The following is a 55,058-nucleotide window of genomic DNA, read 5'->3' on the forward strand; positions in this document are numbered from 1 at the left end:
GCCGCCACCAGGGACGATGCCCTCCTCGACAGCCGCCTTGGTGGCGTTGATGGCGTCCTCAAGACGAAGCTTCTTGTCCTTCATCTCGGTCTCGGTGGCTGCACCGACCTTCACCACAGCAACGCCACCGGCCAGCTTGGCCAGACGCTCCTGCAGCTTCTCCTTGTCGTAGGTGGAGTCGGTCTCATCCATCTGCTTCTTGATCTGCTCGCAGCGGGCGCCGACAGCCACCTCGTTGCCCTCGGCCACGATGGTGGTGGTGTCCTTGTTGATGGTGATGCGGCGGGCTGTGCCCAGCATCTCCAGCTTGGCGTTCTCCAGCTTGAGGCCGGCGTCCTCGGTGATCAGCTGACCGTTGGTCAGCACCGCCATGTCCTCGAGCATGGCCTTGCGGCGGTCACCGAAACCGGGAGCCTTGACGGCAGCCACGTTCAGCACACCACGGATGCGGTTCACCACCAGGGTGGCGAGCGCTTCCTTCTCGATGTCCTCGGCGATGATCAGCAGGGGCTTGCCGGTGCGGGCGATCTGCTCCAGAACAGGCACCAGGTCCTGCACCAGGCCGATCTTCTTGTCGGTGAGCAAGATGTAGGGCTCGTCGAGCACCGCTTCCATCCGCTCGGTGTCGGTGGCGAAATAGGGGGAGATGTAGCCCTTGTCGAAGCGCATGCCCTCGGTGACCTCCAGTTCGGTCTCCATGGACTTGCCCTCTTCCAGGGAAATCACGCCTTCCTTGCCGACCTTGTCCATGGCGTCGGCGATCATCTGGCCGACTTCCTCGTCGTTACCGGCGGAGATGGTGCCCACCTGGGCGATGGCACCGCTGTCAGCGATGGGCTTGGCCTGCTCCTTGATCTTGCCGACCAGGAAATCGGAGGCCTTGTCGATGCCCTTCTTGAGGGTGATGGCGTTCGCACCGGCAGCCACGTTGCGCAGACCCGCCTTGACCATGGCGTGGGCCAGAACGGTGGCCGTGGTGGTGCCGTCACCGGCGGCGTCGTTGGTCTTGGACGCGGCCTGACGGATCAGGGCGACACCGGTGTTCTCGATGTGATCTTCGAGCTCGATCTCCTTGGCGATGGTGACACCGTCATTGATGATCTGAGGAGCGCCGAACTTCTTCTCCAGCACGACGTTGCGACCCTTGGGTCCGAGGGTCACGGCAACGGACTCGGCCAGGATGTCGATGCCTTTTTCGAGAGCGCGGCGGGCGTTCTCGTTGTAAATGATGCGCTTGGCCATGGAAGGCGTGTCCTTATGAATGAAGTGGGGTGATTGGAAAGTGCTGGGCGTCAGCGGACAACCGCGTCAGCTGACGACAGCCAGGATGTCCTTCTCGGACAGGAGCACGTACTCGTCGCCGCTGAGCTTGATGTCAGTACCGGCGTACTTGCTGTAGAGCACCTTGTCGCCGACGCCGACCTCGGGGGCCTGACGACTGCCGTCGTCGTTGCGCTTGCCGGGACCCACCTGGACCACTTCGCCCACCTGGGGCTTTTCCTGGGCGGTGTCAGGCAGAAAGATGCCGCCGGCGGTGGTCTCTTCGGAGGCGGACACCTTGATGAAGATGCGGTCACCGAGAGGCTTGACGGTCGAGACGCTGAGGGAAACAGCTGCCATGGGTTCTTACAGGGGCAGGGACAGGGCGCCGCAGCGCCACACATCGACACGAGCTAGCACTCGATGCCAACGAGTGCCAACTTATTCATTCTCCCTGCCCCTCCACCAGCACCCTGACTGTGCGGGTGACCGAACCGGGGAGGGTCCACCACAGCAGTGGTAAGGTTGCGCCGCTCCGAATGGGCCCGAGCGCGCTGCGCCTGCTCCCGAATCCCTTCTTCTTATGGTCGCTTCTGCTCCTGCATCCGCCGGCACCAAGGGCGTGGTTCGCCAGGTGATTGGCCCGGTTCTGGACGTGGAATTCCCAGCCGGGAAACTGCCGAAGATCTACAACGCTCTGCGCATCGAGGCGAAGAACACCGCCGGTCAGGACGTCGCTCTGACCGCCGAAGTTCAGCAGCTGCTGGGCGATCACCGCGTCCGCGCCGTTGCCATGAGCGGCACCGACGGTCTGGTGCGCGGCATGGAAGCCGTCGACACCGGCTCCCCGATTACCGTGCCTGTCGGAGAAGCCACTCTCGGCCGCATCTTCAACGTTCTCGGCGAGCCTGTTGACGAGCAGGGCCCCGTCAACGCCTCCGCCACAGCTCCCATCCACCGCGAAGCTCCCAAGCTCACCGAGCTGGAGACCAAGCCCCGGGTGTTCGAGACCGGCATCAAGGTGATCGACCTGCTGGCTCCCTACCGCCAGGGAGGCAAGGTCGGCCTGTTCGGTGGTGCCGGTGTCGGCAAGACCGTTCTGATTCAGGAACTGATCAACAACATCGCCAAGGAACACGGTGGTGTGTCCGTGTTCGGCGGAGTGGGTGAGCGCACCCGTGAGGGCAACGACCTCTACGAGGAATTCAAGGAGTCCGGAGTGATCAACTCCGACGACCTCTCCAAGTCGAAGGTGGCTCTCTGCTACGGCCAGATGAACGAGCCCCCCGGCGCCCGCATGCGCGTGGGCCTCTCCGCTCTGACCATGGCGGAGCACTTCCGTGACGTGAACAAGCAGGACGTGCTGCTGTTCGTCGACAACATCTTCCGCTTCGTGCAGGCCGGCTCCGAAGTGTCCGCTCTGCTGGGCCGCATGCCGTCCGCTGTGGGCTACCAGCCCACTCTCGGCACCGACGTCGGCACCCTGCAGGAGCGCGTCGCCTCCACCGTGGAAGGTTCGATCACGTCGATCCAGGCCGTCTACGTCCCTGCTGACGACCTCACCGACCCGGCTCCCGCCACCACCTTCGCCCACCTGGACGCCACCACGGTGCTCAACCGCGCCCTGGCATCCAAAGGCATCTATCCCGCTGTGGATCCTCTGGATTCCACCAGCACCATGCTTCAGCCGGCCGTTGTGGGTGATGACCACTACCGCACCGCCCGCGCTGTGCAGTCGACCCTGCAGCGCTACAAGGAGCTTCAGGACATCATCGCGATTCTCGGTCTCGACGAACTCTCCGAGGAGGACCGTCAGACCGTCAACCGAGCCCGCAAGGTGGAGAAGTTCCTCTCCCAGCCCTTCTTTGTGGCTGAGATCTTCACCGGCATGTCCGGCGTCTACGTGAAGCTGGATGAGACCATCTCCGGCTTCAACCAGATCCTTTCCGGTGAGCTGGACCACCTGCCCGAGCAGGCCTTCTACCTGGTTGGCAACATCGATCAGGCCAAGGCCAAGGCCGAGAAGATCGCTGCTGAGGCCAACTGATGAGCGGTTCTCTAACCCTGCGCGTTCTGGCCACGGACCAGAACGTGTTCGACGGCAGCGCTGATGAAGTGATTCTGCCCAGCACCACAGGCCAGCTCGGCATCCTGCCGGGCCATATCTCTTTGTTGACGGCGATTGATGTCGGTGTTCTCCGCGTCCGCACCAACAGCGGCTGGAGTTCCATCGCCCTGATGGGAGGTTTCGCTGAGGTGGATGCCGACGAGGTCACTGTTCTGGTGAACGGTGCCGAACTGGGCAGCAGCATCGACGGCAACTCCGCCGATGCAGAGTTCCAGTCCGCCAGCAGCACGGTGGCCGGCATGGAAGGGAAGCCCGCATCCCCCGAGAAGCTGAAAGCTCAGCAGCAGCTCAATGTCGCCCGCGCCCGCATGCAGGCCAGCAAGGTTGCTGGCTGATCGTTCTTCCGTTCATTGATCTATGTCCCCGGGAGCGTTGCTTCCGGGGTTTTTTATTGGCCAAGAGCACAAAAAAACCGGTCCACTGCAACAGCGGACCGGCGAAACAATGTTGATTGCGAAGAATCAAGCGGTACCGCAAAAGGTGACATCAGGAAACTTGAGCTTGGCCTCATCAAGGCTCTTGCCCTTGCCTTCCTCCTGCCAGTAGTTGATCACTTCCGTGGCCTTGTTGAGCACCTCAACGCGTTCGTTGTCGGTGATCCAGCTCTTGCCTTCGAGTTCGGTCTTCAGGGTCTCCCAGGCATCCTCACGGGGCCAGAAGAAATATGACGTCAGTGGGCTAGGACCACCGCCCACGATCTGATCGACCGCCAGGGCGACGTTGTCCGGCAACCAGAGAATCTTCAGAAGGAAGCGTCCTTCATCCGCCTTGGGGGTGTAGCCGGAGGGCACGCCATCGGCGTCGATGGTGGCGGATGCCAGCGCAGCGTGCCCGCCCCTCAGCACAGGCCGGCTCTCGCCCTCGTTCTCGCCGGTCGGTTCCTTCTCTGTCGTTGCTTCCGCAGCAGTGGCCGTCTCGACAGCAGCCGTTTCAACCGCAGCCGTTTCAACCGCAGCCGTTTCAACCGCAGCCGTCTCGACCTCCTGTTCAGGGGTGGCGGCGCCTTCGGTGACCGTCATGCTGTCAGCGCTCAAAAGATCTGTACAAACAACTAACCTACCAGCCGCTCTTCCCTTGCAGGCCCTGGGTTCGTTCACCATCCTGCTGTTCGACATCGACGGGGTGATCCGCGATGTAGCGGGCAGCTACCGCCGTGCCTTGCAGGAGACGGTGGCCCATTACAGCGGCTGGAGGCCCAGCGCCGCCGACATCGACGGGCTCAAGGCCGAGGGGTCCTGGAACAACGACTGGGACGCCAGCCTCGAGCTGTTGCGTCGCCGCGGTGCCGGCGTGCCGGAGCGCGACGCCCTGATCGGCATCTTCAGCGACTTCTACTTCGGCGGGGATCCACAGGGAGACCCGGGCAACTGGCGTGGCTTCATCGGTGATGAACCCCTGCTGGTGGAGCCACAGCTGTTCGACGACCTCAGCGCCGCCGGTATCCGCTGGGGCTTCGTGAGTGGCGCCGAGCCCCCATCGGCCCGTTTCGTGCTGCAGCAACGGCTGGGGCTGGTGGATCCCCCTCTGATCGCCATGGGTGATGCCCCGGACAAGCCGGATCCGACCGGCCTGATCCGCCTCGCCGACCAACTGGCCGCCGGCGAGCGGCCCGGACGGATCGCCTATCTCGGCGACACGGTCGCCGACGTGCGCACGGTCGTCCAAGCCCGACTTCAACGTCCGGACTGGCCCTGGTGCAGCCTGGCGGTGGCGCCACCGCATGTGACGAAGCGCGCCGCATATCACGAGCAGCTGCGGCAGGCCGGGGCCGACCACATCCTTGAGACCAGCCGGGCCGTGCTGCCGGTGATCACGCAACGGCTCCATGGCTGAGGCAGCCGGGCGCCCCAACCGTGCCGGCAGCCTGCTGAGCCTGCTGTTGCCTCTGCTGATCGGCCTGGGAGCCCTGGCAGCGATCGAACTCGGTGGAACCATGGCGTGGTTGCTCGTGCAGCCGACGGCGACGGTTCTTTCCGGTCTGGTGCTGCTGAGCAGCGTGGTGCTGCTGTTGTCGAACAGCGTGGCGGCCCAGGCGGACCGGGTGGCCGAACTGGTGGGCCAGCCCTATGGAACCCTGGTGCTCACCGGTGCGGTGATGACGATCGAACTGGCCCTGGTGGCCAGCACGATGCTCACCGGTGAGGCCAATCCCACTCTGGCGCGGGACTCGATGTTCTCCGTGGTGATGATCGCGCTCACGGGCGTCACAGGCCTCTGCAATGTGATCGCCGCCCTGCGCAGCCGCCGCATCAGCGTCAGTGATCGCCTCGACTCCAGCCAGCTGGCGGCCCCCAACATGCTCGGAGCCCTCACCTACTCCGATCTGATCACCACCATGTGCGTGCTGGCGCTGGTGATTCCCAACTTCAGCCCCAGCACACCGGAGGCCAACTTCAGTCCGGCCGAGAACGCGGTGCTGGCCGTGGTGGCCCTCGGTGTCTACAGCGTGTTCATCACGGCTCAGATCAGCAGCTACCGCGACCTCTACACCGAAGTGGAGGACGCACTGGACGGGAACGCCGGCAGCGGCAAGGCAAGGACGTCGATCGAGCTGCCGCTCGGTCAGGCAGCGCTTCTGCTGGCAGCGGGCCTGCTGGTGGTGTGTCTGATTGCCGAGTCGATGGGACGGCTGATCGAGACCGGCATCCACGATCTGGGACTGCCCAGCTCTCTGGCCGGCGTGCTGGTCGCCCTGCTGATCCTGGCGCCGGAAGCGTTCAACGCCATCAGGGCTGCCTCGCAGGGGGAGGTGCAGCGCTCGATCAACACCCTCTACGGCTCCGTGGTGGCCACCGTCAGCCTCACGGTGCCGGCGGTGCTGCTGCTGGGAGCCGTCACTGGCACCGATGTGATCCTCGGCCTCGAGCCCCTCAACATGGTGCTGCTGGTGCTCACCCTGATGATTCTCAACCCTCGTGCCCGCCTCACCGGCATCGAGGGAATGATGAAGCTGGTGATCTTTCTGTTCTGGATCCTGCTTCAGGTGGCCTGACCTTCCATGGCCTCCACGCTTTTGAGGGCCGCAGCCGTGAGCACCTCGTGGCCGTCAGCGGTCACCGCCACATCGTCCTCAATGCGGATGCCGATGCCCTTCCAGCGGTCGTCGATGGCCGGCTGACCCTCCGGCACCGCCAACCGGTCACTCACATAAAGCCCCGGTTCCACCGTGAGCACGATGCCGGGCTCAAGGGCAGCCGGCTGTTCGCCGAGGCGGTAAGCACCCACATCGTGCACATCAAGCCCCAGCCAGTGGCCGGTGCGATGCATGTAGAGATGCCGGTAGTCGCCGCGCTCGATGATCCCGTCGGGGTCTCCTGCCAGCAGTCCAAGCTCCACCAGCCCTTCCACCAGACCCCGCAGTGCGGTGGCATGCACCGCTTCCGCCGTCCCCTGGGGCTGCACGGCCGCCACCGCGGCTTCCTGGGCCTCCAGCACCAGGGCGTAAAGCTCTCGCTGCTCGCCGGAGAAGCAGCCGTTCACCGGAAAGGTGCGGGTGATGTCGCCGTTGTAGTAGTCCTCCAGCGAGCAGCCGGCGTCGATCAGCAGCAGATCACCATCCTGCAGCGGGGCGGTGTTGGCCGTGTAATGCAGCACGCAGGCGTTATCGCCGCCGGCCACGATCGAGCCATAGGCCGGTCCACGGGCCCCGCGGGCGCGGAAATGGGCTTCGATCGCCGCCTGCACCTCCGCTTCATTCATACCCGGCCGGGTTATTTGCCGGGCCAGCTCATGGGCTTCAGCGGAGATCCCGCAGGCCTGACGCATCCGCTCCAGCTCATGGGGCTCCTTGCGCAACCGCAGGCGATGCAGGATCGGCGTCGGCGCCACCAATCCCATAGCGGCCTCTCCGCTGCGGGAATAGCTGTCCAGCTGACGGCCCCAGGTGCTGAGCACCAGCGGCTCCACCGCCGGATGGCGGCCGACCCGGAAGGCGATCGCCTCGGCACCGGCCAGAAACTCAGGCAACCGGGCCGGGAGCTGCTCCAGCGGATAGGCCATGTCGGCGCCGTATCGCTCGACAGCTCCCTCCGTTCCCCAGCGGAATCCCGTCCACACCTCAGCGGCAGGATCCTTCGGCTGCACGAACAGCACGAACCGCTCCCCCTCAGGTCGATGCGGCAGCAGCAGGGCCACCGCATCGGGTTCGTCGAAGCCGGTCAGGTAGAAGAAGTCGCTGTCCTGCCGGAACGGCCACTCGCAGTCAGCGTGATGGGTGGCCAGCGGTGCCGCGGGAATCACGGCTGCAGCCTCCCCCAGATGCTCGAGAAAACGCTGGCGCCGGACGGCATGGATGCTGGGGTCGAACGCCATCACACCTGCGGTTGCTCAGGCCAATCAGGATGGCAGTTCAGCGACCGGATCGGACTTCGCCGATACGATGGTCGCCACGTCATGCCTCAATGCGTTCCGACCTGCTGGTGCTGCTGCTTCTGGTGGTGGTGGTGCTGCTCGGCTCAGCCCTCTGTTCCGGCGTGGAGGCAGCCCTGCTGACGGTCAACCCGATCCGGGTGCATGAACTGGCGGCACGCAGCCGTCCGCTGGCCGGAGCACGCCGTCTGGCCCAGCTGCGGCAGAGGCTGGGCCGCACCCTGTCGGTGCTGGTGATCGCCAACAACGGCTTCAACATCTTCGGCAGCCTGATGCTGGGGGGGTACGCCGCCTGGGTGTTCGAGCAGCGGGGCATCAGCGGCATCGCCTTGCCCCTTTTTTCGGTAGGCCTCACCGTGCTGGTGATGCTGCTGGGGGAGATCCTGCCCAAGGCGCTCGGCAGTCGCCTCGCCCTGCCGGTTTCCCTGGCGGCGGCTCCGCTGCTGCATTGGCTGGGACTGCTGCTCAGCCCGCTGGTGCTGCTGCTGGAGCGGTTGCTGCCGGCGATCACGGCCGAGGCGGAGATCACCACTAATGAGGAGGAGATCCGGCTGCTGGCCAGACTCGGCTCCCAGAAAGGCCAGATCGAAGCCGACGAAGCGGCGATGATCGGCAAGGTGTTTCAGCTGAACGACCTCACCGCCCGCGATCTGATGACACCGCGGGTGGCGGCACCGACCCTCGATGGCAGCCTCAGCCTCGAAGCGCAGCGGACGGTGCTGCTGGGCAACAACGCCGACTGGTGGGTGGTGCTCGGCGATCAGGTGGACAAGGTTCTCGGGGTGGCCAGCCGCGAGCGATTGCTCACCGCCCTGCTGGAGAACCGTGGCCTGCTCACCCCGGTGGATCTGTGCGAGCCGGTGGAATACGTGCCGGAGATGATCCGTGCCGACCGCCTGCTCACCGGATTCCGCCGCGACAGCGGCGGTGTTCGGGTGGTGGTGGATGAATTCGGTGGCTTCGTGGGAGTGATCGGTGCGGAATCGGTGCTCGCCGTGCTGGCGGGGTGGTGGCGCAAGCCGGCAGCATGAGGAGGATGAGCCAGGCCCTTCCGACACCGCCCTCCAGCACCGTCCGCTGCCGCCAGCTGCTGCAACGCTGGCGCAACGAGCTGTGTCTCGGCGCCCGTGAGCAGGCCTTGCTGGCGGGTGAACTGCGTCAGCTCGACAGGCAGCTGCAACGCCTGGAGAGCCGCACCCTGCGGGTGGCCGTCTTCGGCCGGGTGGGGGTCGGCAAGTCCAGCCTGATCAACGCCCTGATCGGTGAGCAGCTACTGGCCACCGATGTGGCCCACGGCTGCACCCGCCGCCAGCAGGCCGTCCCCTGGCCCCAGGCGATCGACGGGCTGGCGGCCGTGGAACTGGTCGACACCCCCGGCATCGATGAGATCGAAACCGCCGGGCGGGCCCGCCTGGCGACCCGGGTGGCGATGGGCGCCGATCTGGTGCTGCTGGTGATCGACAGCGATCTCACCCGCATCGACCGCGACGCCCTCGACACCCTGCTGAACTGCGGCAAACCGGTGCAACTGGTGCTCAACCGCAGTGACCGCTGGTCTGAGCAGGAGCTGCCGGCTCTGCTGCGCAGCATCCAGCAGCGTCTGCCCAAGCAGCTGCCGCTCACCGCCGTGGCCGCCGCCCCGCGCCGGCCGGTGCTGGATGGTGAGGGCCGCGCCCGCAGTGAGCAGGCGCCGCCACGCATCGCGACGCTGAGCCAGCGTCTGATCCGGCAACTGAGCGGGGAAGGGGAGCTGCTGCTCGCCCTGCATGCCCTGAGGCTGGCGGATCGCGTCCAGCAGGCCCACCAGCAGCTGCGGCTGCGCCAGCATCGCCGCTCCGCTCAGGGGCTGATCGGGCGCTACGCCGCCGCCAAGGCCACCGGTGTGGCGATGAATCCCCTGATCGCGATCGATCTGGCGGGCGGCCTGGCCTGCGACACCGCCCTGGTGATGCAGCTCTGCCAGCTCTATGGCCTGCCGATGGCGCCCACCTCAGCCCGCAGGCTGCTGCGCTCGGTCACGGCCCAGAACGCGTTGCTGGGCGGAGTCCAGCTCGGTCTGAGTGCCCTGAAGCAACTGCTGCTGCTGCTGGTGCCGTTCAGCGGCGGAGCCAGCCTGGCGCCAGCGGCGCCGGTGGCTCTCGCCCAGGCAGCGGTGGCTGTGCACAGCACCCGCCGCACCGGCGTGCTGGTGGCCGAACAACTGCTGCGCCGCCGCGGTGGTCAGCCCGGGGCGCTGCTGCAGCGCCTTGCCCAGGCCGATCCGGTGGTGGCCCACTGGTTGCAGCGCTGGCCAGCATCCGCAGCCTCCGATCTGCAGCCGTTGCTGCCCTGATCCGCCATGGCCGACCCCATCGCCCTGCTCGGCACCAGCGCCGACCCTCCCACCCGCGGCCACCAGGCCTTGCTGGAAGGACTGCTCGGCCTTTACGGAGAGGTGGCCACCTGGGCCAGCGACAACCCGATGAAGCAGCACGGGGCCCCCTTACACCTGCGGGCCCAGCTGCTTCAGGCCCTGGTGAACGAGATCGGTGATCCCCGCCTGAGGCTGCAGCAAGACCTGAGCAGCCCCTTTGCCCTCGCCACCCTGGAGCGGGCGCACACCCTCTGGCCAGGCAGGGATCTGATCTTCGTGGTGGGCAGCGATCTGGCCGGTCAGATCCCCCGTTGGCGGCAGGCTGAGCAATGGCTCCGCCTCTGCCGCCTGGCGATCGCCCTCCGCCAGGGCTGGCCGCTGCAACCGGCCGCGCTCGATGCCCTCAGAAGCCTGGGAGCCCAGATTGATCTTCTCGATCTGACGGTGCCTGCCAGCGCCAGCTCGGAACTGCGGAAGGCACCGGAGCCCGGACAGGTGCCGACCTCCGTCTGGCCGCTGCTGCTCGAACACACTCTCTACGGCCTCACCCCAAGCCGCTGCTGATGCTCCTCGCCCTCGGCCAACTCAATCCCCTGGTGGGCGATCTGGCCGGCAATGCCCGCCGCATCCTGGAGGCCGCACACCAGGCCCAGACGGGAGGGGCAAGGCTGCTGCTGACGCCGGAACTGTCGCTGTGGGGTTACCCGCCTCGGGATCTGCTGCTGCAACCGGCCCGCCTGAACCGGCAGCGGCAGGTGCTCGACTGGCTCAGCCAGCAGCTCAGCGGCGAGCTGGGCCTGCTGGTGGGCATCGCCCTGGAAGCCGACGACGGACGCGCTCCTGCACTGCACAACGCCATCGCCCTGGTAGAGCCTGGCCGCTGGCGAGCGGTGGCCCGCAAGCAGCTTCTGCCCAGCTACGACGTCTTCGATGAACGGCGCTACTTCCGCCCCGGGGACGGACCCTGTCTGCTGACGCTGTCGAGCGGCGAACGGCTGGGGCTGACCATCTGTGAAGACCTCTGGGTGGAGGACGCCCTGCAACGGGAACGGCTGGTAGGCCCGGATCCGATCGCCGCCCTGGCACCGGAACGGCCGGATCTGCTGATCAACCTGGCGGCGTCCCCCTTTGACCCGGCCAAACCGGCCTTGCGCCGTCAGTTGGCGGCGGAAGCGGCCCGGCGGCTGCACTGCCCCGTGCTGTATCTCAATCAGGTGGGCGGCAATGACGAACTGGTGTTCGACGGGGCCAGCTTCGTGCTCTCCGCCGATGGCCAGGCCCTTGTGAACCTGCCCAGCTGCCAGGAAGCCGTGGTGGTTTGGGACACCAGCACCCCGGCCGCGCCCCTGGCGCCGCTGCCGGAGGAGCCGGAGCAGCTGTTCCGGGCGTTGGTGCTCGGCGTGCGCGACTACGCCGCCAAGTGCGGTTTCCGCCAGGCGTTGCTGGGGCTGAGCGGCGGCATCGATTCCGCCCTGGTGGCGGTGATCGCCGCTGCGGCACTGGGGGCGGAGCAGCTGAGCGCGCTGCTGATGCCCTCGCCGTGGAGTTCCGCCGGCTCGATCGATGACGCCACGGCCCTGGCGGACCGCCTGCAGCTGAGCACCAGCACCCTGCCGATCGCAGAGCTGATGCAGGGGTTTGATGCCACCCTCACCCCGGCCATGGGACAGGAACCGGCGGGGGTGACCGCCGAAAATCTGCAGTCACGCATCCGCGGAACCCTGCTGATGGCGGTGGCCAACCAGCAGGGGCAGCTGTTGCTGACCACCGGCAACAAATCCGAGCTGGCCGTGGGGTACTGCACCCTGTACGGCGACATGAACGGCGGCCTGGCGGTGATCGGCGATCTGTACAAGACCAGCGTCTTCGCTCTCTGCGACTGGCTGGACAGCGAAGCCGCGGGCCCCTGCCGCCGCGACCTGGGCTTACCGCCGCAGGGGGAGCTGGTGGGACGGGCGATCCGGGGCAAACCCCCCAGCGCCGAGCTGCGGCCGGACCAGAAGGACAGTGACTCGCTGCCCGACTACAGCGAGCTCGATGCCCTGCTGCGGGCACTGATCCAGGAGCGCATCAGCGCCGAGGCGCTTGTGGAGGCCGGCCATGAGCCGCAGCTGGTGGAGCGGGTTCAGCGGCTGTTGCAGCGGGCCGAATTCAAGCGGCGACAGGCTGCACCGCTGCTGAAAGTGAGCCCACAGGCATTTGGCAGCGGCTGGCGGCTGCCGATTGCTGCCCGCTGAGCCACATTGAAGGGAACGTCCCATTGAGGGCACCGCGTCCATGGCAACCTCCGTTCTGACCGCCCCGATGGCCAGCATCGGCGTGCCGAAGGAGATCAAAGCCGACGAGCAGCGGGTGGCTCTCACGCCCGATGCCGTGCGAGATCTCGCCAGCCACGGACTGGAGGTGCGCATCGAGAGCGGTGCCGGAGCCGGGGCGGGCATCGGCGATGACGCCTACGCCGCGGCCGGCGCTCAGGTGGTCGACCGGGACCAGGCCTGGAGCGCCCATCTGGTGGTGAAGGTGAAGGAACCCCAGCCGGAGGAATTCGGCTTGCTGCGGCAGGACATGGTGCTGTTCACCTACCTGCATCTGGCCGCCTATCCCGAGGTGGGTGAAGCGCTGCTGAGCGCCGGCACCACCGGCATCGCCTACGAGACGGTGCAGCTGGAGAACGGCAGCCTGCCGCTGCTGGCGCCGATGAGCGAGATCGCCGGCCGACTGGCTGCCCAGGTGGGAGCCCATCTGCTCGAGCGCCCCCACGGGGGCCGCGGGGTGCTGATGGGGGGCTGCACCGGGGTGCAGCCAGCCCGGGTGGTGGTGCTGGGGGCCGGCACGGTGGGCTGGAATGCCGCCCGACTGGCGGCGGCGATGGATGCCGAGGTGTTGCTGCTGGATCGCTCACCGGAACGGCTGCGGCGGCTGGAGGCGGACCGCCGCGGCCGGCTGACGAGCGTGGTGAGCAGCCGCGGCCTGCTGGAGCGCCTGGTGCCGACGGCAGATCTGGTGATCGGGGCCGTGCTCACCCCCGGCGGCCGCGCACCGACCCTGGTGGATGAAGGGATGGTGGAGCAGATGCGGCCGGGGTCGGTGATTGTGGATGTGGCGATCGACCAGGGAGGCTGCGTCGCCACCAGCCGCGAAACCACCCACACCGATCCGACCGTGAACATCCACGGTGTGCAGCACTACGCCGTCGGCAACATGCCCGGGGCCGTGCCGTTCACCTCCACCGAGGCACTGGTGAGCGTCACCCTCCCTTACATCCTGGGCATGGCAGGACGCGGCCTTGAGGAAGCGGTCACCGAGAAACCGGAGCTGCTGTCGGGCCTGAACACGGTGCAGGGGGCCGTCTGCCACCCCGGCGTGGCCAGGGCCCTGGAAGTGCCGCCGCGCCACCCGATGGCCTGCCTGCGCTGAATCGGCACGATATTTACACCAAATACACACTAAATTTACACGATATCGTGCTACTCAAACGGTTCTTCGAGGGCGCGGATGTACAGCCACGCGCCATCGGAGCGACCGTCACGCCGCTGAAACAGAGAGGTCTCCCGCAGCACACCCCCCTGATGACGCGCCTCGAATCGCACGATGCCCTCCAGATCCTGGGGCTCGCCTGCGCGAACTTCCCGGATCGTCAATCCCAGCCAGCGCAGCTCGCGGCAGCTCCGCTGCAAGTCCCGGCGGCGCCTGGCCACGGGCAGCCCGGGCTCGGGGTGAGTCGCCAGCAGATAGTCGATCTCTCCGCGCACAAAGGCGGAATAGCGGGAACGCATCAGCTGCTCTGCCGTCGGCGCCTGACGCTCGCCGCGGTGCATGGGGGCACAGCAGCGCCCGTAGCTCCCACCGCCGCAGGGACAGGGCTGCTGATCGCTGGCATTGGCGTTGGCGAATCCTCCCGGCATCAGCTCAGCCGGGGCAGCGGCCGCTGCAGCGACGCCGGGGCCAGCCCCTCGCGCAGGGCCAGCACCAATCCGGCCGCCTCGCAGTAGCTGGCGGCCGGCAGCACAGCCTCCGCCATCCCCAGCGCCTGAGGGGTCACCGCCAGCACCGAGGGATTGGCCACCGCGATCACCGGAACGTTCCGCGCCACAGCGGCCAGCAGCGCCTCGCCGCCGAGCGCCCCTTCCGGCACCACCACCGCCCCCAGTTGATCGGCCCGTAACCCGTTGCCCTCCACCATGCCCTGCCCGGCCGGCACCAGATCCGGCGCCCGGCTCAGGCCCACCAGCACACAGGCCAGAAACGTGTATCCCAGCTCCTCGGCGGCAGCGCGGGGATCCAGATGCGGATCCAGGGGCAACGGCCCCAGGGCGGGTGCATGGGCGCAGGGGATCTGCAGGTGGCGCACCAGCAGATGGCTGATCACCGCTTCCGCTCCCGCCAGGGCATCCACGCCGCTCCCCTGGCGGTAAGCCGCCAGCTCAGCACTCTGCGGATCCTCGGGGAAACGGGCCACCACGGCGATCGCCGTCGCCCCGGCATTCCGCAGACGCTCGCCCGCCCGCAGCAGCGCATCGGGGCGCTCCAGGCTGCCCCAGCTGGCTCCGCTGGCGCCCTGCTCCAGATGCACTCCCAGCGGCACATCGGTGCTCAGCACCGGACCGATCTCCAGCCCCAGCGTCGCCCGACAGGCCTCCGCCACCTGGATCTGGCGCTGGGCCAGCTCCGGCTCGATGCCGGCATCCAGCAGCAGGCCGATGCGCTGTCGCCGTACCGGCCGCAACAGCCACTCCCCCGCCGCGAAGCGATCCAGGCCATAACCCTCCACGTAATGGATGCGGGGATCGCTCCAGTAGAGCGACGCACCGTTCAACACATTCGGGTGGGTGATCAGGCAACCGCTGGCGGCCGCCAGCAACCGGGCACTGGGCAGCGCGTCACCGGCGTAGCCGCCGATGGCACAGCCGATGCCCGTGGGCACCAGCATCAGCGTGGGCATGGGCGCTGCCGCACTCATGACTGAACAACTGCCTCCAGCAGAACAGCCTCCAGCTGCAGCCGCCGCGTTCCGTCGGGCAGGGTCTGAACAGCGGTGATGGCCCAGCGCAGCGGCTCTCCTTCCAATTGCAGCTGCTGCTTCAGCCAGCCGTGCAGCTGCCGCGGAGCCACCTCAGCCGGCCATGGCCGTTCCAGCGCAACGCGGCGCAGCCCGCTCACTTCTGGTATTGACCGAACTGGGCTTCATAGAGGGCATCTTCCTGACCGGCCTTGAGGATCAGATCAGCCCTGGGGAACGACACGCACAGCAGCGCAAACCCCTGCTGCTGCAGTTCCGCCTTCACCCCCATCGCATCCGACTGCTCGACGCTGCCTTCGCTGATCACCGCCGCGCAGGTGGTGCAGACCCCGGAACAGCAGGAGCTGGGCAGGGTGACCCCAGCCGCTTCAGCAGCGTTGAGCACGGTCTGATCCGCCTGGCAGGGGAAGCTGTGGGTTGCGCCCTCGAACTCAGCGCTGACGTTGTATGTGGCCACAGCCGCTGCGGTGTCGGACATTGCGGGATCGCTGCTGTGGCGGATTCTCTCAGGTGGCCTGCTGCGCGGCCTGCTCCCAGGTCGCCGGATGGGGCGAGAGATATTCCGGCGGATCCCCCTCCGCCGGTGCCGTGAGCACGAAGTCGAAACTGATCGAACTGCGCAGCGCCTCGGGATCCGCGTTCGGGAGCACGCTGTGGTCCATTCGGGAGGGGAACAGCACCAGCAGGCCGGGCTGCGGCGCCAGGTCCCAGTGGTCCGCATTCAAGGGATGTCCGTCCGCGATCGGTCCGCCATGCCCCACGGCCAGACCAGACACGAGCTCATTGGGACGCAGCGGCGCATGCAGCCTCAGCATCCCCTCCTCTCCTGACCCTGTACCACTCAGATACAGGACGGCACTGAGGTGCGCATTGGGGTGGTGGTGGCGTCCCACCAGCTGATCCCAGTCGCTGAGCACAGGCCAGCTGCGCTGCAGATGCAGCGCCACCCGGCTGCGATCGAAACCGACGGCATCCAGGTAGTGCCAGGCCGCCTCCACCACCCGTCCGGCTAGATCGCGGAACTCCGCCCGCTGATGCAGCTGCCAGATGCCGTTGAGATCACCGGTCCAGGCGCAGCCAGGCGATGGATTCCCCTCCGCCTCGCCGCGCAGGCTCAGCAGCGTCTGCAGATGGCCGGCCAGATCCAGGGGATCCAGCGGCAGCTGCACCGTCGCGACGGCGCTGGGGAAAAGCTGATGGAGCTTCAGGGTCATCACTCCATTAAAAAAGCCGGTCCCGCAGGACCGGCTCAAACAACCTCCGGGGGAGGTTCAACCCATGGCGGCAGCACCGCCGACCACTTCCAGGATCTCCTGAGTGATGGCGGCCTGACGGGCCTTGTTGTAATCCAGGGTCAGGGTCTTGGCGAGCGCCTTGGCGTTGTCGCTGGCGTTGTTCATGGCCGTCATCCGGCTGGCCAGCTCGGAGGCGGCAGCCTCCTGCAGCGAACGCAGCAGCTGGTTCTGCAGATACAGGGGCAGTAGTGCATTGAGCAACTGCTCCGGGCTCTGCTCGAACACGATGTCGGAGGCCAGCTTGGGCTCGGTGTTGACAGGACCGGCACCTGGCTCGACGGTCAGGCGGCCGTCCTTGGTGGTGAGACGGAAGATCTCATCCTCGGGATCGGCGATGTCCTGGGGGTCGAGGGGCAGCAGGGTCTGCACCACCGGCTTGCAACTCACCAGGTTGATGAACTTGGTGAAGATCAGTTCCACGCGGTCGGTGGCCTCCGCCAGGAACTCAGCCAGCAGATCGGTGGCGATCCCATTGGCCTCGTCAGCCGTGGGCACCTGTTCAAGGCCGGAGAAGGTGGCCTGAATCGGATAGCTGCGGTTGGTGAAGTAGTTGATCGCCTTGTTGCCGATCAGCACCAGCTTCACCTCGAAGCCCTTGCCCTTGAGCTCAGCGAACCGCTGTTCGGTGCGCTTGATGATGTTGGCGTTGTAGCCGCCGCAGAGACCGCGGTCGCCGGTGACCGACACCAGAGTGATGGTCTCGACGTTGCGCTGCTCCATCAGAGGTGCATCGGCATCCTCGAAGCGCATGCGGGACTGGAGATTCTCCAGCACCCGTGCCAGCCGATCCGCGAAGGGACGGCTGCGCAGCACCTGTTCCTGAGCGCGTCGCACCTTGGCCGCAGCCACGAGGCGCATGGCCTCGGTGATCTTGCGGGTGTTCTTGACCGATTTGATCCGGTCTCGGATTTCCTTGAGATTCGCCATGTCGGCTGGCCCCTCAGGCCACGAGGGTGGACACGACTTCGCTGATGGCGTCTTTCAGAATCGCCTCAGCCTCCGGGCTCATCACCTTCTTCTCCTGAATCTCGGTGATGAACTCGGGCTTGCTGTTCTTGAGGTACTCGCGCAGCTCACGAGAGAAATCCACCACCTTCTCAACGGGGACGTCATCGATCAGGCCCTTGGTGCCGGCGTAAACGATGGCGACCTGCTCAGCCAGGATCAGCGGGCTGAACTGAGGCTGCTTGAGCAGTTCCCTCAGACGCTTGCCGCGGCCCAGCTGCTTCTGGGTGGCGGCGTCCAGGTCGGATGCGAACTGGGAGAACGCGGCCAGTTCGTCGAACTGGGCCAGCTCCAGCTTCAGCTTGCCGGCGATCTTCTTGATCGCCTTGGTCTGGGCGGCACCACCCACCCGGCTCACGGACACACCAACGTTGATGGCAGGGCGCAGGCCGGAGTTGAACAGGTCGGAGCTGAGGAAGATCTGACCATCCGTGATCGAGATCACGTTGGTGGGGATGTAGGCGGACACGTCACCGGCCTGGGTCTCGATGATCGGCAGTGCGGTCATGCTGCCCTTGCCCATCTCGTCGGAGAGCTTGGCGGCGCGCTCGAGCAAACGGCTGTGGCAGTAGAAGACGTCTCCGGGGTAGGCCTCACGACCGGGCGGACGACGCAGCAGCAGCGACATCTGGCGGTAAGCGGCGGCCTGCTTGGAGAGATCGTCGTAGATCACCAGGGTGGCCTTGCCCTTGTACATGAAGTACTCGGCGATAGAGGCACCGGTGTAAGGAGCCAGGTACTGCAGGGCTGCCGGCTCGGAAGCGTTGGCCGCCACGACCACGGTGTAGTCGAGGGCGCCGCGCTCACGCAGCACTTCCACAACGTTGGCCACGGAGGCGGCCTTCTGACCCACGGCCACGTAGACGCAGATCATGTCCTGATCCTTCTGGTTCAGGATCGTGTCGATCGCGATGGCGGTCTTGCCGGTCTGACGGTCGCCAATGATCAGTTCGCGCTGGCCACGGCCGACGGGGATCATCGCGTCGATGGCGGTGATGCCGGTCTGCATCGGCTCGTGTACCGACTTGCGCTGGATGATGCCGGGCGCCATGGATTCGATCAGGCGCGTCTCGGTGGTGGGGATGTCACCCTTGCCGTCGATGGCGCGACCCAGCGGGTTGATCACACGCCCGAGCATGGCGTCGCCGACGGGAACGGAAGCGATCTTGCCGGTGGCTTTCACCGTGCTGCCTTCCCGAATCTCGAGGCCCTCACCCATCAGCACCGCACCGACGTTGTCGTCTTCGAGGTTGAGAGCGATGCCTTCGGTGCCGTCCTCGAATTCGAGGAGTTCACCGGCCATGGCCTGCTGCAGGCCGTAGACGCGGGCGATACCGTCGCCCACCGTCAGAACGGAGCCGACGTTGCTGACAGAGACGGACTTGTCGTAATCCTCAATCTGCTGTTTGAGGATGGCGCTGATCTCGTCGGGACGGATGGAAACCATGGCGTGTGATCCCAGCGGGGAGTGGTTGGGGTAAGAGCGGAGAGAATGGAGGTGGGCTCAGCTCGCCTTGGCGAGCGCCAGACCGAGGCGACGCACCTGTCCGGCCAGGCTGGCGTCGATCACCTGGGATCCGAGGCTCACGACGAAACCGCCGATGAGACTGGGATCAACACTGATGTCGATGTCGACCTTGCCGGTGCCGGCCATGGCCTGCACCTTGCCGGCCAGAGCGGCCTGCTGGGCGTCCGAAAGCTCCTTGGCGGAGCGGACGTGGGCCAGGGTGATGCCCTGCTGTTCCCGGTAGAGCTCCAGGAAGCGCTGCATGACGGCATCAAAGGCCTGCAGGCGCTGGCGATCGGCCAGCACCTTGAGCAGGTTGAGAACAGAGGGGGTCACCTGGTCGCCGACCAGGGTCTTCAGAGCCTTCTTCTTGGCTTCAGGCTCGAGAACCGGCGACATCATGGCCTCGCGGAACTCCTTGGAGCTCTGCCAGATCACAAGCAGCTGCTTGCACTGTTCGGCGACGGTCTCGGACTCGCCGCGGGCCTCGGTCACCTGAAGCAGAGCTTCGGCGTAAGGCGTGGCAAGGGAATTGAGAAGAGGCATCAGCTGTCCTCCAGGTTGGCGATGGAGGCATCGATCAACCGGGCCTGAGCCTGGTCATCGAGCCGTCCGGGCAGATCATTGAGCACCTTGCTGACCGCTTCTAGGGCGGCTTCACGGCGCAGAGCCTCCCGAAGGCGGTTGGCTTCGGAGTCCGCATCAGCGACGGCACCCTGCTTGACAGCCGCCATGGCGGAGATGGTGCGTTGCTCACCCTCGGCGCGAATGGACGCGGCGCGGGTCTTGCCGTCGAGGCGGATCTTGTCGGCCTTCTGCTGAGCTTCAGCCAGATCGGCCTGGGCTTTGGTCAGCTCGGCCGTGGCCGCTTTGAGACGGGTCTCGGCATCCTGCAGGTCCTGAAGGATGGCGGTGCGGCGACTCTCGAGGATGCCGCCCAGGAAACCGCGCAGGAACCAGACCAGCACCGCGATGACGATGGCCAGGTTGACCAGGTTGGTCTCGAGAGGATTGAAGTTCAGAGTCATCAGGCAGCCAGCAGACGGTCAATGATCTTGTTGCTGAGCTGATCCACCTGCCCCTTGAGCTGGGATCGGGCGGATTCGCGTTCGGCTTCGATCACGCGTCGACTCTCCTCTTTGGTGCGGTTGGCTTCGGCTTCAGCCGCAGCCAGCGCTTCGCGGTAGAGACGGTCGACCTCCTGCTCCGCTTCAACGACCAGGGTCTGGGCCGCCTGTCGCGCACCCTTCAGCTGTTCAGCCAGATCGGCTTCAAGCCGTTCCACCTGGGCCAGCTTCTGCTTGGCGTCGGCGCGGCTGGTGGAGATGTAGCCCTCTCGGTCTTCCACGACCTTGCCGACCGGACGGAAGAAGAGGACATTGAGCAGGAAGGTGAGGAGAACCACCTGAACCGCCATCAGCGGCAGGGTGGCATCGAGGTCGAAGAGACCTCCCTCCGGAACACCTGCTTCAGCGAGCAGAAGCCAGGTCATGGAAGGGTGCGCTGGAAAAGGATCGAAACGTGGAGTTCAGATGGAGGGGCCGGAGCCCCTCCTGCTGATCAGCCGGCGAAGGGGTTGGCGAACAGGAGCACCAGAGCCACCACCAGGCCGTAGATGGTCAGCGATTCCATGAACGCCAGGGACAGCAGCAGGGTGCCGCGGATCTTGCCTTCGGCTTCGGGCTGACGGGCGATGCCCTCAACAGCGCCGCCGGATGCGGTGCCCTGACCGATACCAGGACCGATGGCGGCGAGGCCGACTGCCAGGCCAGCAGCCACAACGGAAGCGGCGGAGGTGATGGAATCCATGTTGAGTGGGGTTAGGGGAAGCGCTGAGACGCGCTGAACTGAATGGGCTTGGGGATCGGTTCCCCCCGCGCAGGGACACTCCCGGAAGGAGCGGGCCCGGATGCGTCCGGACCTGCGCGCGGATGTGTTTAGCAGATCGCCGTCAAAAGGCGAAAGGCATGGGAGGCAATTAGTGCGCCTCGTGCAGACCTTCACCGATGTAAAAAGCGGTGAGGGTTGCGAAGATCAGAGCCTGAATGGCGCTGGTGAACAGACCCAGCAGCATCACCGGCAGGGGCACGATCAGAGGCACCAGATACACCAGAACGCCCACTGCCAGTTCGTCGGCCAGGATGTTTCCGAACAGACGGAACGAGAGCGAGAGAGGCTTGGTGAATTCCTCGATGATCTTGAACGGGAGCATGATCGGGGTCGGCTCCACGTACAGCTCGAAGAAGCGCAGTCCCTTGCGGCTCAGTCCGGCATAGAAGTAGGCCAGCGACACCAGCAGGGCCATGGCCACGGTGGTGTTGATGTCGGCCGTCGGTGCGCCGAGCTCACCCTCCGGCAGTTCGACAATCTTCCAAGGGATCAGCGCACCACCCCAGTTGCTCACGAAGATGAACAGGAACAGAGTGCCGATGAACGGCAGCCAGTCGCGGTAGTACTTCTCGCCGATGTTGTCGCGGGCGATATCGCGAATGAAGTTCCAGAGGAACTCCAGCAGGTTCTGCAGACCCAGCGGGTCGCGCTGCATGTTGCGGGTACCGGCCAGAACGAGTGCCAGCAGGATGCCGATCAGGATCCAGGAGCTCAGGAACACCTGGCCATGCAGGTACAGATCGCCGATCTGCCAGTACAGGTGGTGGCCCACTTCCAGTTCGGCGAACGGCAGTGGGAAGGGCAGCAAAGCCATGGGTGCAGAGAGGAGTGCTCAGCTTCAGCGGTCGTCGAAGACGTGCTGAAGAATCAGGGCGGGCTTGTAGAGAAGGAATCCCAGGAAGGCAGGCAGAAGATCGAGCTGGGGGAGCTTGGCAGCGCCGACCACAAGCAGAGTCGGAACCACGAGTTGAAAGCGCCCCAGTCCGCGGGACTGGTCACTGAGCCTGGCCACACTGCGGGCAAGCAGACGCACGTACAGAAGTCCGGCGCAGGCACCCACGAGCACACTGCCGGCCACCGAGAGATTCATGGTGAAGGCCACGATCGGAACCGTGACCAGGGACACCAGAACGGTGGCCAGCAGCAGGCGACGCTGAAGACGGTAGAAATCCTCCAAGCGACGCCTGAAATGGCGCGCGGAATCTATCACGCGTCATCGGAGCTCAGATTCGCGGCAGCAGCAGCTGGCGATCGATCAGATCCCTTATCACAGCTGGATCGCCCAGCTGTCCGAGGGGAGTCTCGGGTTGTTCGCTCACGGCGCGCAGCAGCCTGAGGCCGGCTTCGCTGAGCTGAATCGGCTCCAGGTTGCGGCCCAGGATCGGATCCGGATCCCCCCAGAGACAGGGCTGCCGAAGTGCCGTCGCCGCACGGAGAGCGTCGTGTGTCCACGGCATGCGGTTCAGCGGAGCGGCGGAGAGAAAGAACTCAAAATGGCTGATGTCGGGGTCCAGCTGTTCCACCAGCGCCCACTGCTGCCGCTGCGGCAGGGAACGGGCCCGTTCCAGCAGCTCTCCCTGCAGCAGGCGGGCGGGATCCCAGACCTCCGGGTTGGAGAAGCCGGCGAACTGCAGACCGGCGGTCTCGATGAAGGCGAACAGGCGATCGAGGCTGTAACTGGTCTCCTGCGGATGCAGGTACATGTCAGCGAAATTCGCGTCGGCGGCGCAGTCCACCGCCCAGCGCTCCCGGTGATGGCGCGCCAGGCGGTTTCCCTCCGGAAGCGTCTCCAGCAGCTGCCGTCCCAGCCGCAGGCCCTCGGCTCCGGTGCCGGCTTTCAACAGTTCAAGCGCGGCCTGGGTGCGGTGAATCTCCCAGCGCCCTGCATCCGCATACAGAAAGAGGTGCAGCAGACCATCGGGCGCCAGCAGAGCGGCCAGGGAGCGCAACCCAGCCTCCGGTTGATCCAGATGGTGCAGCACCCCAACGGAATTGATGTAGTCGAAGGGGCCTTCCCCTGACAGATCCAGAAGGCTGCGCTGCTCCTGGCGAAGGGACGCGACCTGGGCCTCGGCACCAGAACGCTGCAGCCGTTCCCGGGCCACCGCGAGGGCGCCGTCGCTGATATCGATACCGAACACCTGGGCACCGGGGTTGAGGTGGCAGAGGTAATCGGTGCTCACACCGGTGCCGCAACCGGCGTCCAGGATCCGCGGGGCCTCGCTGCCTGCCGGAATGCCCCCGTGGACGGCTGCCAGCACACTGCGGTGGCACCAGCGCCAGTTGTATCCCGGAGGTGGGCCGTCCTGCAGCGGATCCCCGGGAAAGGGAAAGCGGTCGTAGAAAGCGCTCACCACAGGGGTGGCGGCATCACTGGGCCCGGAGTCGGCCATGCCTGGTCATTCGCGTGATCCAGAGCTTTTCACAACTTTTGTTCATAGGTCCGCAGGCCTTCATCCCGACAGCCGTAACGTGGCCCGATCCGGCTTGCATCCGTCGATGACAGTGACCGCCAGCAGCGGCAGCCCGCGCGTGTCTCCCCAGCTGTTCGACACCCTGCCGCTCTCCAGCGTCCGTCAGGCCGAGCAGCAGGACCGCTTCCCCGAGCGGGTTGAGCTCGAGAACCTGGTCAATTTCTTCCGCAGCGGTCAGGACCGGATCGAGGCCTCGCGGATCATTGCCGCCAACGCCGAAACGATCGTGGCCCGCGCGGCCAACAGAATCTTTGTGGGCGGAACGCCGCTGTCGTTCCTGGAAGCTCCCCTGAGCACCGGCGAGGTCGGCGGACGTCCCAGTAGAGAGGAGGGAACACCACTGGCGGCCGACCAGGTGGCGTTCGAGCAGTCGGTGCGCACCTTCACCGGTGACGGCGGCACCACCCAGCGCGGCAATTTCCTCACCCGTCTGCTGGACGGCGCCGGCGGTGACGCGGACGTGCGGGTGGTGCTGCCTACAGGCTTCAACGCCATCAGTGTGGCCAAGTACGGCCCAGCCTTCATGCGCAAGTCCGTGCGCGACATGGGCTGGTTCCTGCGCTACGTCGGCTACGCCCTGGTGGCAGGCGATCCCAGCATCCTGGCGGTGAACACCCGGGGGCTGCGGGACATCCTTCTTGAAAACTGCTCCCTGGCCGCCACCAATGTTGCGCTGCAGGAGATGCGAGCGGCCACCGCTCAGCTGCTGCGGGACCGCCCCGAAGCCCGGCAGCTGACGATCGACTGCTTCAACGTGCTGCTCCAGGAGCTGGCGATCCCCACCCCCAGCACCAAGCAGCGGCAGGGCAGCAGCGTGCAGCAGGGTCTGCAGCTTCCGGCCATCTATGCGCTCGCCGCCGAAGGCCGCCAGCTGTTCGAGATGCGTCCCGGCCTGTCCGGTGCCGAAAAGGGCGAGATCATCCGCGCCGCCTACCGCCAGGTGTTCGAGCGCGACATCGTCAAGGGTTATTCCCAGAGCCCCTGCCCCGACAAGGCCAGCCAGGTGACCCAGGGGCAGATCTCCATGCGTGAATTCATCCGCGCTCTCGGCCGCAGCAAGGAATACCGCCAGCAGTTCCACGACGGATTCGTGAACAGTCGCGTGGTGGAACTGGCCTACCGCCACTTCCTCGGCCGCGGCATCAGCTCGCTAGAGGAATTCCGCAAATCCTTCGCCATCCTCAGCGACCAGGGCCTCAACGGTCTGGTGGATGTGCTGGTGAACTCCGCCGAATACGCCCAGACCTTCGGTGAAGAAACCGTTCCCTTCCTGCGGGACCTGGGCACCGAAGCCCAGGAAAGCGCCGGCTGGGGCTCCAACCGCAAGCTGTTCAACTTCAGTGCCCCCTTCGACGGAGCGCCGCAGTACGTCACGCTTTACGCCTCCTACCGGCAACCCTTCGCCGATCAGCACGTCTATGGCGGTGGCAACGATCCGGTGGCCAATCAGTACGGCGCGATCTTCCCCAGTGCCACGGCGTCGGTGAGCACCCGTCCGGCGCCCTACGGCTACGACAGCCGCCGCCTGCTGGTGAGCAACGGCCTGAACAGCCCGGGCCAGCTGGACAGCGCCAGCTTCCGCAGCAGCCGTCCCCGCAAGGTGGGGCCACGGGTGGTGCGCCTGCAGCAGATCGCCACCGGTGGCAACGTCAATCCGAGCCGCGGCGGCCAACCGAGCGTTCGCAACACCGAATCCAGCACCCAGGCTGTGATCAATGCCGTCTACGTGCAGGTGCTGGGCAACGCCGGCTACGCCGGCGAGCGCATGGGCTCGGATGAGGCGCGGCTGGAGAACGGCGACATCTCTCTGCGCGACTTCGTGCGCTGCGTCGCCAGCTCCGATGCGTTCCGCCGCCGTTACTGGAGCGGCCTTTACATCGTTAAGGCGATCGAGGTGATGCATCGCCGCCTGCTGGGCCGGCCCACCTTCGGCCGCTGGGAAATCGATGCCCTGTTCGACACCGCTGCCCGCAAGGGCTTCTACGGCGTGGTCGATGCCCTGATCAACAGCCAGGAATACAACGAAAGCTTCGGTGAGGACACCGTTCCCTTCGAGCGTTTCATCACCCCCGGAGATCTTTCGGTTCGCCGGACGCCCACCTTCAAGCAGGAGGTGAAGAGCTTCAGTTACGACAGCTCCGGCCTGGTGCTTGGCAATCGCCCGGAACCGACGGCTGCTAATCAGTTCCGCAGCAGCGGCAGCGTCACCCAGCGCAACCTCAAGGGTCGGTCCCAGGGGGCTCCTCAGGGCTGGTCCACCATGGCAAGCCGCTTCAGCCAGGGCCCCGATCTGGTGAAGAGCCTGCGGCAGATTCGCCTGGGCGAATCCATCCCGAGCAGAGCGTCCCGCATCCCCAGCAAGGCTGCCGCTCCGCTGACGCCGATGACCGGGGCGCTGGCCATCCAGGGAGCCGAGGGTTACAAGCTGCGCGGCAGTCTTGCCGCCAACCTGACCCTGACCAGGCCCTGCGATGAAAGCGAGCTGCTCACTGTGATCGACGCCACCTACCGGCAGCTGCTGAATCGCATCCCGCTGGACAGCGAACGACTTTGGGAGGCCGAATCGCGACTACGCAATGACGACATCAACCTGAATGGCTTCATCGAGGCGGTCGCCTTGAGTGAGTCCTTCCAGGACCGCCTGTACCGCATGGCCCCGCTGAGAGCGGCATCGGCAGCGAGCCTGGCCCTGCTCGGACGGGCCGCCACCCCCTCGGAAGTCAGCCGCTTCCTCACGGTTCGCGCCGAATCCGGGCAACCCACTGCCGTGATGGAGCTGGTGGAGCAACGGCCTGATGGGGACGAGGTTCCTCGCACCGACGGCATGAACACCCGCTCCGGCGTCAGCCAGGCCACCCTTCAGCGCACCGCCGCCCTGTATCGGGGCAGCGCCGGCATGACCCCTCCCACCGATGGCGCGATCTGAACACAGCCCGACGCGTGACTGATACTTAATGCAACCAATCAGGCGGCCGTTGTTCTCAACTTTCCCGGATGAAGTTTCACTTCGCCGGGTTACTTTTTATGCCGCGGATCCGGCCGCAAGCGCCCAGCAAGACTGCTGCTGCTGCAATGGATCTGTTCACGCCGAAGCCGCCGTGAAGAACTGTTACTCGAGCAAAAATACCGGGGCGTTGGCAGCGCAGAATGCCTCAGCCGACTCCGACGGAACGAGCTCACGACAGTCAGTGTTGACCGTTGTGAACAACTCTCGCTCTTGACGTTTCGCTCCCCAGTCTCAGCCTTTAGTCTGTGACGCGATCCTTCGGGATCACCCCTTATTCACCGGATACCGGCCTCCTACGGGCGGCCGCTTGTTTCGAGGCAGAACTGCATGAGCATCGTCTCCAACTCGATCATCAACGCGGACGCCGAAGCCCGCTATCTCAGCCCTGGCGAACTCGACCAGATCAAGGCCTTCGTGACCGGCGGACAACGTCGTCTTCGCGTCGCCCAGGTTCTGAGCGAGAGCCGTGAGCGCATCGTGAAGCAGGCCGGCGGCCAGCTGTTCCAGAAGCGCCCTGACGTCATCTCTCCCGGCGGCAACGCCTATGGCGAAGAGATGACCGCCACCTGCCTGCGCGACATGGATTACTACCTGCGCCTGGTGACCTACGGCATCGTTTCCGGCGACGTGACCCCGATCGAAGAGATCGGAGTGATCGGCGCCAAGGAGCTCTACCGCTCCCTGGGCACGCCGCTCGAAGCCATGGCCGAAGCCGTGCGTGAGATGAAGACCGCCGCCATGGGTCTGCTGACCGGCGCCGACGCCGAGGAAGCCGGCACCTACTTCGATTACGTGGTGGGCGCTCTGTCCTGATCGCAAGCCCTTCTCCCGACTTCCCGCTCCTCAAACGGATCCATGCAAGACGCCATCACCAACGTCATCAACAAGTCCGACGTCCAGGGCCTGTACCTGGACACGGCTTCGATGAGCAATCTCGAGTCCTATTTCTCCAGTGGTGAACTGCGCGTGCGCGCCGCCGCCACCATCAGTGCCAACGCCTCCGCGATCATCCGCGACGCCGTGGCCAAGGCTCTGCTGTACTCGGACATCACCCGTCCGGGCGGCAACATGTACACCACCCGCCGCTACGCCGCCTGCATCCGCGATCTGGATTACTACCTGCGGTATTCCACCTACGCGATGCTCGCCGGCGACACCTCGATCCTCGACGAACGTGTGCTGAACGGCCTCAAGGAGACCTACAACTCCCTGGGTGTGCCCATCGGCGCCACCGTTCAGGCCATCCAGGCCATGAAGGAAGTCACCGCTGGCCTGGTCGGTCCTGACGCCGGCAAGGAAATGGGTGTGTATTTCGACTACATCTGCTCCGGCCTCGGCAACTGAGGCCCATGCGGTTGTTCAAAGTCACCGCCTGCATCCCCAGCCCTGAAAAGGTGCGGACGCAGCGCGAATTGCAGAACACCTTCTTCACCAAGTGGGTGCCTTACGACAGCTGGTTTGCTGAGCAACAGCGCATTCAGAAGCAGGGAGGCCGCATCATCAAGGTCGAGCTCTGCACCGGCGGCCGGCAGGTCAACGTCGGCAACTGATCACCACAACGATCACCTCAAAAGCCCGGCCCCTGTGGTCGGGCTTTTTTGTTGGCACCAAGGCCATCGTCAGCGCTTGGCGAGCGTGCTCTCAACGAGCGCATCAAGATCCGGCAACGGCGGAGCCTCCGCTTCCGCCAGCCAGAGCACGTACTCGTGGTTGCCGGCCGGGCCGGTGAGCGGCGAGGCAACGATCCCTTGGGGGTTCCAGCCCAGCTCTGTGGCTGCCGTCATCACCAGCTCAATCGCATCGCGGTGGGCAGCCGGGTCGCGCACCACCCCGCCCTTGCCCACACGCTCCTTGCCCACCTCGAACTGAGGTTTCACGAGCACCAGTGCCTCCGGTGTCCGCTCAGCTTCGGGCCTCAGCAACCGCCGCAGAGCCGGAAGAATCAACCGCAGCGAAATGAACGACACATCGGTCACCGCCAAGGAAGGCCAGGGATCGGTCTCGCCATAGAGCTGCGGCGGCTCCAGATGGCGCAGGTTGGTGCGCTCCCGCAGCACCACCCGGGGATCAGTGCGCAAGCTCCAGGCGGTCTGGCCATAGCCCACATCAACGCCGTAGACCCGGCTGGCCCCGTGCTGCAGCAGGCAATCGGTGAAGCCGCCGGTGGAGATGCCGCCGTCCAGGCACACGCGCCCGTTCACCACGATCGGGAAAGCCTTCAGCCCGGCCAGCAGTTTTTCGCCGCCGCGGGAGACGAACCGGGGCGGCTGCTCCACCTGCAGCTCCAGGTCGCCTGAGACCTCCACACCAGGCTTGTCGAGCAGCTGACCAGCTCCATCGCGCACCTTGCCGGCGCGGATCAGCTGCTGCGCCTGCTGACGCGAGGCCGCCAGACCGCGCGTCAGGAGCTGCAGATCAAGCCGCTGTTTTGACGCCATTCCGTCATACAAGCAGAGCCGATCCCGAAGAAAACCGGGGATCCGGCCGGCGGATCCGTTTCTGCCGGGAGGATCTTGCTCAACTCGCCCGACAGGACGTGTCCGACCACCTTCCAACTTCAGCCAAGGTGGTGCCGCTGCTGCGGCCGGGCACCTTCGTGACCCTGGAGAACCAACCCGCCGACCTGCCACCGTTCCAGTTGATTCAATGCCGAGGTGGACGCTGCTGGGTGCGCCAGCAAGCCTGGGGCCAGTATGTGCACTGGGAAGTGGAACACGAACGTCTCAGAGCTGCCTGAGAGCTGCTCCACCAAGGGCAGAAGGCGGTTCATTCTCTTCACTCAATGGCTTGGCAAAGCGACATTCACGCGGCTCAATAGGGCAGCGATGATTCAGCAGGAGCCCTTGGTCACGGCCACCGTTTCACGCCGACGTTCCGCCCGTGATCGGGTGCGACAGCGTCCGGGGCTATTCGAACGCCTGATGCCGCTGCCATGGGAGTTATGGCCGGCGGAAGCACGTCTACTGATCGGTCTGGCCGCCTGCTGGAGCCTGGCCGGACTGGTGATTCTCGGTTCCGCCAGCTGGTGGGTGGCGCTGCGGGAGATGGGGGATGGCGCCTTCTATGTGAAGCGGCAGGCGGTCTGGCTGATCGCCAGCTGGAGTCTGCTGAGCCTCGCCCTCACCACCAACCTGCGCCGGTGCCTGAAATGGTCCGGCCCCGCCCTCTGGATCGGCTGCGTGCTGATCGCCGCCACGCTGGTGATGGGCACCACCGTGAACGGTGCCAGCCGCTGGCTGGTGCTCGGTCCGCTGCAGATTCAGCCCTCGGAGCTGGTGAAGCCCTTCGTGGTGCTGCAGGCCGCCAATCTGTTCGCCCCCTGGAAACGGATCGGCCTGGATCAGAAGCTGCTCTGGCTGTCGAGCTTCGGCGCGCTGCTGCTGCTCATTCTCAAACAGCCGAACCTGTCCACCGCCGCCCTGATGGGCCTCACCCTCTGGATGGTGGCTCTGGCGGCCGGTCTGCGCTGGCGCAGTCTGCTGGGGACGGCCATCGCCGGCGGCGCACTCGGCACCGCCAGCATCCTGATCAACGAATACCAGCGGCTGCGGGTGGTGTCGTTCCTCGACCCCTGGAAAGACCCGATGGGGGATGGCTATCAGCTGGTGCAGAGCCTGCTGGCGATCGGCTCCGGTGGTCTGATGGGTCAGGGCTACGGCCTCTCGACCCAGAAGCTGCAGTACCTGCCGATCCAGAGCACGGACTTCATCTACGCCGTGTTCGCAGAGGAATTCGGCTTCGTGGGATCGCTGATGCTGCTGCTGTTCCTAATGCTGATGGCCTGGCTGGGGCTGCGGGTGGCGCTGCGCTGCCGCAGCAACCAGGCGCGGCTGGTGGCGATCGGCTGCTGCACGATCCTCGTCGGCCAGTCGATCCTGAACATCGCCGTCGCTTCCGGTGCCATGCCCACCACCGGCCTGCCCCTGCCGCTGATCAGTTACGGCGGCAACTCGCTGATGTCGAGCCTGGTGATCCTGGGGCTGCTGATCCGCTGCTCGCTGGAATCCACCGGCCTGATCGGCGGCCGGGCCAGCGGTGCTCCTCGATAGGCTGACTCTCCCAACAACACGGCCCCCCCTGGACCTGCTGCTGCTCTCAGATCTGGCCCAACGCAGCGAGCAGTTGCTGAGCAGTGCCCTGGCGCAGCCCGGTCCACTCACCCTGGCCCTGGTGTTCGCCGGCGGCGCGCTCACCAGCCTGGGGCCCTGTTCCCTGTCTTTGTTGCCGGTGACCCTGGCCTACCTGGCGGGCTTCGAAGACGGACAGACCCCCTTGCGGCGCAGCCTGGCCTTCTGCGGCGGCATCGTCGGCGCCTTGGTGCTGCTGGGCAGCCTCAGCGGCCTGCTGGGCCGCATCTACGGCCAGGTGCCGGCGCTGGTGCCCACCCTGGTGGCGGTGCTGGCGGTGGTGATGGGCCTCAACCTGCTGGGGGTGCTGAAGATCCCCCTGCCCGCCGGCCCCGATCCCGACAGCTGGCGCCAAAAGGTCCCTGCCCCATTAGCGCCAGTGGCCGCCGGCCTGGCCTTCGGGCTGGCGGCATCCCCCTGCACCACGCCGGTGCTGGCGGTGCTGCTGGGCTGGATCGCCCAGAGCGGCCGGCCATTGGTGGGCATCGTGCTGCTGAGCAGCTTCGGATTCGGGCAGGTTCTGCCGCTGCTACTGGCCGGAACCTTTGCCGCCAGCGTGCCCAAACTGCTGGCGCTGCGCCCGATCGGCCGCTGGGTGCCACCAGTGAGTGGCGTGGTGCTGCTGGCCACCGGCCTGGTGACGCTGCTGGCGCGCTGGAGCTGATGCAGAGGCTCCGATGAGACTTCTGGCCGCCTGGCTCTCAGATCTGCGGGTGGCGATCGTGCTGCTGCTGCTGATCGCCCTGGCCAGCGCCGTGGGCACAGGCATTCCCCAAGGGGACCCACCCGCCAGTTATCTGGAGGCCTACGGCGAATCGCCGTGGCTGGGCCTGCTGAACGGCGAACAGGTGCTGCAGCTGCAGCTGGATCACGTGTATTCCAGCGGCTGGTTCCTGGCGCTCTTGGCCTGGCTGGGGCTGGCTCTGATCCTCTGCAGCTGGCGGCGGCAATGGCCGGCGCTGCAGGCGGCCCGCCGCTGGATCGATTACCGAACGCCGCGGCAGCTGAGCAAACTGGCGATCGCCGAGAGCCGGGCCTGCCCGGACCCAGCTGCTGCCCTCGAACGGTTGCGTGTGGTGCTGAAGGCGCGGGGCTGGCAGTTGCAGCCAGGGGATCAACGCCTGGCGGCCCGCAAGGGAGTGGCTGGCCGGGTGGGCCCGCTGCTGGTGCACACCGGCATGGTGCTGCTGATGCTGGGGGCCGTCTGGGGTGCCCTGGCCGGCAACCGACTGGAGCGCTTCCTGGCGCCGGAGCGCTCCCTGGATCTGCTGGCCCGCAATGGTGACAACCAGCTCACCATCACCCTGCAGAACTTCGAGGTGGAGCGGGATGCGGCCGGACGGCCCGAGCAGTTCCGATCCGATCTGCTGCTGGAGGGTCCCAGCGAACGACTGGAACGGGAGATCAGCGTCAACCACCCGCTGCGGCACCGCGGCATCACCATCTATCAAGCGGACTGGTCGCTGGCGGCGATCAACCTCCAGATCGGAGGTAGCCCGGTGCTGCAGCTGCCGCTGCAGACCTTTCCGCAGCTGGGGGATCAGGTGTGGGGCATCGTGCTGCCCACGCGTCCCGATGGCACCGCGCCTGTGCTGCTGAGCCTGGAGAGCGAGCAGGGGCCGGTGCAGGTGTTCGGAGAGGACGGCGAGCGGATCGCGCTGCTGCGGCCCGGCGGCCCGGCGGAGGAGGTGCGCGGGCTGCCGTTGCGGGTGGCCTCGGTGCTGCCGGCCAGCGGGCTGCTGCTCAAGCGTGATCCCGGCGTGCCGCTGGTGTATCTGGGCTTTGCGGTGACGCTGCTGGGAGGCGGCCTCAGCCTGGTGGCCACCCGTCAGCTGTGGGCCATCGCCGCAGACGGCCAGCTGCATGTGGGCGGCCTTTGCAACCGCAACCTGGCGGCGTTTGCTCAGGAGCTGCCGGGGCTGCTGGCCCTCGCTGGAGACACCGCCCCAGAATGAGGGGGTTCATTGCCTGCCCCATGGCCACGTCGCTGACCAGCTCGACGCCGATGCCCTGGGAGCATCCCCAGGCCTTACATCTGCCTGGGGATCTGGGGCCGGGGGTGCAGATCGACGCGCTCAGGGCTGGCCTGGATCAACTGAGCTCCTGTGACGGAATCAGAGCGATGGTGGTGTTCGGATCACGGGCCAGGGGGGAAGCCACTGCCAGCTCCGATTTGGATCTGGCGGTGATCTGTCGGGAGGAGCATTTAGGGGCCGATCGTCGCGGCGAACTCTGGAGCCGGTATCGCAAGGCCCTTGGGGCTATCGGCTGCGGAGTCGATCTGGTGCTTCAAGGCCAAGGCGATGCCGCTCGCTTCTCAGAGTCTCGATGGCACGTGATGAAAGACGTCAGACGCCATGGGGTGGTGATCTATGCCGCCGAGTGAAGACGCTTTGCTGCTGTTGCGCATCGTGGAGCGGCACCTCCGCAGCCTGCGCTTCGGACTGGATGAGGAATTTCCAGCAGAGGACTGGGGCTTCACGGCCCAGCAGGCCTTGGAAAAGCTGCTCAAATGCTGGATTGTTCTGGCCAACCAGGAACCTCCCCGCAGTCATGACTTGGTCGAACTGGCGGCCCTCGCTGAGGTTGATCTGTCCGAGACCCTGCTGGCCTTGCAACCCTTCGCCGTGGAGGCCCGCTACCGCGATGGAGAGTTCCCCCTGCCGGCTCGACGAGAGTTGATCCTGAGCAGCCTCAACGAGCTGGTCAAGGTCTTTCAAGACGCCGCAGAATGCGTCGAAGGCCAAGACCGATGAACAGCCTTGGGCAACTGCGTCAGCTGAGGCATCAACGGTGGCTGGCCCAGCTGCGTCAGGGACTTGAGGCTGTGGTTCAAGCGGATGAACACCGGGATCGTCAGCGTCCCGATCAGATCTACCTGTTCGGCTCCAGAGCCCGAGGCGACTGGGACGGCCTCTCTGACACCGACCTGCTTGTGGTGGCAGCAACCCAAGCAGGGGCCGACGACTGGGCCAACAGCGTGATGGAGAGCGGCCTCGCTGCGGACGTGATCAGCCTGACGCGCCAGGCCTGGTCTGAGCTGCCCAACAGTCCATCGTTGATCTGGCGCCGCGTCGCCCAAGACGCCCAACCACTGCTAGGGCACGGCTTATGAATGCGCGCCCGAATGCCTGGATGTATCAAGCTCAGCAAGACCTGGCCCTGGCTCAGCTCGCCCGAGACAACGGCTTTCAGGCAGCCGCCTGCTTCCACGCCTCCCAGGCCGCAGAAAAAGCCTTGAAAAGCGCCCTTCTGGAGCTGGGGCTGGAACCGCCCTTCACCCACGTGCTGAACACGCTTGTTTTGCAGCTTCAAGACGCTGGGGTCAACACCCAAAACCTGGAACGCCTGGCCCTGAGGCAGCTCAGCCGCATGGCGGTTCAGTCTTGCTATCCGATGGATGCGACACCCGCCTCAGAGCTGTTCGATCAGGAGGATGCCGATCAGGCCTTAACGACGGCAACAGATGTGATCACCATCGTGCAAGCCCTCGCTCAGCAGGGCTGACGGCTGCCGTGGCTCACTCGCACCACGGTGTGGACATTGCCGCGGGGGTTGAAATCCGCCTCCAGCTGCATCCACACCGGGTCCGTCGCCGCCACCAGGTCATCGAGGATGCGGTTGGTCACCTCCTCATGGGAGATCGACTGATCGCGGTAGCTGTTCACGTACAGCTTGATCGCTTTGAGCTCCACCACCCGCGGGCCGGGCTGATAAATCAGGCGCAGCACAGCGAAATCGGGATAGCCGGAGAAGGGGCACTTGCAGGTGAACTCCGGCAGTTCGATCGACACCTCATAGGGGCGGCCGGGCCTGGGATTGTCAAAGCAGATCAGCTCCGCCTCCGCGATCGCCCGCTCGCCGTAGAGCGGAGTGAGGGTCTGTTGATCGGTGGCGGTCAAGGAAAAGCGCTGCTGCGTTGATCAGACCCTAAAAGGCCAGCTTCAGCGCTGTTCTGTAAAGCTCAGCACACCTCCTGGGGCCACCAGCGTCATGCTGGTCGAAGGCCACGAATCAGGATCGTGAAAAAAGTCGAAGCGGTGATCCGACCCTTCAAGTTGGAAGACGTGAAAGTCGCCCTGGTCGAAGCCGGCATCATCGGCATGACTGTGAGCGAAGTGCGCGGCTTCGGGCGGCAGAAGGGCCAAGTGGAGCGTTACCGCGGTTCGGAATTCACCGTGGAATTCCTGCAGAAGCTGAAGATCGAGGTGGTGGTGGAAGACAACCGCGTCGAAGACGTGGTCAGCGCCATTGCGGATGCGGCCCGCACCGGCGAGATCGGCGACGGCAAGATCTTCATCAGCCCCGTGGAGTCGGTGGTGCGCATCCGCACCGGAGATCGCGACAGCTCGGCCCTCTGATCGGAACCCTCCGTTTCATCGAATAAGTTTCTGAAACTGGGTTTGCTCAGATGACTGTGACGCAACCGGCCGCACGCCGCAACCGCCGCCCCAAGAAAAGGGAGCTGTTCTGTCCGGCCCACCCCGAGCAACGCATCCAGGGCAACGGCAAGAAGTACTACCTGCACCTGCTGCAGCCGGAGCAGCTGGAGCAGCGCGGCATTTCAGCCAAAAAGGCGCAACTGATCATCAACGCCTATCCGGTGCTGGTGCTCAGCAACGAATGGCTGGAGGAACTGTTCTGCCCGGAGTGCGGCACCAGCCGTTGGTGCCACGTGATCAAACATGACCGCATCGAGCACACGGTGCGCTGGGCACCCAGAGAACTCTGGGAACAAGTGGCCCACGTGGACCCCAGCGTGGCCAATCCCACGGTGAGCGAATACACCCGCCGCGAAGCACGGCGGCATCAGCACAAGCGGGCCGACGGCAAACGCTTCTACGGCTGACGCCTCTCACGCTGTCAAAGGCAGGCCTTGAGCTCGTCGATCACCTCCACGCCCGCATCATCCGCGCAGGGCAGGTACCAACCGTTGAGCCCCTGGGCGCGGAACTGCAGCAGCAGGTCCAGCGACGGGCGTGTCCCCAGCAACAGCAGCTGCGGCCCTTGATCCGGCTGAAGCGCTCCCAGCCAGGCCAGGGCATGGAGCGTTTCTCCCCCGAAGCCGGCGATCGTCTGAGCGGCTCGGATGGCCGCCACCTGCACCGGCAACGGCTCAGCCAACAGCTCAAGCACCGCCCAGCCGTTTTCGGCCAAGGCAGGCGCCAACGGGTCGTCGTCGCTGTGGGCCAGGTACAAGCGTTCGATCGGTTCAGCGACAGCGCCCTGAGACAGGCGATCAGCCAGGGCCGCAGCAGCCTGCAGAAACACCGGTGTGCAAGCGGCATGCAGCCGGAAGCCGGGCTCTGGGATCAGCACCCGCTCAAGGTGCAGGGCCTCCGGCAGGTGTTGCTCCAGCAGAGGAAAGGTGTGGTGCTCCCGCAGCAGCTGATGCAGCACAGAGCTGTAGACGTCCTGCGGATCACAACCCGGCAGCAGCACCGGCCACCCCAGCAGCGACTCGGGGAGATCCAGCAGAAACGGCCAAAGGAACCCGAGCACCTCAGTGAACAACTCCCCGAAGAGTGAGGCACCTGCCGTGGGCAACCAGACCACCTGCTCCAGGCGGGGAAAACGGCCCAGGGGCTGGCTGAGTTCGATGCGGTGCCGGCGAAGAAACGGCAACTGGCGCTGACGCAGGAAGCGGCTGACGCAGCTGGCCTGGACCACGCGGCCGCTGTGGCCATCGAAAAGACCACCGCTGCCCTTCAGCCAGAGCAGGTCATGGAACTCCAGCAGCTGCGGTGGAGGCAGCAGATCCGTTGGGTAAAGACCCTGCAACTGTTCATAGAGGGCGCTGAGGGGCTGGCGCTGGTGGGCGGTTTCGGCAAAACGGGCGTGCCAGGCCACCAGCTCGTCCTGATGGTCTGCATCCAGCGGATCCCGCAACCAGGAGGCGGCCGCCAGCTCCGAGTCCTGACGCAGGGCGTCGCTCATGCCTTCAGCAGACTCCTGTACAGCTGATCGAGTTCCTGATGCAGCGGTGGCCGCTCGCCGCTGAAGGCGATCAGGGGCTGGGGCGTGGGGTGATCGGCCGCCAACTGCTCCAGCACAGCCGCCAGAGCTTGGGCGTTTCCAGCTGCAACCCGATGGCCGTTCTGGCCGTGCCGGATCGGTTCGGCCATGGCGCCGGCGTCGCTGGCCACCACCCAGAGGCCCGCAGAAAGGGCTTCTCGCGACACCAGGCCATAGCTCTCCGGCCAGATCGAGGGGGCGATCAGCACATCGTGCTGGCTGTAAAAGTCCGCCATCGCCGGCATCGGCAGGCCTGGCCGCACCTCCACCGGCGTTGAGCCCCACTGCAAGCAGTAGCCCTGATCGTTCTCCAGGCTGCCGTCGAGCACGGTGAGCTCAAGGCCGGGTGCCGCAGGTTGAGCCTGCAGCAGCGCCGACTGCAAGACGTGATAACCCTTGTGCAAGCAAAGGCCTCCCACGTAGCAGCAGCGCAGCGGTTGATCAGCGGGACGGCGCTGGCGGGGGCTGACGGGAGGCATCGGCTGCCAGCGGTTCTCCATCACCGTGACCGCTTCGATGCCGGCCTGACGGTGCAGCTCCGCGAAGGAGTCCGACACGGCGATCCGCGCTGCCGCCCCCTGCAGCAGCTGCTCAAGCTCCTGGCGGCGCTGGCGTTCACGCTCCAGCTGCTCCGGGGAGATGCGATCGGGAACATCGTGGTGACCGATCGGATCGCTTAGATCCACCGGCCGGCCCAGGGGGGTGAGCAGAAACTGGCGGGGGGAGAGCCACCAGCCGTCGTGCAGGGTGACGGCATAGGGAATGCCCAGCTCCGCAGCGACGCGCAGGGGGCCGCCCCCCAGCACCTGAATGGCATGGGCATGGATCAGATCAAACTCCTCCTGGGCGAACCACCAGCGGCAGAGCTGCTCGACGCGTGGGTCGTGATGTTCGCTCCAAGGGCGTTCCGGCAAAGCCAGACGCACCACGCGCACGCCGTTCCAGCTGTGGATCTGCAGCGGAATCAGTCCTGGCTTCAGCCAGGCTTCCGGATCATGGGGGGGAGCTGGCAACTGCCAGGGTTCGTCTTCCGTGCAGAGCACGGTGATCTCCCACTGATCGCCCAGGTGCTCGGACAGGGCCTGCACCTGGTCCTGTGCCACCCGGGTGGCACCACCGATTGACTGTGGCGCAAAGAAGACATTGAGCACCAACAGTTTTTTGCGGTGTTGTGCGGGTTGGGCAGCTTCAGCAGGCTCAATCAAAGGCCGCCAGAAGGCTTCGGACTGATGAGGGCCGAACAGCTCTTGGGCATGCTGCTGAGCACGCTTGGCCAAGGCACGGCGGGCAGCCGGGTCAGCCAACAGCTGCTCCACCGCCTCCAGCCACTGCTCTGTTCCCCTCGCGAAGCGGGCATGGACGCCGTCCTCCAGCAGCTCGGTGAAGGTGGCAGTGGGGCTGAGCACACTGGCCAGACCACAGAGGCTGAACTCCATCCAGCGGATGGCGCTCTTGGCATCGGTGTGCAGGCCGGGCTCCAGGGCCGCCAGGCCAATGTCCGCTACCCCCAGCCGCTGCACATAGGTGGCGTAGTCGCTGAAAGGATGGCAGCGGATGCGCTCAGCAAAGGGAAGCAGCACCAGCGGCAGCTGCAGCTCGCCAAGCAGGTCCAGCTGCAGCTGCGGGTGACGACAAAGAAGCTTCGCCAGAGCTGGGGCGAGCACCTCAATCCAGATCTGTTTGTGGGCGCTGGTGCCGCTGGCCACCACCAGGCGAGGGGAGCGGGGGCTGCGGCGGGGCAAGCGCTGGGCGGCCTGGAGATCTGGAGGAATCAGGTTGGCAAGCTGCAGCACCGGCTGGCCGGGGTTCAACTGCCGCCAGCGATCAGCCAGCGAGCCCGTGCTGACGATCGCCCCATCGCAGGCACGCATTGCGGCGGCGAAGAGAGGCACATCCAGTTGCAACAGGCGGTGCTGCAACGGTGTGATCGTGCCGCCATAGCTTGCCAGGGGAGGGATGCCATGGTCTGGATCAACGACGAGATCGTCGAGGTCATACCAACTTGGGATGCCGGCGTGACTCGCTGCAGCCATGGCCCCGAGAACTGATGCGGTGGCGGGGAGGCGGCAGACGATCAGGGCATCGGCCCAGAGCAGTGCTTCGCTCCAGGACTGGTCCGCCAAGGCGTCCTGCAAAACAACCCGGACCTCACAGCCCAGGGCTTCCAGCTGCTGGCGTTTCTGATCGACCCGGTAAAGGAAACACTGGGGCAGGTCGTCGCTCGCCAGCAGAAGCCAGCGGCGTCTAGGTCGCTGATGCCATGGCAGAGGATCTCTGATAGCGATCAGCAGTTGAACGTCACACCAGAGCTGATCAAGCCCCTGACATCGCCGCTGCATGGCTTCGCTCAGCAGCTCCGCAGCGGGGTGGACCACCAGCAGCGGCAGATGGTTGAGCAGAGCATCGCTGGCTTCCTGCAGGCGCGCCCTCGCCGTACGGTCGCTGCCAGCGTCACAAACAACAGATGGCCGGGGGCTATCGCTATCCCGACACTGCTTCAACTTCTTCATCAAGGAGGTCTGACGCTGTTGAGCCGGCAGCAAGGACGGCAGGGCGGAAAGGATCGCCGTTAACAGCTGACGGCAACGGTGTTGATCGGGATGGGGCTGGCGCTCAAGATGGGAGGCGAGCTGCTCGAGGAACGGTTCCAGCCAGCTGCTCCAGAGGCTGCGCTCGGTGAGGGACGCCTGCTGCCAGAGCAGGTTTTGCAGCTCAGGCAAGCACGGATTGATGGGCTGGGGCGATGGCTCGATCAACTCCAATGCCGCCAGAGCAATCCAGGCGATGCGGCGGGGAATCGGATTGGCCAGGGCCGCCGGATCGGGGGTGACGGTGGCGAGGGCCTGCAACCAGCAACGCGCCTCAGAGAACTTCTTAGCCAGCAGCAGACCACCGGTGATCTGGAGCCACTCCCGCAACAGCGATTCGGGAAGGCGAGGAGAATCCTCAAGAGCAAGCGCTGCAATTTGAGCAGCCTCATCTGCAGGCTCAGCAACCCTGACCTGCCCCAACGCCCGCTTGGCGATGACTACGGGATTGATACTGGTGTGCAGCGGTTGCAGCACTTTGATGGCATGTTCAGGCTCACCGATCGCGATCAGCACTGTCGCCAGCTCAAGGAGGGCAGGCTGCAGGCCCGGCTGAAGAGCCAAAGCCCTTTTCAGGGCGCTACAAGCATCTAGCCACTGCTGCTGGCGTACCAGGGCAGCTCCAAGCAAGTACTGATAGGCAGCTCTTTCGCTCGCAAGGGACGCCGCCAAGGCCAGCTGCGGAACAGCCTCGGCCGTTCTGCCAGCAATCAGGGCAACCTTGCCGCGCCAATGGGCGATGGCTGCGCTGTGCTCTTGAGGGCAGGATTGCGGCAGCCTGTTCAAGGCATCAGCAAGCTGTGCGAAGGCCTGTTGGCGATCCAGCTCAACAAGCCATTGAACTTTAGTTACCCAGTACTGGTCCATGCCAGTAATTCTCGATCAGCGAAGGCCTGCGACTTGGGATCTCAATCACAGCAGCCAGCGCAGGTCGCGCCTGAGCTCTCTGGCCGTACGAAAGCCGTCGTTCAAGCGTTACTCCAGTTCAGCAGGGGTGAGCACCAGGGCATCACAACTGAAGGGAAGATCGGCCAGCGGCTATTGCTGCAGACGCTCAACTTGCCCCCCGCTGGCTGCAGCATCCACCAGGATCAGTTCGAGGTCACTGCCAAAGGCGCCATACGCATTGAGGCTGCAACCACCCCTGGCGGCGAATCAACGCCGGATCGAGCAGGTCTTCCGCCCAAGGCCGCAAGGGACCACGCAGCCAAGGGGCAATGGGCAACGCAAAGCCTGCTTTAGGGCGATCAATTAAGGAACGGGGCACATGGCGATCGAGCAGCTGACGCAATGCCCACTTGCCAACGCCGTATCGCAATTTCAAGTTTAAAGGCAACTGCCAAGCCAGGGAGGCCACACGATGATCAAGAAAAGGAGCGCGGGTTTCCAGGCTGGACGCCATCGCCGCCCGGTCCACCCTCACCAGGATGTCGTTGGGCAGATAGGCGTTGGTATCAGCAAGCATCAACTGCTCAGCGGCCGATGGGGCCTCAGGCAGCGAGCAACCCTGGAACAATTTGCCCAAGCCCCAGCGATGTTGAGAGCAGCGCAGATAGAAGGCTGCCTACTGCGCAAGCCAGTGCTGCAAGCGGGCATCGTCTTTGTTGAGCAGGTAGGACTTGATCCGCTCGCTATGCAGCGACTCGTAGACCGCCAGGGTCTGCGCCACCACCGCTTCTTCTGAGAAGCGGTGGTGAACGAGATGGCGACCGGCCTGCAGGCGGGTGAGGAGCTGACCGGCGGCATGGTCGGCCAGCAGCTGATCAAAGCAGTGCAGGTAGTCACCGGGGTCATCGTCTTCCGCGATGTACACCGTGCTGGCATCGAAGATGCCACAGGTGGCGGCGCGGGAGCTGATCACCGGAATGCCAAGGACCAGGGCTTCAGCCACTGACCTTGGCATTCCTTCCCCGTAGTTGGAGGGCACCACCAGCACGGGGTAGGGGACCTTCAGGTGCAGCAGCGGGTCGCGTTGACTGCCTGAAAACACCACGTTGGGATGCTGGCGTTGCAGGTCGGGGAGTTCGGCGCTGAGCAGGGAGTCGCGGCTTGAGGGATCGATACCGCCAAAAACGGTGAAATGCTGAGCGGCCAGCAGGTCTGCGACCTCCAGAAAGGTGACGATCCCCTTGGAGCGCAGCAAGCGGCCGCAAAACAGCAACTCACAGGTGGGAACAGTGCAGTGTCGCGGGCCTAGAGGTTGACTCCACCAATGATTGGGCAGGTCGTTCACCGAGTTGTGGGCACCAGCGGTTGGAGCGAGGTAAGCACCTGGGACACCTGAGCCGGGGATCAGATAATTGCGGCTGGTGGACAGATGGGGGAGCGCTGCCTCAAAGAGCGATCGATCGATGGGGTTCTGGAAAATAAAGGCAGTGCGATCGGGAGCCGTGCCCCAGCGCCAGCGGGAGCGCCGTTGGCGCACGGAAAAGAAGGCAATGCTGCGCAGAACGAATACAAAGGCCAGCCGTGAGGGCCCCCTGGCCTTGGACAAACGTCCCATGCCTGCAAAGGAGAGCACGCAGGGAATCCCGAAAATGGCTGTGACGACTGCAGCCAGCAGGTTGGCCTTGAGGGTGTGGGAGTGCACCAGCCGCGGCTTGATCGCCCGCACCAGGAACAGCATCCGCAGAAAGGAGATGCCGAAGAAGAAGGGATTGGCATCGGTGCTGCGGTGAATGCGCCAGGGGATGTGGATCAGCAGCCTGGAGAGTTCAGGCGTAGAGGAATCCACCGGCGAGATGGCCACTACGTGCTGGCCGTCCTGCTGCAGGCGCTGAAGCAGCAAATGACGGTAGTGGGCCAAATACCAGCTGCTGTTAGCTACCACCAACAGGGGGCGAGAACATTGGGGGCCGAAGACTGGCATAGGAGAAAAATCTGGCAGCAGAGGGGTTACAAGAAGTCGAATAACAGGTTTCGGTAGGGGAGCCAGGCAGAGGCATGAGCCGCAAAAAACAGCCAGACCAGTAGCACCGCCAGGGAGAAAAAGATCAGCAGGTGGTTCCACGTGCCAGGGGAGATGCCAAACAGGCGGGTATCGGGCACGCGGCTTCCCACGAACAGCTGCAAGGGAATGAGGTAAAGGACGAGGCGATCCACAGCGGTGGAGGAGGCCACCGTGAAAAGGCCAATGGCAGCGGCCACAGCCATCAGGCTGAGCAGGGTCCAGATGCGCTGCACATCAGGGATAAGCTGGAAACCGCGGCGGTTCAACAAAAACGCCACGGCCGGCAATAGGCATAGGGCGACACGGATCAGGGCACCTTGGGATTGGTATTCCGCTTCCAGATAGCCCTGCACGTAGTAGTCGAGGTTGGGAGCGATCACAGCCGAATAAAGCCCATAGGCCGCACCAGCGAGCAGGCCAAAGCGGATCAGCTGCGAAAAGCGCAGGGATCCAGACAGGGTGGAAGCAGGCAACACAAGGAGCACCAGCACGGTGCGGTGAAAGGTGGCGGCCAGCGCAATCCAAGCCAAAAACTGCAACAACTTGTTGTTCTGCAGTGCAAGCAGAGCAAGCATCTCTACAGCGATGGCCACCCCCTGGCGCGAATACCCCATCGCCACCACGACGATCAGATAAGGAAAAGCTAGGCAAAGGGCCAACCAGGGGCGTGGCTGGGCGCGACAGAAGAGCAGCAGGCCGATCGAGAACACCAGGCCGCTGAGCGTATTAACAAGAAACAAGCTGCCGCCCCAGTTGGCACCGATCCAATTGAGCAGGCCCCAGCCGGGCTCTGATTCAAGGAAGACCTCAGCAAAGGGCAGGCCGATCGAGCGCTCGATGTAGAAAAGATAGTTGAACCAATCGGCCCCCACCTCCAGTCGCAGGCCGATCAGCAGGGTGAGGGAAGCGCCAAGTGCCAGCAGGGTGAGGCCAGCAATACGGCGGGCATTGCCGAGGCCAGCGCTGGCGAGGATGCCCCAGTAGAGAAGGTAGGGAAGCATAAATTCTTAGCTGGGCTTAAGGCGCTGCGCTGCATGCTGCATCAGGCGAAGTGACCAGACTTCCACAGAACGGAAATAAAGCACAGCAGCCAGCAGAGCCAGGAGCACCAGCAACAGAGCGGCGGCAGCTTCCGGCAGGGATAAACGCACTGCCAAACGAATCGCCAGCGACTGGATTGGATTGTGGAGCAGCTAGAGACCGAAGGAGACCACACCAACCCCAGCCATGGTGCGAAGAGCTAGAAGCTGATCGAAATCTCGCAGCCAACTGAACAGGATCAGCGCCGAGAGCACCAGCAGCAAACCAAAGCGATAAACGAGCGCTGTTTGCAAGGGCAATAGCAGCAGCAACAAAGCGATCGACAACAAGCCGAACTGCAGCGGGCCGGAACTGCCGCGGACTGCCATCTGGGGCCAGCGCTGAGTGGCCAGCAAAGCCACAGCACATCCCATACTGAACTCTTATAATATAACTCGAGGAAGTAATTAACGTAGCAGAAATAGTCTTGACTGAAAATGAATGGAACTCTGCAAAAAGCATATAAAAATGGTAGAGGCGTTCGGAAAGAAAACACATTTACAAACACACGAATCAAACACAATGCAGAAATTAAGCAATAATTAATAAAAACAAGACTTTAAAAAACGATATACTTGAAATTTTACACAATGAAGACTACATTGGAATGTGAACCTATCAAAAAACAACAAAGCAAATCATCTAAGATTTTAGAAGACAACCAAAGCAATACTAGCAGAACTCACAAGAATAATAAGATACCCATTAAAAGAAGCTTTCAAGCCTATTGCAATCATCCAAAGAAGTTTAGGGAAACTAAAGATTACTCATAATGTATTCATTTTATTGCTGACATGAAAGCCTAGAGATTGGAAAACAGAATCCCATCGAGAAAGTTGTTTAGATTCTGAAAACTCTCGATCTACATATGCCTTACCTGAGATACCAGCCTGCTGACGAAGGTCTTGATCACAAATAAGCTTTGAAAGGATCGAAAGCCAATCAGCCTCATCCTTGGCTGTGTAATTGAGATTTGCAGCAGCCATTGCACGAACATAAGCTGGAGAAGGTGACGTAACAACTGGCATTCCCATACGCCAAAGCAACAATAATTTGTTTTCAGGCTTACCAGCCGCAAAAGAATCCGACAAATCAAGAGGAATCACAGCAAGATCACACGAACAAATAATGTCTGCACAATTTGACTGTATCCATTCATGAAAATAAATATTTGGCGTGATACTTTGTACGGCTTGATAAGTGTTGACATGCCAGAATTTTCCAAGGTATTTTTTATAAGTTGGGTCTGTAATGATGTGAAGCTCAATAGGAAACTGTTTACTCAAACAATCCAACACTGGTTTTAAAATTTTTAAAGTCACAGCATTCTGTGGAAGCCCCTCCCAAACCAAACGAAAAGGGCGACTACTTATATAGTTAGTCTTTACTTTACGAGCTACATCCATATGAGAATCTAAAATTACATGTGAATTACTGCAGAATTTTGAGATGTCTGTACTCTGCTCAGAAGTTGAACATATAACCGCATCAGAACGAACACACATATCTTCAATGGAATTCCAATAGTTAAATCTTAAATATTTATTTTGACCAGAAATATATTTCGCAGGGCCTCGAAGCCAACCCTTAAGATTTGTCTTAGGTATAGCAAGATAGGAATCAATCAGATCATAAACAATTCTTGTAGATGGCGAGCAATGTTTGGACCAAAAGGTAATATCAGCGCTTTGAGTAAGAACAACAATATCATATTCTTTAGAAGCATTAGCTATTTCAAATTTGATGTTTCTTTTGGAGGCATAGTACGGAAATCTACGCTTATCCCCTGGGCTCATCAGTGAATTACTACTGGGTACATAACCAATACGAGCATTATGCAATCCTATTTGCTTAACGTGTTCCATGAAATCAAAAAGTTTTGACAATAGATTCTATCGTGAGAGAAAGCCCTGTATCCAAGTCATATAAAGAATGGAAGCCAACTTCATGATGAAGTCTATATGCATCGGCATATAATTCTGAGGTATTGTTAACATCATCAGAAGGAGCATCAAATTGAACATGAGACTCCTTACCTAATAGATTGGCAATCGTGTTGATAACATGTTGAAGAGAAAAAGATTTGCCTGACGCAATATTAACAGCTCCGGTTATATCACTACCAAGCAAAGCAACAAAAGCAGCAGCAACATCCTCAACATACATAAAGTCACGAATATATTGTCCGTGCGAACAAACAAAACTATCTCCGCGCAATAAAGAATTAATAGCCGATGGAACTAATCTTAACTTACTCTCTCGTGGACCATATAAAAAGAATATTCTGCCCCAAGCACTTGAAATACCTGTCTGATTTGCCAAAGATTCCAGCATTAAATAAGAACTATATTTTGAAGTTCCATATAAAGTATTTGGGCGACAGGGCGTTAAATTCTCAGAACAGAACTTATGAGTCCAATCATATTCTGCACACGTTCCTGCCCCTACATATCGCTGACCCCCGAATTCAACGAACGTACGCATCAAAAACAAACTAGCTTGAAGCCATTCAAAATTCTCTATAGAGTTCCAAAAACTGCCGTGTTCTGTATACCAAGCCAAATGAAGTAAATGTGTGGGCTTTATATCACCAATAAGAGCAGTGATTTCTTTAGAAACAAGAAGATCAGCTTGATGCCAAATAACAGGAGGAAGATCTGACCGCTTGATGGATGACAAAGCGTGCACTTCAAAACCTCTATCTATCAATTTAATCAGACAATGAAAGCCAATAAATCCATGGGCACCAGTGACAAGAACCTTCATTGGTGAAGATGCAAATTTGGTACTGCCGTGACAAATATTCCACCCCAGGAATGTACATAATCGTTGGCGGCAATCACTTCGGCCGAAAGATTCCAAGGTAAAATAATGACATAGTCTGGACGATATTTGCGAAGTGCATCTGGAGCGAGGATCGGGATGTGACTACCAGGCATATACTTACCCTGCTTAGAAAGGGCAGCATCACACACAAAAGAAAGCAGATCTGGCTTAACGCCTGCGTAATTCAACAAAGTATTGCCTTTTGCTGCCGCACCGTAAGCTGCGACTTTTTTCCCAGATCGCTTGCAATTAACTAAGAAAGAAAGAAGATCATCCTTAACACAATCCGCTTTAATCTGAAAATTCTGGTAAGTAACAATATTTTGGAGGCCAGCCTCTATTTCTGTCTCTATGATTTGAGAAACATCCATACAAGTCTCTCTTATATCGTCAAAGTGACAACCATACACGCGCAAACTGCCACCATGTGTAGTCAGTTTCTCAACATTCAGGACACGTAATCCGGCAGAATTAAATATGCGCTGAACAGTATGTAAGGAAAAATAAGAAAAATGCTCATGATAGACAGTATCAAATTGAGAATTGTTGATTAAACATAAAAGATGAGGGAACTCTAGTGTAATAGTGCCACTTTTTTTTAATAGTGCTTTAAGACCTCTTGTGAAGTCATTTATATCTGGGACATGAGCAAAAACATTGTTTCCAATAATTAAATCTGCTTGGAGATTATTTGCCGACAAACGCAGGCCTAATTCCTCTCCAAAGAATTCACGCAAAACTGGAATACCAAGCTTCTCTGATTCGGATGCAGTACTTTCAGTAGGTTCGATACCCAAACAAGGAATATTAGCAGAAAGAAAATTTTTAAGCAAATATCCGTCATTAGAAGCGATTTCAACTACATGACTTGACTGATCTAAACTTAAACTTTTAATTATATTGTCAGCATAAGAGGCGGCGTGAGCGAGCCATCCAGTAGATGTGCTTGAAAAATATGCATAATCTGAGCGGAAAAGTTCATCGGCCTGAGCATAATCCTCAGTTTGAACCAGCCAACATACGTCACAAACCTTTATTTTGAGAGGGTAATAAGTCTCTGGACAAGCCAAGTCTTGATTCGATAGATAAGCATTAGAGGGGGGGGCAAACCCTAAATCTAGAAAAGTGTGTGTAAGAGGAGTACCGCAGTGTCTACATTTCATAAAATCTAAAACCCTTTGAAATCTGAGGTAACGAGCGGGTGAGACTGATCACGTGGCGAAATCTCACTTACGGAAAGTGGCCAGTCGATCGAAAAAATAGGATCATCGTAACGTAAACCAGCTTCGTATTGACTGCTGTAGATAGCTGAATGTAGATAAATAAGCTCACAATCATCAGTAAGAGACTGGAAACCATGTGCAAAACCTTGAGGTATCAACAACGAACAGCAATTAACGGCAGAGAGCAACTGTACATGCGATTGAAGATATGTAGCCGAATTAGAGCGTAGATCAATAACAACATCGCATACCTCTCCACGAACACAGCTTACTAACTTCATCTCAGCATGTGGTTCTAGTTGATAGTGGAAGCCACGTACAGTGCCACGCTTTGCAGTGTATGTGTGGTTTATCTGGGCAATAGGATCGACCCAACCAGCTACAGATAGTTCATCGACACAGAAGAGACGGGAAAGAAACCCTCTAGAGTCCCTAAGGCATGTTCGCTCAACAAGTTTCAGGTCAACCAACGGTAAGGGACTGACAACAAACCTACTCATAAAATAGCCTCGTATTCATCAATATCCGCTTGACATAAAGCTCTTGCATCCTCACCACTGTAGAAAGAATGATACCAATTCATCGTGTGGTTGATGCTATCAGCCAAAGACCAGATCGCTTTTATACCTAAAAAAGATTGAGCCTTAGACGAGTCCAAAATCAAAGTACCAGCTTCGTGAGGTCCATCAATATTAGAGCCGTAATTCACAACACCTTCTCCATAAGCCTTCTGCGCCAAAATTATAGCGTCCTTAACAGTAGCAGCAGGCATGTCTGTTGGTGGGCCAAAGTTAAAAGATGAATACATATCAATATCGCTGGAAGATTTACGACAAGCTAGTACAAAAGCTAAAGACAAATAGCCAGCAAGCGGTTCCAAAACATGCTGCCATGGTCGGATAGCATTGGGGTTACGAATAAAAAGAGGCTGACCAGACTGCCATGCCCTAACAGCGTCTGGAATTAGGCGGTTAGCAGACCAATCACCACCACCTATAACATTGCCAGCACGTGCTGTAGCAATACCCACACCGGTCTCTGCAAAAAACGAATCTCGATAACTAGAAATCAAAATTTCTGCTGCAGCTTTACTCGCACTATAAGGATCATGACCTCCTAAGACATCATTTTCAGAATAAGGTCGCATACATTCGTTGTTACGATATACCTTATCTGTTGTTATCATAACAGCGGCATGTAAATCATCTAAATAGCGTATAGATTCCAAGACATGAGCAGTACCCATAATGTTTACGTTAAAGGTGCCCAAAGGATTCACATAACTTTCTCGTACAAGAGGTTGGGCGGCAAAATGAAAAACAATTTGTGGCTGAGATTTCTTTACAAGTGCGTCTAATCTATTAAAATCGAGAATATCAAAAAAGTTGCTATCGCAAAAATCGTGTAAACTGGCTGCATTGTACAGGTTGGGGGATGTATTGGGCCTCAGACTAATACCAGTCACCTCAGCACCCAATCGACTAAGCCAGAGAACAAGCCAACTACCTTTGAAGCCAGAATGGCCAGTTAACAAGACACGCTTGCCTTGCCAAAAGCTTGGATCAAGAGCCTGTCTAATCAATTCCATGTTTTCCAAGGAGCATTGCCGCTCTTCCATAATTCTTCAAGAACAATCTTCTCACGTAAGGTATCCATAGGCTGCCAAAAGCCAGTATGTTCAAAAGCCATCAACTCACCCATATTGGCAAGTTCCGACAACGGATTATCTTCCCAAATAGTCGAATCACCAGAAATTAAATCTAATACCTTGGGAGACAATACGAAAAACCCACCATTTATGAGACCACCATCTCCACGCGGTTTTTCAGTAAAACCCGTTACCTTCATATCGGAACACTGAAGCGCTCCATATCGACCAGGTGGGTGGACTGCCATTACTGTTGCAAGCTTTCCATGCTCGTTATGGAATTTAATCTCAGCAGAAATATCAATATCAGACAAGCCATCACCATAAGTGAAGCAAAAAGCATCATCACATTGAATATGATTCATGACGCGTTTTAAACGCCCACCAGTCTGTGTATTTTCACCAGTATCTACCAGGGTTACTCGCCATGGTTCTGCCTTTTTGTGGTGAACTTCCATTTTATTAAGTTGCATATCGAAAGTAACGTCTGACATGTGCAAAAAATAATTAGCAAAGTATTCCTTAATAACGTAACCTTTATAGCCACAACAAATTACAAATTCCGTAATGCCATGATTGGAATAAAGCTTGAGAATATGCCACAAAATAGGTCTGCCGCCAACCTCAATCATTGGCTTGGGCTTGAGATGTGTTTCCTCGGAAATGCGAGTGCCAAATCCACCTGCTAAAATAACAGCTTTCATGAAGAATACGAGAAGAATCTAGAATTATGCGATGAATTATTAGATTTATCTAGTTGTTTGTAAATGTATCGGTACTTTTCAACGCCATGGCAAAGAGAAAAGTACTTATTTGCCACAGCAACACAACGTGAAGAGATTGCAGGGTCCTCTAAAAGTACAAGTAGCCGGTCTAAACCAGTCACAATAGAAGATTCATCAAAGTCCTCAAGAGCAATTCCTACCTGGGAATCCTCCAAAATTGAAGCCATGTCACCCACACCGGTGTTGCTCATGCAAGGGACGCCACAACCTAAAAGCTCTCCAAGTTTAGTAGCTGAAGAAGCTTGCTTTGAAAAAACTGGTTTAATAAAAAAAATGTTGGCATCCATCCGATTCATAAGCTTCGGCATTTCATCAGGAGTAGCTGAAATTAATTCAACAGAGTCTAAAGGGACCCCATTCAAAGCAAGTACTTCTCTGATATAAGCATGTTCATTCCTGTTAACAATTAATAGCTTAGTGAGCGGGAGTTTTCGAAGTAATATTGCGAAACAGGCTGCTGTTTTTTCGAACAAATACCAATTTCTTACACTTCCAACGTAACCAATCGTGAGTTCTGACCCACGATTATTAATATGATTAGGTTTAAAACGAGTTAAATCAGCACATGTAGGTATCACAATAATGGGAGGCATACGATTTTGTAAATAGGAAAAGTTCTTCATAATTGAAACCGCAGCGTGCGTAAGGGATACTACATAATCGGCCTTCAATAAAAATTTTCGTTCGAGGCGTTTGAATACTTTATAAAAAGTACAGTCAGAACTCCAACCACTTTCTAACTTTTCATCCGCCCAAAAGCCGCGCATGTCAAAAAGGAAGGAAGCACCCGTTAGACGCTTAATAACGAGTGCCATTAATGATGGCACATAACTACGAGCATGAAGAATATTCAAACGATGTTTGAATACAAGCCACAATCCCATGCGAATACCATTAACGATATCCCAAGTAGTAGCTATCGCCGTGGGCTTCTTGTGATAACGAAGAGGATGCCAGATAATGCCTGTTTTCGAGATCTCAAACTCAAGCTTCTTACGCTCACGCACATTCCTCCAATCATCAGGCTTTTCAAAGCTAATGAGATGAATTGGCCTATCAAGTGACAACACCTTCAGATAACTAAAAACCTGGGAATAGCCTAATGGCTCCAATAATCCATCATAGCTTATGTATAGAATACTCATGCATTAAAAATTAATTGGGCAAAAACTCTTTAATATTCTAGCAGGTTATTGATTGCAAGTCAACAAAGGCGATCCGTGGAAAAATTACGAGTAATTTGAAAAATATTATTGTTGCTTTGGTGATAAAACACTAAAAATAGAAGGCTAAAATGATAAACTCCAATCATTGTTTACGCGAAAAAATCAAAGCGGGGCTCATTGAATCAGGTTAGAATTCTCAATCTAGCGGAATAAGCTTTTTCAAAAGGTTATTACAGTAATCATTAATTCACACAAATGGCAGGCTGATATACGTATGCTTAAATGGAAAAGTCTATTAATGAGTCATGGTTGAAAAGCTATTCTCACATACATTATAATTGGGATGGGACAACACGAACAAGAAATTATGTAGAGCTTCGCAACAGATATATATCAATTATGGCACTTGGTGATATACATGGAAAACGGATTTTAGATATTGGTTGCGGAGATGGAACCTATTCCTTGATACTCTCAATGCTTGGTGCAAATGTATGTGGTCAAGATCTTAACTAAGCCAGGATTGAAGAAGCAAGAATAAGAGTGAAGAAATATAATAGCCTATCATCAGCTAGGTATGAATCTGGTGATGTTCGAGAATTAAAATTTGAGGATAGTTTTTATGATTGCGTTTACTCATCTGATTTCTTCGAACATGTACCCTTGGACGTAAAGAAGCGGACTATAAAAGAGATCTATAGAGTGTTAAAGCCTGTTGGAATCTTGGTCATTAAAACACCTAATTTAGGCTTTTTGAGGGTATCTATAAATCTAGCTAGAATTGACCATTGTATTAAATTTAAATTTAAGCCTCTATGTATTGCTCATACCAGAAATAATCCCGACAATGAGCATATTGGATTAACAACATACAAAGAAATGAGGGAAATTTTAGAGGCTAATTTTTTTAATGAACCAGTGTTTCATTACTAACTACTTCAAAGAAAAAACTCCCTTTAGCAATAGCATGCATGCTTCAGCTTCTTAAAACAAGAACATTATGCCCGGACCCAATTATATCCACAAGAAAGAGATATTTGTCAGAATAGGAGATTTAATTAAATGAAAATCAATTCTTAACTTAAGTTTATTCTTGCGCAATGTGTAAATATACTACAACATTTTTGCGCTGTCTATACTCTGAAAATTAATTCTTGCAATGCAGCTAACATTATAAGTTAAGGTATAGCATGGCAAAAGATACACGAAAGATCCTTCGTAAAGTTCTTGTAGAAAAATCGATCTATTGAATAATATATTCAATATCTTAGCGAGTAAGGATCTAATACCTCCACGGAATGGAGCCTGAAATTGAAGTGATACAGAAGTCAATGCCAAAGATGAATTGAGCGCATAATCTGGCACTAGTCTACGAAAAGGGTAATGCGATCTCGTCAAATAACAAAATAAATACAAACCGAATTGACGAACATGTGTAGGATCAGAATAACAATATGGATTGCAAAAATGGGGCACAGAAACAATAAGAGTCGCGCTAGAAAGCATGACACGGGTAATCTCGCTTGAAAGCCCTTGAATATTATTTATATGCTCAAAGAAATGAGATACATGAACAGCAATTACTGAATCATCTGGTAGAGAGGCCAAAACACTGCAAACATCTGCAACGATATTCAACGCCTTTGTGACAGATAAAACTAACACCTATATAATCTTTCTTCTTTGAAGGGCCGCAACCAAGGTCCAAATGAACTTCAGGAATATCTCAATTGGCTATGGATTCAATGATTGGATGAGAAATACGCGTCATACTAACGAAGACTCGAAAATAAAGAGTAAACCTAGAATAACCTCGGTGCAATTTTTAATGGGCACAAATTTATAGTAATGACAGCCAAATGAGACGCATCACTAAGAATCATACATCTCCTATTTTTTGTCTTGACCACTAATAATTTTTTTAAAGCTGCAGTTCTTAACCAGAAGGAAAGCATTCTTACTGCAAAAAGTCAAAATGAACAAGCCAGATCAGAATCTCGCGGAAAACGAGCAGCTCCTCACGTCAGAGGGCAACCGAGTCTGCCTGTGCAGGAGTAATTCAATTGCCGCTGGCACAAAAGAGCGGGCATGCGCAAGCTGAGGCAGCTCGTTCGTCGCCACTGCGAGAACGTAACTATGGCGAGCTGGGGAATAGCAAGAAAAAAGCCCACAGGCGCGGCTGCGAGCGGAACTGCAGTGCAATCCCTGGAATGCCATGGCTGGCGCATTGACTGCCCATCCAAACCACAAATCAAAGGTCCGCACGATCAACCGGCTTCTCGAAGCTGATTAAAGTGATGCGGTGAACCCTGCTGATGCCTTTGAGATAGGTCCAAATTTGACATTATCCCAGGGGCTCCAGCAAGCAATTGCGGGTGAGGTACAAAACGCGATTCATCCCCATTCCTCCAACCACGCCTGCCACATCAAAACGGTCCACAAGCGCGTGGTGTGATCAAAGCGCCCGCTGAGGTGCTGGCTCCAGAGAGTCTGAATCGGCTCAGGCCTTAAATATCCCTGATTGAGCATTCTGCGAGGTTCCAACAAATCCTCCGCCCAGCCGCGCAATGGCCCCCTCAGCCACTGACCGATAGGCATACCGAAACCAGCTTTGGGTCGCTCAATGAGCTCGCGTGGAACATATTTATAGAGAATCTGGCGCAAGGCCCATTTGCTAGTGCCGCCTCTCTTGGAGGGATGAATCTTCATATCCATCGGAAGTCGCCACGCGACTTCCGCGACATGATGATCAAGGAAAGGTGAACGTGTTTCTAAGCTGGTGGCCATAGCAGAGCGGTCCACCTTGGTAAGGATGTCGTTGGGCAAGTAGTTGAGGCTGTCGGTGGCCATCATGCGACCCAAGGGATCTGCGCTCAACGCTTCCGGTAAGGGCCAGTCGAGCGGAGAGGTCGGCTCTTGGATCAAAGACCCCTCAGAATCAGGCTGGAGGAGGAAGGCTGGATCGCGCCACTCACTGACAAGGGAGCGATAGAGATCATCCGTACTACGAACGTATTGCAGGCGCTCGGCCAGTTTGTGAGCTTTATGGCCGAGCTGATGGATTGGCAGTGGCCGGCCAACGGCATCCCAACCGGCGGGGGGCAAGCTGCGTATCAGCAGGCTGAGGCTGCGACGAAGGGGAAAGGGCAGCCAGGCCAAACGGTTCCAGATACGTGGCCCCCATAAGTAGCGGTTATAGCCACCAAACAGTTCGTCGCCGCCATCACCACTGAGGGCCACGGTGAGCCCATTGCGGCGCGCTTCTCTGCACACCAGATGGGTGGGCAGCTGGGAGGAATCCGCGAAGGGTTCGCTGTAGAGCCTGGGAAGCCGGGGGATCAGGGCTTGGGCATCGGCTGCTGTGAGCAAGGTTTCGTTGTGCTCGGTGCCCAGGTAGGCCGCCACGGCCCTGGCATAGGGGGCTTCGTTGAAGCCCGATTCCTCAAAGCCGATCGTGAAGGTGCGCACGGGCCGGCTGCTGCGGGCCTGCAGCAGGGCGGTGATCAGCGACGAATCAATGCCGCCCGAGAGGAAGGAGCCCAGGGGCACATCGGCAAGGCTCTGGTGCTGCACCGCTTCGCCCAAGGCCTGCTGAAGGGCGTCGAGGGCTTCTGTCTGATCGGCAAAGGGGTGGGCCAGACTCTCGGCGATGGTGGAGCGCAGACACCACCAAGGCTGGGATACCGGCAGCGGCTCGGGCAGTCCAGCGCCAAGGGGCAGGCGCAGCAGATGCCCGGGCAGCAGCTGCTGAATGCCGCTGTGGATACAGCGAGGGGCGGCGATGGCCCCGAAGCGCAGCAGCTGGGCAAGCGACGGTCGATCAATAGGGTTGTCGAAGCCCGGCCAGGCCCGCAGCGCTGCCAGCTCGGAGGCAAAAACCAGTGCCGGGCCCGCACCGGAGCCCGTTGAACCAGAGCCACTGAGTCCCCAGTACAGCGGCTTCTCGCCGAAGCGATCGCGAGCCAGCTGCAGCAACTGCTCGCGCCGGTCCCAGAGTGCAAGGGCAAACATGCCGGCGCAGCGCTGCAGGGCAGCTTCGAGCCCCCAGGCCTCGATGGCGGCCAGCAGGGTTTCGGTGTCGGAGTAACCGCGCCAGGGGCCGGGCAGTTCTTGGCGAAGCGCGAGGTGGTTGTAGATCTCACCGTTGAAGACAATCACGTAGCGGCCACTGGCCGACGGCATCGGCTGATGGCCAGCCGGAGATAGATCGAGGATCGCCAGGCGCCGGTGGACCAGAGCCAGGCCCACGGCTGGGTCCACCCACGCGCCTGAATCATCGGGGCCGCGATAGGCGATCGCAGCGGCCATCACACGAGACCACGACTCCAGTTCAGGTCGCGACT

Annotated in this window: 59 protein-coding genes (2 of these 59 only partly in view); 24 read left to right on the forward strand and 35 right to left on the reverse strand. The window is 60.5% G+C overall.

What is annotated here, in order from left to right; genetic code table 11:
• Both groL and groES read right to left on the reverse strand, forming a co-directional pair.
• Positions 1 to 1,242, reverse strand: partial view of a chaperonin GroEL gene (gene groL, locus SynA15127_RS10630; RefSeq protein ID WP_043692649.1) — the 5' portion only. The gene continues 393 nt to the left of window position 1, outside the view; the window shows 1,242 of its 1,635 coding nt (coding positions 1-1,242); it begins with the start codon at positions 1,240 to 1,242; the stop codon falls past the left edge of the window.
• Positions 1,243 to 1,308: 66 nt separating this feature from the next.
• Positions 1,309 to 1,620, reverse strand: coding sequence for a co-chaperone GroES (gene groES / locus SynA15127_RS10635; protein WP_186484080.1), 312 nt, complete (start codon positions 1,618 to 1,620; stop codon positions 1,309 to 1,311).
• Positions 1,621 to 1,843: 223 nt separating this feature from the next.
• Here groES and atpD point away from each other — a divergent pair, with 223 nt between their 5' ends.
• Positions 1,844 to 3,307 (forward strand): F0F1 ATP synthase subunit beta, encoded by a 1,464-nt coding sequence (gene atpD / locus SynA15127_RS10640; RefSeq protein ID WP_186484081.1) that lies wholly within the window; start codon positions 1,844 to 1,846, stop codon positions 3,305 to 3,307.
• On the forward strand, positions 3,307 to 3,723 hold the full coding sequence (gene atpC, locus SynA15127_RS10645) for an ATP synthase F1 subunit epsilon (protein ID WP_186484082.1): 417 nt from the start codon (positions 3,307 to 3,309) through the stop codon (positions 3,721 to 3,723). Before atpD ends, atpC begins: the two co-directional genes overlap by 1 nt.
• Before the next feature lie 126 nt (positions 3,724 to 3,849).
• On the opposite strand, the gene SynA15127_RS10650 is transcribed toward atpC, so the two are convergent.
• Positions 3,850 to 4,407 carry a 30S ribosomal protein PSRP-3 gene (locus tag SynA15127_RS10650; RefSeq protein WP_186484083.1) on the reverse strand — a complete coding sequence of 186 codons (558 nt, stop codon included), beginning with the start codon at positions 4,405 to 4,407 and terminating at the stop codon, positions 3,850 to 3,852.
• 55 nt (positions 4,408 to 4,462) lie between these two features.
• On the opposite strand from SynA15127_RS10650, the gene SynA15127_RS10655 reads away from it, so the two are divergent.
• A complete protein-coding gene (locus SynA15127_RS10655) occupies positions 4,463 to 5,221 on the forward strand; it encodes a TIGR01548 family HAD-type hydrolase (RefSeq protein WP_255475478.1) in 759 nt (252 codons plus the stop codon).
• A complete protein-coding gene (locus SynA15127_RS10660) occupies positions 5,214 to 6,380 on the forward strand; it encodes a calcium:proton antiporter (RefSeq protein WP_186484085.1) in 1,167 nt (388 codons plus the stop codon). Before SynA15127_RS10655 ends, SynA15127_RS10660 begins: the two co-directional genes overlap by 8 nt.
• Here the strand turns inward: SynA15127_RS10660 and SynA15127_RS10665 are convergent.
• Positions 6,368 to 7,699 (reverse strand): aminopeptidase P N-terminal domain-containing protein, encoded by a 1,332-nt coding sequence (locus SynA15127_RS10665; RefSeq protein WP_186484086.1) that lies wholly within the window; start codon positions 7,697 to 7,699, stop codon positions 6,368 to 6,370. The genes SynA15127_RS10660 and SynA15127_RS10665 overlap by 13 nt on opposite strands.
• 89 nt (positions 7,700 to 7,788) lie before the next feature.
• Between SynA15127_RS10665 and SynA15127_RS10670 the strand changes: the two genes are divergently transcribed.
• The 5 genes from SynA15127_RS10670 to ald are packed head-to-tail and all read left to right on the forward strand — an operon-like array spanning position 7,789 to position 13,526.
• Complete coding sequence (locus SynA15127_RS10670) at positions 7,789 to 8,787, forward strand: CNNM domain-containing protein (RefSeq protein WP_043692663.1); 999 nt, start codon at positions 7,789 to 7,791, stop codon at positions 8,785 to 8,787.
• A 5-nt stretch (positions 8,788 to 8,792) separates the two neighbouring features.
• Positions 8,793 to 10,088 (forward strand): GTP-binding protein, encoded by a 1,296-nt coding sequence (locus SynA15127_RS10675; RefSeq protein ID WP_186484087.1) that lies wholly within the window; start codon positions 8,793 to 8,795, stop codon positions 10,086 to 10,088.
• Between the two features lie 6 nt (positions 10,089 to 10,094).
• On the forward strand, positions 10,095 to 10,673 hold the full coding sequence (locus SynA15127_RS10680) for a nicotinate-nucleotide adenylyltransferase (protein WP_186484088.1): 579 nt from the start codon (positions 10,095 to 10,097) through the stop codon (positions 10,671 to 10,673).
• Complete coding sequence (locus SynA15127_RS10685; protein WP_186484089.1) at positions 10,673 to 12,346, forward strand: NAD+ synthase; 1,674 nt, start codon at positions 10,673 to 10,675, stop codon at positions 12,344 to 12,346. Before SynA15127_RS10680 ends, SynA15127_RS10685 begins: the two co-directional genes overlap by 1 nt.
• 40 nt (positions 12,347 to 12,386) lie before the next feature.
• Entirely contained in the window at positions 12,387 to 13,526 is a 1,140-nt protein-coding gene (gene ald, locus SynA15127_RS10690) for an alanine dehydrogenase (protein ID WP_186484090.1), read from the forward strand.
• A gap of 50 nt (positions 13,527 to 13,576) precedes the next feature.
• Here the strand turns inward: ald and SynA15127_RS10695 are convergent, their stop codons facing one another.
• The 14 genes from SynA15127_RS10695 to SynA15127_RS10760 all read right to left on the reverse strand — a co-directional run bounded on the left by SynA15127_RS10695 (position 13,577) and on the right by SynA15127_RS10760 (position 23,219).
• Entirely contained in the window at positions 13,577 to 14,014 is a 438-nt protein-coding gene (locus SynA15127_RS10695) for a YchJ family protein (RefSeq protein WP_186484091.1), read from the reverse strand.
• Positions 14,014 to 15,069: a DUF3326 domain-containing protein gene (locus SynA15127_RS10700; protein WP_255475479.1), complete on the reverse strand. Its 1,056-nt coding sequence runs from the start codon at positions 15,067 to 15,069 to the stop codon at positions 14,014 to 14,016. The genes SynA15127_RS10695 and SynA15127_RS10700 overlap by 1 nt, the downstream gene beginning before the upstream one ends.
• Positions 15,066 to 15,269 carry a hypothetical protein gene (locus SynA15127_RS10705; RefSeq protein ID WP_255475480.1) on the reverse strand — a complete coding sequence of 68 codons (204 nt, stop codon included), beginning with the start codon at positions 15,267 to 15,269 and terminating at the stop codon, positions 15,066 to 15,068. The genes SynA15127_RS10700 and SynA15127_RS10705 overlap by 4 nt, the downstream gene beginning before the upstream one ends.
• The gene (locus tag SynA15127_RS10710) at positions 15,266 to 15,607 is read right to left on the reverse strand and encodes a 2Fe-2S iron-sulfur cluster-binding protein (RefSeq protein ID WP_186484092.1); all 342 of its coding nucleotides are present in this window, start codon (positions 15,605 to 15,607) and stop codon (positions 15,266 to 15,268) included. Before SynA15127_RS10710 ends, SynA15127_RS10705 begins: the two co-directional genes overlap by 4 nt.
• A 28-nt stretch (positions 15,608 to 15,635) precedes the next feature.
• Positions 15,636 to 16,343 (reverse strand): putative 2OG-Fe(II) oxygenase, encoded by a 708-nt coding sequence (locus tag SynA15127_RS10715; protein ID WP_186484093.1) that lies wholly within the window; start codon positions 16,341 to 16,343, stop codon positions 15,636 to 15,638.
• Positions 16,344 to 16,400: 57 nt separating this feature from the next.
• Positions 16,401 to 17,351: a F0F1 ATP synthase subunit gamma gene (locus SynA15127_RS10720; RefSeq protein WP_186484094.1), complete on the reverse strand. Its 951-nt coding sequence runs from the start codon at positions 17,349 to 17,351 to the stop codon at positions 16,401 to 16,403.
• Positions 17,352 to 17,364: 13 nt separating this feature from the next.
• Complete coding sequence (gene atpA / locus SynA15127_RS10725) at positions 17,365 to 18,876, reverse strand: F0F1 ATP synthase subunit alpha (protein WP_186484095.1); 1,512 nt, start codon at positions 18,874 to 18,876, stop codon at positions 17,365 to 17,367.
• A 57-nt stretch (positions 18,877 to 18,933) separates the two neighbouring features.
• Positions 18,934 to 19,482: an ATP synthase F1 subunit delta gene (atpH, locus tag SynA15127_RS10730; protein ID WP_186484096.1), complete on the reverse strand. Its 549-nt coding sequence runs from the start codon at positions 19,480 to 19,482 to the stop codon at positions 18,934 to 18,936.
• The gene (locus SynA15127_RS10735; protein ID WP_043692695.1) at positions 19,482 to 19,964 is read right to left on the reverse strand and encodes a F0F1 ATP synthase subunit B; all 483 of its coding nucleotides are present in this window, start codon (positions 19,962 to 19,964) and stop codon (positions 19,482 to 19,484) included. The genes atpH and SynA15127_RS10735 overlap by 1 nt, the downstream gene beginning before the upstream one ends.
• Positions 19,964 to 20,428: a F0F1 ATP synthase subunit B' gene (locus SynA15127_RS10740; protein WP_043692698.1), complete on the reverse strand. Its 465-nt coding sequence runs from the start codon at positions 20,426 to 20,428 to the stop codon at positions 19,964 to 19,966. Before SynA15127_RS10740 ends, SynA15127_RS10735 begins: the two co-directional genes overlap by 1 nt.
• A 68-nt stretch (positions 20,429 to 20,496) precedes the next feature.
• Positions 20,497 to 20,745 carry an ATP synthase F0 subunit C gene (atpE, locus tag SynA15127_RS10745; RefSeq protein WP_006851467.1) on the reverse strand — a complete coding sequence of 83 codons (249 nt, stop codon included), beginning with the start codon at positions 20,743 to 20,745 and terminating at the stop codon, positions 20,497 to 20,499.
• 169 nt (positions 20,746 to 20,914) lie between these two features.
• Complete coding sequence (gene atpB / locus SynA15127_RS10750) at positions 20,915 to 21,640, reverse strand: F0F1 ATP synthase subunit A (RefSeq protein ID WP_043692703.1); 726 nt, start codon at positions 21,638 to 21,640, stop codon at positions 20,915 to 20,917.
• A 24-nt stretch (positions 21,641 to 21,664) separates the two neighbouring features.
• Positions 21,665 to 22,003, reverse strand: coding sequence for an ATP synthase (locus SynA15127_RS10755; RefSeq protein ID WP_043692706.1), 339 nt, complete (start codon positions 22,001 to 22,003; stop codon positions 21,665 to 21,667).
• A gap of 46 nt (positions 22,004 to 22,049) precedes the next feature.
• Positions 22,050 to 23,219, reverse strand: coding sequence for a bifunctional 2-polyprenyl-6-hydroxyphenol methylase/3-demethylubiquinol 3-O-methyltransferase UbiG (locus SynA15127_RS10760; RefSeq protein ID WP_186484097.1), 1,170 nt, complete (start codon positions 23,217 to 23,219; stop codon positions 22,050 to 22,052).
• 106 nt (positions 23,220 to 23,325) lie between these two features.
• Between SynA15127_RS10760 and SynA15127_RS10765 the strand changes: the two genes are divergently transcribed.
• From SynA15127_RS10765 to SynA15127_RS10780, 4 genes are all read left to right on the forward strand, one after another.
• The gene (locus SynA15127_RS10765) at positions 23,326 to 26,226 is read left to right on the forward strand and encodes a phycobilisome rod-core linker polypeptide (protein WP_186484098.1); all 2,901 of its coding nucleotides are present in this window, start codon (positions 23,326 to 23,328) and stop codon (positions 26,224 to 26,226) included.
• A 408-nt stretch (positions 26,227 to 26,634) separates the two neighbouring features.
• Positions 26,635 to 27,120 carry an allophycocyanin gene (locus tag SynA15127_RS10770; RefSeq protein WP_186484099.1) on the forward strand — a complete coding sequence of 162 codons (486 nt, stop codon included), beginning with the start codon at positions 26,635 to 26,637 and terminating at the stop codon, positions 27,118 to 27,120.
• A 42-nt stretch (positions 27,121 to 27,162) separates the two neighbouring features.
• A complete protein-coding gene (gene apcB, locus SynA15127_RS10775; RefSeq protein WP_038546575.1) occupies positions 27,163 to 27,651 on the forward strand; it encodes an allophycocyanin subunit beta in 489 nt (162 codons plus the stop codon).
• A 5-nt stretch (positions 27,652 to 27,656) separates the two neighbouring features.
• Positions 27,657 to 27,857 carry a phycobilisome linker polypeptide gene (locus SynA15127_RS10780; protein ID WP_007098856.1) on the forward strand — a complete coding sequence of 67 codons (201 nt, stop codon included), beginning with the start codon at positions 27,657 to 27,659 and terminating at the stop codon, positions 27,855 to 27,857.
• Positions 27,858 to 27,926: 69 nt separating this feature from the next.
• Here the strand turns inward: SynA15127_RS10780 and SynA15127_RS10785 are convergent, their stop codons facing one another.
• Positions 27,927 to 28,745, reverse strand: coding sequence for a TlyA family RNA methyltransferase (locus SynA15127_RS10785; protein ID WP_186484100.1), 819 nt, complete (start codon positions 28,743 to 28,745; stop codon positions 27,927 to 27,929).
• Positions 28,746 to 28,843: 98 nt separating this feature from the next.
• Here SynA15127_RS10785 and SynA15127_RS10790 point away from each other — a divergent pair, with 98 nt between their 5' ends.
• From SynA15127_RS10790 to SynA15127_RS10825, 8 genes are all read left to right on the forward strand, one after another.
• Positions 28,844 to 29,044: a hypothetical protein gene (locus SynA15127_RS10790; protein WP_043692727.1), complete on the forward strand. Its 201-nt coding sequence runs from the start codon at positions 28,844 to 28,846 to the stop codon at positions 29,042 to 29,044.
• An 88-nt stretch (positions 29,045 to 29,132) separates the two neighbouring features.
• On the forward strand, positions 29,133 to 30,356 hold the full coding sequence (locus SynA15127_RS10795; RefSeq protein ID WP_186484101.1) for an FtsW/RodA/SpoVE family cell cycle protein: 1,224 nt from the start codon (positions 29,133 to 29,135) through the stop codon (positions 30,354 to 30,356).
• 28 nt (positions 30,357 to 30,384) lie between these two features.
• Entirely contained in the window at positions 30,385 to 31,098 is a 714-nt protein-coding gene (locus tag SynA15127_RS10800; protein ID WP_186485705.1) for a cytochrome c biogenesis CcdA family protein, read from the forward strand.
• Between the two features lie 13 nt (positions 31,099 to 31,111).
• Positions 31,112 to 32,389 (forward strand): cytochrome c biogenesis protein ResB, encoded by a 1,278-nt coding sequence (locus SynA15127_RS10805; protein WP_186484102.1) that lies wholly within the window; start codon positions 31,112 to 31,114, stop codon positions 32,387 to 32,389.
• 20 nt (positions 32,390 to 32,409) lie between these two features.
• On the forward strand, positions 32,410 to 32,820 hold the full coding sequence (locus SynA15127_RS10810; protein ID WP_255475481.1) for a nucleotidyltransferase family protein: 411 nt from the start codon (positions 32,410 to 32,412) through the stop codon (positions 32,818 to 32,820).
• The gene (locus SynA15127_RS10815; RefSeq protein WP_186484104.1) at positions 32,807 to 33,190 is read left to right on the forward strand and encodes a HEPN domain-containing protein; all 384 of its coding nucleotides are present in this window, start codon (positions 32,807 to 32,809) and stop codon (positions 33,188 to 33,190) included. The genes SynA15127_RS10810 and SynA15127_RS10815 overlap by 14 nt, the downstream gene beginning before the upstream one ends.
• A complete protein-coding gene (locus SynA15127_RS10820; RefSeq protein WP_186484105.1) occupies positions 33,187 to 33,549 on the forward strand; it encodes a nucleotidyltransferase domain-containing protein in 363 nt (120 codons plus the stop codon). Before SynA15127_RS10815 ends, SynA15127_RS10820 begins: the two co-directional genes overlap by 4 nt.
• Positions 33,546 to 33,941, forward strand: coding sequence for a HEPN domain-containing protein (locus SynA15127_RS10825; protein ID WP_186484106.1), 396 nt, complete (start codon positions 33,546 to 33,548; stop codon positions 33,939 to 33,941). The genes SynA15127_RS10820 and SynA15127_RS10825 overlap by 4 nt, the downstream gene beginning before the upstream one ends.
• On the opposite strand, the gene queF is transcribed toward SynA15127_RS10825, so the two are convergent.
• On the reverse strand, positions 33,929 to 34,336 hold the full coding sequence (queF, locus tag SynA15127_RS10830) for a preQ(1) synthase (protein WP_043692737.1): 408 nt from the start codon (positions 34,334 to 34,336) through the stop codon (positions 33,929 to 33,931). The two genes, SynA15127_RS10825 and queF, sit on opposite strands and share 13 nt — an antisense overlap.
• A 120-nt stretch (positions 34,337 to 34,456) precedes the next feature.
• On the opposite strand from queF, the gene SynA15127_RS10835 reads away from it, so the two are divergent.
• Together SynA15127_RS10835 and SynA15127_RS10840 are read left to right on the forward strand one after the other, a co-directional pair.
• Positions 34,457 to 34,795 (forward strand): P-II family nitrogen regulator, encoded by a 339-nt coding sequence (locus SynA15127_RS10835; protein WP_043692739.1) that lies wholly within the window; start codon positions 34,457 to 34,459, stop codon positions 34,793 to 34,795.
• A 50-nt stretch (positions 34,796 to 34,845) separates the two neighbouring features.
• A complete protein-coding gene (locus SynA15127_RS10840) occupies positions 34,846 to 35,283 on the forward strand; it encodes a hypothetical protein (RefSeq protein ID WP_186484107.1) in 438 nt (145 codons plus the stop codon).
• A gap of 14 nt (positions 35,284 to 35,297) precedes the next feature.
• Here SynA15127_RS10840 and SynA15127_RS10845 read toward each other — a convergent pair whose 3' ends face one another.
• From SynA15127_RS10845 to SynA15127_RS10910, 14 genes are all read right to left on the reverse strand, one after another.
• Entirely contained in the window at positions 35,298 to 36,371 is a 1,074-nt protein-coding gene (locus tag SynA15127_RS10845) for a hypothetical protein (RefSeq protein WP_186484108.1), read from the reverse strand.
• Positions 36,368 to 39,904: a glycosyltransferase gene (locus SynA15127_RS10850; RefSeq protein WP_186484109.1), complete on the reverse strand. Its 3,537-nt coding sequence runs from the start codon at positions 39,902 to 39,904 to the stop codon at positions 36,368 to 36,370. Before SynA15127_RS10850 ends, SynA15127_RS10845 begins: the two co-directional genes overlap by 4 nt.
• Positions 39,905 to 40,139: 235 nt before the next feature.
• Positions 40,140 to 40,502 (reverse strand): asparagine synthase C-terminal domain-containing protein, encoded by a 363-nt coding sequence (locus SynA15127_RS10855; protein ID WP_186484110.1) that lies wholly within the window; start codon positions 40,500 to 40,502, stop codon positions 40,140 to 40,142.
• Between the two features lie 99 nt (positions 40,503 to 40,601).
• On the reverse strand, positions 40,602 to 41,906 hold the full coding sequence (locus tag SynA15127_RS10860) for a glycosyltransferase (RefSeq protein ID WP_255475482.1): 1,305 nt from the start codon (positions 41,904 to 41,906) through the stop codon (positions 40,602 to 40,604).
• Positions 41,907 to 41,932: 26 nt separating this feature from the next.
• Positions 41,933 to 42,988, reverse strand: coding sequence for an EpsG family protein (locus tag SynA15127_RS10865; RefSeq protein WP_186484112.1), 1,056 nt, complete (start codon positions 42,986 to 42,988; stop codon positions 41,933 to 41,935).
• Positions 42,989 to 42,994: 6 nt separating this feature from the next.
• Positions 42,995 to 43,144 (reverse strand): hypothetical protein, encoded by a 150-nt coding sequence (locus tag SynA15127_RS10870; RefSeq protein WP_186484113.1) that lies wholly within the window; start codon positions 43,142 to 43,144, stop codon positions 42,995 to 42,997.
• 36 nt (positions 43,145 to 43,180) lie between these two features.
• A complete protein-coding gene (locus SynA15127_RS10875; RefSeq protein WP_186484114.1) occupies positions 43,181 to 43,396 on the reverse strand; it encodes a hypothetical protein in 216 nt (71 codons plus the stop codon).
• 438 nt (positions 43,397 to 43,834) lie between these two features.
• Positions 43,835 to 44,932 carry a hypothetical protein gene (locus SynA15127_RS10880; RefSeq protein WP_186484115.1) on the reverse strand — a complete coding sequence of 366 codons (1,098 nt, stop codon included), beginning with the start codon at positions 44,930 to 44,932 and terminating at the stop codon, positions 43,835 to 43,837.
• 4 nt (positions 44,933 to 44,936) lie between these two features.
• Entirely contained in the window at positions 44,937 to 45,833 is an 897-nt protein-coding gene (locus tag SynA15127_RS10885; RefSeq protein ID WP_186484116.1) for an NAD(P)-dependent oxidoreductase, read from the reverse strand.
• Positions 45,830 to 47,056: a class I SAM-dependent methyltransferase gene (locus SynA15127_RS10890; protein ID WP_186484117.1), complete on the reverse strand. Its 1,227-nt coding sequence runs from the start codon at positions 47,054 to 47,056 to the stop codon at positions 45,830 to 45,832. The genes SynA15127_RS10885 and SynA15127_RS10890 overlap by 4 nt, the downstream gene beginning before the upstream one ends.
• Positions 47,057 to 47,061: 5 nt before the next feature.
• Positions 47,062 to 47,616, reverse strand: a complete 555-nt coding sequence (locus tag SynA15127_RS10895; protein WP_186484118.1) for a dTDP-4-dehydrorhamnose 3,5-epimerase family protein — start codon at positions 47,614 to 47,616, stop codon at positions 47,062 to 47,064.
• Positions 47,613 to 48,704, reverse strand: a complete 1,092-nt coding sequence (gene rfbG / locus SynA15127_RS10900) for a CDP-glucose 4,6-dehydratase (protein WP_222930464.1) — start codon at positions 48,702 to 48,704, stop codon at positions 47,613 to 47,615. The genes SynA15127_RS10895 and rfbG overlap by 4 nt, the downstream gene beginning before the upstream one ends.
• The gene (gene rfbF / locus SynA15127_RS10905) at positions 48,695 to 49,468 is read right to left on the reverse strand and encodes a glucose-1-phosphate cytidylyltransferase (protein ID WP_186484120.1); all 774 of its coding nucleotides are present in this window, start codon (positions 49,466 to 49,468) and stop codon (positions 48,695 to 48,697) included. Before rfbF ends, rfbG begins: the two co-directional genes overlap by 10 nt.
• Positions 49,465 to 50,694 (reverse strand): glycosyltransferase, encoded by a 1,230-nt coding sequence (locus SynA15127_RS10910; RefSeq protein WP_186484121.1) that lies wholly within the window; start codon positions 50,692 to 50,694, stop codon positions 49,465 to 49,467. Before SynA15127_RS10910 ends, rfbF begins: the two co-directional genes overlap by 4 nt.
• Positions 50,695 to 51,237: 543 nt before the next feature.
• Here SynA15127_RS10910 and SynA15127_RS13690 point away from each other — a divergent pair.
• A complete protein-coding gene (locus tag SynA15127_RS13690) occupies positions 51,238 to 51,648 on the forward strand; it encodes a class I SAM-dependent methyltransferase (RefSeq protein ID WP_370594048.1) in 411 nt (136 codons plus the stop codon).
• 1,461 nt (positions 51,649 to 53,109) lie between these two features.
• Here SynA15127_RS13690 and asnB read toward each other — a convergent pair.
• Positions 53,110 to 55,058, reverse strand: partial view of an asparagine synthase (glutamine-hydrolyzing) gene (gene asnB, locus SynA15127_RS10920; protein WP_186484123.1) — the 3' portion only. 34 nt of this gene lie beyond the right edge of the window; the window shows 1,949 of its 1,983 coding nt (coding positions 35-1,983); its start codon lies beyond the right edge, outside the window — the gene reads right to left on this strand; the stop codon is at positions 53,110 to 53,112.

Origin of the sequence: Synechococcus sp. A15-127 (assembly GCF_014280215.1) — a bacterium.
GTDB lineage: Bacteria > Cyanobacteriota > Cyanobacteriia > PCC-6307 > Cyanobiaceae > Parasynechococcus.

Bases quoted from the DNA above. Each gene is read 5' to 3' on its own strand.
- groES (WP_186484080.1), bottom strand. From the start codon at position 1,620: ATGGCAGCTGTTTCCCTCAGCGTCTCGACCGTCAAGCCTCTCGGTGAC.
- atpD (WP_186484081.1), top strand. From the start codon at position 1,844: ATGGTCGCTTCTGCTCCTGCATCCGCCGGCACCAAGGGCGTGGTTCGC.
- atpC (WP_186484082.1), top strand. From the start codon at position 3,307: ATGAGCGGTTCTCTAACCCTGCGCGTTCTGGCCACGGACCAGAACGTG.
- SynA15127_RS10650 (WP_186484083.1), bottom strand. From the start codon at position 4,407: ATGACGGTCACCGAAGGCGCCGCCACCCCTGAACAGGAGGTCGAGACG.
- SynA15127_RS10660 (WP_186484085.1), top strand. From the start codon at position 5,214: ATGGCTGAGGCAGCCGGGCGCCCCAACCGTGCCGGCAGCCTGCTGAGC.
- SynA15127_RS10665 (WP_186484086.1), bottom strand. From the start codon at position 7,699: ATGGCGTTCGACCCCAGCATCCATGCCGTCCGGCGCCAGCGTTTTCTC.
- SynA15127_RS10670 (WP_043692663.1), top strand. From the start codon at position 7,789: ATGCGTTCCGACCTGCTGGTGCTGCTGCTTCTGGTGGTGGTGGTGCTG.
- SynA15127_RS10675 (WP_186484087.1), top strand. From the start codon at position 8,793: ATGAGCCAGGCCCTTCCGACACCGCCCTCCAGCACCGTCCGCTGCCGC.
- SynA15127_RS10680 (WP_186484088.1), top strand. From the start codon at position 10,095: ATGGCCGACCCCATCGCCCTGCTCGGCACCAGCGCCGACCCTCCCACC.
- SynA15127_RS10685 (WP_186484089.1), top strand. From the start codon at position 10,673: ATGCTCCTCGCCCTCGGCCAACTCAATCCCCTGGTGGGCGATCTGGCC.
- ald (WP_186484090.1), top strand. From the start codon at position 12,387: ATGGCAACCTCCGTTCTGACCGCCCCGATGGCCAGCATCGGCGTGCCG.
- SynA15127_RS10695 (WP_186484091.1), bottom strand. From the start codon at position 14,014: ATGCCGGGAGGATTCGCCAACGCCAATGCCAGCGATCAGCAGCCCTGT.
- SynA15127_RS10700 (WP_255475479.1), bottom strand. From the start codon at position 15,069: ATGAGTGCGGCAGCGCCCATGCCCACGCTGATGCTGGTGCCCACGGGC.
- SynA15127_RS10710 (WP_186484092.1), bottom strand. From the start codon at position 15,607: ATGTCCGACACCGCAGCGGCTGTGGCCACATACAACGTCAGCGCTGAG.
- SynA15127_RS10715 (WP_186484093.1), bottom strand. From the start codon at position 16,343: ATGACCCTGAAGCTCCATCAGCTTTTCCCCAGCGCCGTCGCGACGGTG.
- SynA15127_RS10720 (WP_186484094.1), bottom strand. From the start codon at position 17,351: ATGGCGAATCTCAAGGAAATCCGAGACCGGATCAAATCGGTCAAGAAC.
- atpA (WP_186484095.1), bottom strand. From the start codon at position 18,876: ATGGTTTCCATCCGTCCCGACGAGATCAGCGCCATCCTCAAACAGCAG.
- atpH (WP_186484096.1), bottom strand. From the start codon at position 19,482: ATGCCTCTTCTCAATTCCCTTGCCACGCCTTACGCCGAAGCTCTGCTT.
- SynA15127_RS10735 (WP_043692695.1), bottom strand. From the start codon at position 19,964: ATGACTCTGAACTTCAATCCTCTCGAGACCAACCTGGTCAACCTGGCC.
- SynA15127_RS10740 (WP_043692698.1), bottom strand. From the start codon at position 20,428: ATGACCTGGCTTCTGCTCGCTGAAGCAGGTGTTCCGGAGGGAGGTCTC.
- atpE (WP_006851467.1), bottom strand. From the start codon at position 20,745: ATGGATTCCATCACCTCCGCCGCTTCCGTTGTGGCTGCTGGCCTGGCA.
- atpB (WP_043692703.1), bottom strand. From the start codon at position 21,640: ATGGCTTTGCTGCCCTTCCCACTGCCGTTCGCCGAACTGGAAGTGGGC.
- SynA15127_RS10760 (WP_186484097.1), bottom strand. From the start codon at position 23,219: ATGGCCGACTCCGGGCCCAGTGATGCCGCCACCCCTGTGGTGAGCGCT.
- SynA15127_RS10765 (WP_186484098.1), top strand. From the start codon at position 23,326: ATGACAGTGACCGCCAGCAGCGGCAGCCCGCGCGTGTCTCCCCAGCTG.
- SynA15127_RS10770 (WP_186484099.1), top strand. From the start codon at position 26,635: ATGAGCATCGTCTCCAACTCGATCATCAACGCGGACGCCGAAGCCCGC.
- apcB (WP_038546575.1), top strand. From the start codon at position 27,163: ATGCAAGACGCCATCACCAACGTCATCAACAAGTCCGACGTCCAGGGC.
- SynA15127_RS10780 (WP_007098856.1), top strand. From the start codon at position 27,657: ATGCGGTTGTTCAAAGTCACCGCCTGCATCCCCAGCCCTGAAAAGGTG.
- SynA15127_RS10785 (WP_186484100.1), bottom strand. From the start codon at position 28,745: ATGGCGTCAAAACAGCGGCTTGATCTGCAGCTCCTGACGCGCGGTCTG.
- SynA15127_RS10795 (WP_186484101.1), top strand. From the start codon at position 29,133: ATGATTCAGCAGGAGCCCTTGGTCACGGCCACCGTTTCACGCCGACGT.
- SynA15127_RS10805 (WP_186484102.1), top strand. From the start codon at position 31,112: ATGAGACTTCTGGCCGCCTGGCTCTCAGATCTGCGGGTGGCGATCGTG.
- SynA15127_RS10810 (WP_255475481.1), top strand. From the start codon at position 32,410: ATGGCCACGTCGCTGACCAGCTCGACGCCGATGCCCTGGGAGCATCCC.
- SynA15127_RS10815 (WP_186484104.1), top strand. From the start codon at position 32,807: ATGCCGCCGAGTGAAGACGCTTTGCTGCTGTTGCGCATCGTGGAGCGG.
- SynA15127_RS10820 (WP_186484105.1), top strand. From the start codon at position 33,187: ATGAACAGCCTTGGGCAACTGCGTCAGCTGAGGCATCAACGGTGGCTG.
- SynA15127_RS10825 (WP_186484106.1), top strand. From the start codon at position 33,546: ATGAATGCGCGCCCGAATGCCTGGATGTATCAAGCTCAGCAAGACCTG.
- SynA15127_RS10840 (WP_186484107.1), top strand. From the start codon at position 34,846: ATGACTGTGACGCAACCGGCCGCACGCCGCAACCGCCGCCCCAAGAAA.
- SynA15127_RS10845 (WP_186484108.1), bottom strand. From the start codon at position 36,371: ATGAGCGACGCCCTGCGTCAGGACTCGGAGCTGGCGGCCGCCTCCTGG.
- SynA15127_RS10850 (WP_186484109.1), bottom strand. From the start codon at position 39,904: ATGGACCAGTACTGGGTAACTAAAGTTCAATGGCTTGTTGAGCTGGAT.
- SynA15127_RS10855 (WP_186484110.1), bottom strand. From the start codon at position 40,502: ATGCTTGCTGATACCAACGCCTATCTGCCCAACGACATCCTGGTGAGG.
- SynA15127_RS10860 (WP_255475482.1), bottom strand. From the start codon at position 41,906: ATGCCAGTCTTCGGCCCCCAATGTTCTCGCCCCCTGTTGGTGGTAGCT.
- SynA15127_RS10865 (WP_186484112.1), bottom strand. From the start codon at position 42,988: ATGCTTCCCTACCTTCTCTACTGGGGCATCCTCGCCAGCGCTGGCCTC.
- SynA15127_RS10875 (WP_186484114.1), bottom strand. From the start codon at position 43,396: ATGGCAGTCCGCGGCAGTTCCGGCCCGCTGCAGTTCGGCTTGTTGTCG.
- SynA15127_RS10880 (WP_186484115.1), bottom strand. From the start codon at position 44,932: ATGGAACACGTTAAGCAAATAGGATTGCATAATGCTCGTATTGGTTAT.
- SynA15127_RS10885 (WP_186484116.1), bottom strand. From the start codon at position 45,833: ATGAAGGTTCTTGTCACTGGTGCCCATGGATTTATTGGCTTTCATTGT.
- SynA15127_RS10890 (WP_186484117.1), bottom strand. From the start codon at position 47,056: ATGAAATGTAGACACTGCGGTACTCCTCTTACACACACTTTTCTAGAT.
- SynA15127_RS10895 (WP_186484118.1), bottom strand. From the start codon at position 47,616: ATGAGTAGGTTTGTTGTCAGTCCCTTACCGTTGGTTGACCTGAAACTT.
- rfbG (WP_222930464.1), bottom strand. From the start codon at position 48,704: ATGGAATTGATTAGACAGGCTCTTGATCCAAGCTTTTGGCAAGGCAAG.
- rfbF (WP_186484120.1), bottom strand. From the start codon at position 49,468: ATGAAAGCTGTTATTTTAGCAGGTGGATTTGGCACTCGCATTTCCGAG.
- SynA15127_RS10910 (WP_186484121.1), bottom strand. From the start codon at position 50,694: ATGAGTATTCTATACATAAGCTATGATGGATTATTGGAGCCATTAGGC.